This window comes from Streptomyces sp. NPDC031274 (assembly GCF_055570235.1).
Window position 1 is genome coordinate 57672 of record NZ_JBVIHP010000030.1, and the last position, 57115, is coordinate 114786.

49 protein-coding genes and 9 pseudogenes (1 of these 58 running past the window's edge) are annotated in these 57115 nt (G+C 67.5%); 27 read left to right on the forward strand and 31 right to left on the reverse strand.

Annotation, left to right across the window (positions count from 1 at the left end):
* The first annotated feature begins 143 nt into the window (after positions 1–143).
* The 7 genes from ACZ5CR_RS36140 to ACZ5CR_RS36170 all read left to right on the forward strand — a co-directional run bounded on the left by ACZ5CR_RS36140 (position 144) and on the right by ACZ5CR_RS36170 (position 8399).
* Positions 144–1202, forward strand: a complete 1059-nt coding sequence (locus tag ACZ5CR_RS36140; RefSeq protein WP_468865698.1) for a LacI family DNA-binding transcriptional regulator — start codon at positions 144–146, stop codon at positions 1200–1202.
* Between the two features lie 127 nt (positions 1203–1329).
* Positions 1330–2628 (forward strand): extracellular solute-binding protein, encoded by a 1299-nt coding sequence (locus ACZ5CR_RS36145; RefSeq protein WP_468865578.1) that lies wholly within the window; start codon positions 1330–1332, stop codon positions 2626–2628.
* A gap of 6 nt (positions 2629–2634) precedes the next feature.
* Positions 2635–3624 carry a carbohydrate ABC transporter permease gene (locus ACZ5CR_RS36150; protein ID WP_468865580.1) on the forward strand — a complete coding sequence of 330 codons (990 nt, stop codon included), beginning with the start codon at positions 2635–2637 and terminating at the stop codon, positions 3622–3624.
* Positions 3621–4466 carry a carbohydrate ABC transporter permease gene (locus tag ACZ5CR_RS36155; RefSeq protein WP_468865582.1) on the forward strand — a complete coding sequence of 282 codons (846 nt, stop codon included), beginning with the start codon at positions 3621–3623 and terminating at the stop codon, positions 4464–4466. Before ACZ5CR_RS36150 ends, ACZ5CR_RS36155 begins: the two co-directional genes overlap by 4 nt.
* Before the next feature lie 58 nt (positions 4467–4524).
* Positions 4525–6747: a beta-xylosidase/alpha-l-arabinosidase gene (locus tag ACZ5CR_RS36160; protein WP_468865584.1), complete on the forward strand. Its 2223-nt coding sequence runs from the start codon at positions 4525–4527 to the stop codon at positions 6745–6747.
* A gap of 231 nt (positions 6748–6978) precedes the next feature.
* Positions 6979–8088 carry an endo-1,4-beta-xylanase gene (locus ACZ5CR_RS36165; RefSeq protein WP_468865586.1) on the forward strand — a complete coding sequence of 370 codons (1110 nt, stop codon included), beginning with the start codon at positions 6979–6981 and terminating at the stop codon, positions 8086–8088.
* Between the two features lie 173 nt (positions 8089–8261).
* Positions 8262–8399: a hypothetical protein gene (locus ACZ5CR_RS36170; protein WP_468865588.1), complete on the forward strand. Its 138-nt coding sequence runs from the start codon at positions 8262–8264 to the stop codon at positions 8397–8399.
* A gap of 206 nt (positions 8400–8605) precedes the next feature.
* On the opposite strand, the gene ACZ5CR_RS36175 is transcribed toward ACZ5CR_RS36170, so the two are convergent.
* From ACZ5CR_RS36175 to ACZ5CR_RS36185, 3 genes are all read right to left on the reverse strand, one after another.
* Entirely contained in the window at positions 8606–8791 is a 186-nt protein-coding gene (locus ACZ5CR_RS36175) for a hypothetical protein (protein WP_468865591.1), read from the reverse strand.
* Between the two features lie 159 nt (positions 8792–8950).
* The gene (locus tag ACZ5CR_RS36180; RefSeq protein WP_468865594.1) at positions 8951–9916 is read right to left on the reverse strand and encodes a glycoside hydrolase family 6 protein; all 966 of its coding nucleotides are present in this window, start codon (positions 9914–9916) and stop codon (positions 8951–8953) included.
* Between the two features lie 168 nt (positions 9917–10084).
* Positions 10085–10774, reverse strand: coding sequence for a glycoside hydrolase family 11 protein (locus tag ACZ5CR_RS36185; RefSeq protein ID WP_468865596.1), 690 nt, complete (start codon positions 10772–10774; stop codon positions 10085–10087).
* Positions 10775–11913: 1139 nt separating this feature from the next.
* Here ACZ5CR_RS36185 and ACZ5CR_RS36190 point away from each other — a divergent pair.
* The 4 genes and pseudogenes from ACZ5CR_RS36190 (at position 11914) to ACZ5CR_RS36205 (ending at position 15458) form a co-directional block, all read left to right on the forward strand.
* On the forward strand, positions 11914–12942 hold the full coding sequence (locus ACZ5CR_RS36190) for a LacI family DNA-binding transcriptional regulator (protein ID WP_468865598.1): 1029 nt from the start codon (positions 11914–11916) through the stop codon (positions 12940–12942).
* Between the two features lie 204 nt (positions 12943–13146).
* Positions 13147–14256: pseudogene (locus ACZ5CR_RS36195) on the forward strand (IS256 family transposase); the annotation flags it as partial.
* Positions 14235–14441, forward strand: coding sequence for a nuclear transport factor 2 family protein (locus ACZ5CR_RS36200; protein ID WP_468865600.1), 207 nt, complete (start codon positions 14235–14237; stop codon positions 14439–14441). The pseudogene ACZ5CR_RS36195 and the gene ACZ5CR_RS36200, both read left to right, overlap by 22 nt.
* A 717-nt stretch (positions 14442–15158) precedes the next feature.
* Positions 15159–15458, forward strand: a complete 300-nt coding sequence (locus ACZ5CR_RS36205) for a hypothetical protein (protein WP_468865602.1) — start codon at positions 15159–15161, stop codon at positions 15456–15458.
* A gap of 54 nt (positions 15459–15512) precedes the next feature.
* Here the strand turns inward: ACZ5CR_RS36205 and ACZ5CR_RS36210 are convergent, their stop codons facing one another.
* Both ACZ5CR_RS36210 and ACZ5CR_RS36215 read right to left on the reverse strand, forming a co-directional pair.
* Positions 15513–15683, reverse strand: a complete 171-nt coding sequence (locus ACZ5CR_RS36210; RefSeq protein WP_468865604.1) for a hypothetical protein — start codon at positions 15681–15683, stop codon at positions 15513–15515.
* Positions 15662–15997 (reverse strand): ArsR/SmtB family transcription factor, encoded by a 336-nt coding sequence (locus tag ACZ5CR_RS36215; RefSeq protein ID WP_468865607.1) that lies wholly within the window; start codon positions 15995–15997, stop codon positions 15662–15664. Before ACZ5CR_RS36215 ends, ACZ5CR_RS36210 begins: the two co-directional genes overlap by 22 nt.
* A gap of 171 nt (positions 15998–16168) precedes the next feature.
* Between ACZ5CR_RS36215 and ACZ5CR_RS36220 the strand changes: the two genes are divergently transcribed.
* The 3 genes from ACZ5CR_RS36220 (at position 16169) to ACZ5CR_RS36230 (ending at position 20093) form a co-directional block, all read left to right on the forward strand.
* Positions 16169–17311 (forward strand): FAD-dependent monooxygenase, encoded by a 1143-nt coding sequence (locus ACZ5CR_RS36220; protein WP_468865610.1) that lies wholly within the window; start codon positions 16169–16171, stop codon positions 17309–17311.
* 733 nt (positions 17312–18044) lie between these two features.
* Complete coding sequence (locus tag ACZ5CR_RS36225) at positions 18045–18632, forward strand: hypothetical protein (RefSeq protein WP_468865613.1); 588 nt, start codon at positions 18045–18047, stop codon at positions 18630–18632.
* A gap of 174 nt (positions 18633–18806) precedes the next feature.
* Complete coding sequence (locus tag ACZ5CR_RS36230) at positions 18807–20093, forward strand: phospholipase D-like domain-containing protein (RefSeq protein ID WP_468865615.1); 1287 nt, start codon at positions 18807–18809, stop codon at positions 20091–20093.
* Between the two features lie 935 nt (positions 20094–21028).
* On the opposite strand, the gene ACZ5CR_RS36235 is transcribed toward ACZ5CR_RS36230, so the two are convergent.
* From ACZ5CR_RS36235 to ACZ5CR_RS36260, 6 genes and pseudogenes are all read right to left on the reverse strand, one after another.
* A complete protein-coding gene (locus ACZ5CR_RS36235; RefSeq protein ID WP_468865617.1) occupies positions 21029–21907 on the reverse strand; it encodes a hypothetical protein in 879 nt (292 codons plus the stop codon).
* 449 nt (positions 21908–22356) lie between these two features.
* Positions 22357–22836: pseudogene (locus ACZ5CR_RS36240) on the reverse strand (transposase); the annotation flags it as partial.
* 34 nt (positions 22837–22870) lie between these two features.
* Positions 22871–23917, reverse strand: a complete 1047-nt coding sequence (locus ACZ5CR_RS36245) for a LacI family DNA-binding transcriptional regulator (RefSeq protein WP_468865620.1) — start codon at positions 23915–23917, stop codon at positions 22871–22873.
* A gap of 77 nt (positions 23918–23994) precedes the next feature.
* Positions 23995–25659, reverse strand: a complete 1665-nt coding sequence (locus ACZ5CR_RS36250) for an extracellular solute-binding protein (protein ID WP_468865622.1) — start codon at positions 25657–25659, stop codon at positions 23995–23997.
* A gap of 85 nt (positions 25660–25744) precedes the next feature.
* Positions 25745–26986: a TIM barrel protein gene (locus ACZ5CR_RS36255; protein WP_468865623.1), complete on the reverse strand. Its 1242-nt coding sequence runs from the start codon at positions 26984–26986 to the stop codon at positions 25745–25747.
* 6 nt (positions 26987–26992) lie between these two features.
* A complete protein-coding gene (locus ACZ5CR_RS36260; RefSeq protein ID WP_468865625.1) occupies positions 26993–27160 on the reverse strand; it encodes a hypothetical protein in 168 nt (55 codons plus the stop codon).
* A gap of 245 nt (positions 27161–27405) precedes the next feature.
* Between ACZ5CR_RS36260 and ACZ5CR_RS36265 the strand changes: the two are divergent.
* From ACZ5CR_RS36265 to ACZ5CR_RS36300, 8 genes and pseudogenes are all read left to right on the forward strand, one after another.
* Positions 27406–28555: pseudogene (locus ACZ5CR_RS36265) on the forward strand (alginate lyase family protein); the annotation flags it as partial.
* Between the two features lie 14 nt (positions 28556–28569).
* Positions 28570–29586 carry a hydroxyacid dehydrogenase gene (locus ACZ5CR_RS36270; RefSeq protein WP_468865628.1) on the forward strand — a complete coding sequence of 339 codons (1017 nt, stop codon included), beginning with the start codon at positions 28570–28572 and terminating at the stop codon, positions 29584–29586.
* A gap of 20 nt (positions 29587–29606) precedes the next feature.
* A complete protein-coding gene (locus tag ACZ5CR_RS36275; protein WP_468865630.1) occupies positions 29607–31274 on the forward strand; it encodes a beta-N-acetylhexosaminidase in 1668 nt (555 codons plus the stop codon).
* A gap of 234 nt (positions 31275–31508) precedes the next feature.
* Entirely contained in the window at positions 31509–32153 is a 645-nt protein-coding gene (locus tag ACZ5CR_RS36280) for a hypothetical protein (RefSeq protein WP_468865631.1), read from the forward strand.
* A gap of 131 nt (positions 32154–32284) precedes the next feature.
* Positions 32285–32869, forward strand: coding sequence for a helix-turn-helix domain-containing protein (locus ACZ5CR_RS36285; RefSeq protein ID WP_468865634.1), 585 nt, complete (start codon positions 32285–32287; stop codon positions 32867–32869).
* A gap of 901 nt (positions 32870–33770) precedes the next feature.
* Positions 33771–34346, forward strand: coding sequence for a hypothetical protein (locus ACZ5CR_RS36290; RefSeq protein WP_468865635.1), 576 nt, complete (start codon positions 33771–33773; stop codon positions 34344–34346).
* A 336-nt stretch (positions 34347–34682) separates the two neighbouring features.
* Positions 34683–36302 carry a ferredoxin gene (locus tag ACZ5CR_RS36295; protein ID WP_468865638.1) on the forward strand — a complete coding sequence of 540 codons (1620 nt, stop codon included), beginning with the start codon at positions 34683–34685 and terminating at the stop codon, positions 36300–36302.
* A 119-nt stretch (positions 36303–36421) separates the two neighbouring features.
* Positions 36422–36620, forward strand: a pseudogene (locus ACZ5CR_RS36300) (SAM-dependent methyltransferase); the annotation flags it as partial.
* Here ACZ5CR_RS36300 and ACZ5CR_RS36305 read toward each other — a convergent pair.
* Positions 36585–37043 (reverse strand): annotated as a pseudogene (locus ACZ5CR_RS36305) (transposase); the annotation flags it as partial. The pseudogenes ACZ5CR_RS36300 and ACZ5CR_RS36305 sit on opposite strands and share 36 nt — an antisense overlap.
* A 105-nt stretch (positions 37044–37148) precedes the next feature.
* Here ACZ5CR_RS36305 and ACZ5CR_RS36310 point away from each other — a divergent pair.
* A complete protein-coding gene (locus ACZ5CR_RS36310) occupies positions 37149–37577 on the forward strand; it encodes an LGFP repeat-containing protein (RefSeq protein WP_468865640.1) in 429 nt (142 codons plus the stop codon).
* An 80-nt stretch (positions 37578–37657) separates the two neighbouring features.
* Here ACZ5CR_RS36310 and ACZ5CR_RS36315 read toward each other — a convergent pair.
* Positions 37658–37831, reverse strand: a pseudogene (locus tag ACZ5CR_RS36315) (transposase); the annotation flags it as partial.
* A gap of 24 nt (positions 37832–37855) precedes the next feature.
* Here ACZ5CR_RS36315 and ACZ5CR_RS36320 point away from each other — a divergent pair.
* Positions 37856–38632, forward strand: coding sequence for an IS4 family transposase (locus ACZ5CR_RS36320; protein ID WP_468865700.1), 777 nt, complete (start codon positions 37856–37858; stop codon positions 38630–38632).
* Positions 38633–38975: 343 nt separating this feature from the next.
* Here the strand turns inward: ACZ5CR_RS36320 and ACZ5CR_RS36325 are convergent, their stop codons facing one another.
* Entirely contained in the window at positions 38976–39164 is a 189-nt protein-coding gene (locus tag ACZ5CR_RS36325; RefSeq protein ID WP_468865643.1) for a hypothetical protein, read from the reverse strand.
* A 36-nt stretch (positions 39165–39200) separates the two neighbouring features.
* Entirely contained in the window at positions 39201–39434 is a 234-nt protein-coding gene (locus ACZ5CR_RS36330) for a hypothetical protein (protein ID WP_468865645.1), read from the reverse strand.
* A 1106-nt stretch (positions 39435–40540) separates the two neighbouring features.
* Here ACZ5CR_RS36330 and ACZ5CR_RS36335 point away from each other — a divergent pair.
* A pseudogene (locus ACZ5CR_RS36335) lies at positions 40541–41273 on the forward strand (transposase family protein); the annotation flags it as partial.
* Positions 41274–41422: 149 nt separating this feature from the next.
* On the opposite strand, the gene ACZ5CR_RS36340 reads toward ACZ5CR_RS36335, so the two are convergent.
* Positions 41423–42745, reverse strand: a complete 1323-nt coding sequence (locus tag ACZ5CR_RS36340; RefSeq protein ID WP_468865648.1) for a low temperature requirement protein A — start codon at positions 42743–42745, stop codon at positions 41423–41425.
* On the opposite strand from ACZ5CR_RS36340, the gene ACZ5CR_RS36345 reads away from it, so the two are divergent.
* Entirely contained in the window at positions 42744–43031 is a 288-nt protein-coding gene (locus ACZ5CR_RS36345; RefSeq protein ID WP_468865650.1) for a hypothetical protein, read from the forward strand. The two genes, ACZ5CR_RS36340 and ACZ5CR_RS36345, sit on opposite strands and share 2 nt — an antisense overlap.
* Here the strand turns inward: ACZ5CR_RS36345 and ACZ5CR_RS36350 are convergent.
* From ACZ5CR_RS36350 to ACZ5CR_RS36360, 3 genes are all read right to left on the reverse strand, one after another.
* Positions 43010–43846 (reverse strand): SDR family NAD(P)-dependent oxidoreductase, encoded by an 837-nt coding sequence (locus tag ACZ5CR_RS36350; RefSeq protein ID WP_468865652.1) that lies wholly within the window; start codon positions 43844–43846, stop codon positions 43010–43012. The genes ACZ5CR_RS36345 and ACZ5CR_RS36350 overlap by 22 nt on opposite strands.
* Before the next feature lie 137 nt (positions 43847–43983).
* Entirely contained in the window at positions 43984–44955 is a 972-nt protein-coding gene (locus ACZ5CR_RS36355) for a terpene synthase family protein (protein ID WP_468865654.1), read from the reverse strand.
* Positions 44956–44970: 15 nt separating this feature from the next.
* On the reverse strand, positions 44971–45564 hold the full coding sequence (locus ACZ5CR_RS36360) for a hypothetical protein (protein ID WP_468865656.1): 594 nt from the start codon (positions 45562–45564) through the stop codon (positions 44971–44973).
* A gap of 233 nt (positions 45565–45797) precedes the next feature.
* On the opposite strand from ACZ5CR_RS36360, the pseudogene ACZ5CR_RS36365 reads away from it, so the two are divergent.
* Positions 45798–45962 (forward strand): annotated as a pseudogene (locus tag ACZ5CR_RS36365) (IS701 family transposase); the annotation flags it as partial.
* Here the strand turns inward: ACZ5CR_RS36365 and ACZ5CR_RS36370 are convergent.
* From ACZ5CR_RS36370 to ACZ5CR_RS36425, 12 genes and pseudogenes are all read right to left on the reverse strand, one after another.
* Positions 45933–46049 (reverse strand): annotated as a pseudogene (locus tag ACZ5CR_RS36370) (low temperature requirement protein A); the annotation flags it as partial. The pseudogenes ACZ5CR_RS36365 and ACZ5CR_RS36370 sit on opposite strands and share 30 nt — an antisense overlap.
* Before the next feature lie 104 nt (positions 46050–46153).
* Positions 46154–46468: a nuclear transport factor 2 family protein gene (locus ACZ5CR_RS36375; protein WP_468865657.1), complete on the reverse strand. Its 315-nt coding sequence runs from the start codon at positions 46466–46468 to the stop codon at positions 46154–46156.
* Positions 46469–46549: 81 nt separating this feature from the next.
* On the reverse strand, positions 46550–47314 hold the full coding sequence (locus tag ACZ5CR_RS36380) for an SDR family oxidoreductase (protein WP_468865659.1): 765 nt from the start codon (positions 47312–47314) through the stop codon (positions 46550–46552).
* A gap of 154 nt (positions 47315–47468) precedes the next feature.
* Positions 47469–48344 (reverse strand): helix-turn-helix domain-containing protein, encoded by an 876-nt coding sequence (locus tag ACZ5CR_RS36385; protein ID WP_468865662.1) that lies wholly within the window; start codon positions 48342–48344, stop codon positions 47469–47471.
* A 379-nt stretch (positions 48345–48723) separates the two neighbouring features.
* Positions 48724–50349: a GMC oxidoreductase gene (locus ACZ5CR_RS36390; RefSeq protein WP_468865664.1), complete on the reverse strand. Its 1626-nt coding sequence runs from the start codon at positions 50347–50349 to the stop codon at positions 48724–48726.
* A complete protein-coding gene (locus ACZ5CR_RS36395; RefSeq protein WP_468865667.1) occupies positions 50346–51266 on the reverse strand; it encodes a terpene synthase family protein in 921 nt (306 codons plus the stop codon). Before ACZ5CR_RS36395 ends, ACZ5CR_RS36390 begins: the two co-directional genes overlap by 4 nt.
* 5 nt (positions 51267–51271) lie before the next feature.
* Positions 51272–51910: a hypothetical protein gene (locus ACZ5CR_RS36400; RefSeq protein WP_468865669.1), complete on the reverse strand. Its 639-nt coding sequence runs from the start codon at positions 51908–51910 to the stop codon at positions 51272–51274.
* A gap of 744 nt (positions 51911–52654) precedes the next feature.
* Positions 52655–53497 (reverse strand): SDR family oxidoreductase, encoded by an 843-nt coding sequence (locus tag ACZ5CR_RS36405; RefSeq protein WP_468865670.1) that lies wholly within the window; start codon positions 53495–53497, stop codon positions 52655–52657.
* Positions 53498–53849: 352 nt separating this feature from the next.
* Complete coding sequence (locus ACZ5CR_RS36410) at positions 53850–54461, reverse strand: phenolic acid decarboxylase (protein WP_468865672.1); 612 nt, start codon at positions 54459–54461, stop codon at positions 53850–53852.
* 37 nt (positions 54462–54498) lie between these two features.
* The gene (locus ACZ5CR_RS36415; RefSeq protein ID WP_468865674.1) at positions 54499–55668 is read right to left on the reverse strand and encodes a histidine decarboxylase; all 1170 of its coding nucleotides are present in this window, start codon (positions 55666–55668) and stop codon (positions 54499–54501) included.
* A gap of 43 nt (positions 55669–55711) precedes the next feature.
* A complete protein-coding gene (locus ACZ5CR_RS36420) occupies positions 55712–56902 on the reverse strand; it encodes a 3-deoxy-7-phosphoheptulonate synthase (protein WP_468865675.1) in 1191 nt (396 codons plus the stop codon).
* A gap of 53 nt (positions 56903–56955) precedes the next feature.
* Positions 56956–57115: the 3' portion of a chorismate mutase gene (locus ACZ5CR_RS36425; RefSeq protein WP_468865678.1), read on the reverse strand. 137 nt of this gene lie beyond the right edge of the window; only the last 160 of its 297 coding nucleotides appear in the window; the start codon falls outside the window, past its right edge; the stop codon is at positions 56956–56958.

Below are 57115 nucleotides of genomic sequence, written 5' to 3' on the forward strand. Positions count from 1 at the left end.
CGGGTGCGCGTAGATTCAAGGCCGTCCGTTCGGCCGGCCGCACGGACACAGGGCTTGACCTGCGCCCGGTCGACAGCATGTCCTACGGTTTCCGGAAGGCATCCGGAGACCTTTCGGATGACAAGTCGACGGAGGTGAGGAACGTGGCCCGGGAAGGCGCTCAGCGCAAGGCGACCACGCGGAGCCCGGACGGGCCGGCCAAGGTGACGATCACCGAGATCGCGCGGGAGGCCGGGGTCTCGGTCCCGACCGTCTCGCGGGTCGTCAACGGACGATCCGACGTGTCGGCGGCCACCCGCGCCCGGGTGGAGGATCTGCTGCACCGGCACGGTTACCAGCGCCGCCCGCCCGCACCCGGCGACCGTGCGGCCCTGCTCGACCTGGTCTTCAACGACCTGGACAGCCCCTGGGCCGTGGAGATCATCCGCGGCGTCGAGGAGGTCGCGCACGAGGCCGAGGTGGGCACGGTGGTCTCCGCGATCCACGACCGGGCGGGCGCCGCACGGCAATGGATGACCAATCTGCGGGCCCGCGCCTCCGACGGCGTCATCTTGGTCACGTCCGTCCTCGAACCCGGTCTCCATGACGAACTGCGGCGCCTGGGCGTGCCGTTGGTGGTGATCGACCCGGCCGGCTCGCCCGCGACCGAGGCGCCGACCGTCGGCGCCACCAACTGGGCGGGCGGGATGGCGGCGACCGAGCACCTACTGGGCCTCGGGCACCGGCGGATCGGGTTCATAGAGGGCCCGCCCCGGCTGCTGTGCTCGCGGGCCAGGCTCGACGGGTACCGGGCCGCGCTCGACGTGGCGGGCGTGCCGGTCGACGACGAGCTGATCGTGCCCGGCGACTTCTACCACGCGTCCGGGTTCACCGGCTGCAACCAGCTCCTTGACCTCGGCGACCCGCCCACCGCGGTCTTCGCGTCCAGCGACCAGATGGCGCTGGGCGCGATCGAGGCGCTGCGCCGGCGCGGTCTGCGGGTGCCCGAGGACATGAGCGTCGTCGGCTTCGACGACCTGCCGGAGGTGCGTTGGAGCGCACCGCCGCTCACCACGGTCCGCCAACCCTTGTCTGATATGGGCAAGTTGGCGGCCCGTGCCGTTCTCGATCTCGCGCGCTCCGTCGCACCCGCTTCGCCGCGCATCGAGTTGGCCACGGAACTCGTGGTCAGGGCCAGTACGGCGGCCCCGCGCGACCTGTAGCGCATCGGACACCCGGACGGGGGTGTCAACGGCCCTTTTTGTTAAGGCCGTTGACACCCCCGTCTTGTTTCCGTAACTTCCGAGGCCATCTACCGATAGTTTTCGGATCACTTCCGGAAGGTGTGTCATGCCAGCCTCCGATCTCTCCCGCCGACGCTTCCTCGGCGCCGCCTCCGCCGCCGGTCTCGGAGCGGCCGCACTCGCCGCGTGCGGTGGCTCCGACTCCGGTGACACGAAGGACAGTTCGGGCCGGACCGTCGTCGAATGGTGGAACATCCAGACCACGGAGCCCTCGAAGACTGTCTGGCCGGAGCGGGCGAAGGCGTTCGAGGCCAAGAACCCCGATGTGCGCATCAAGCTCGTCACGCTGGAGAACGACGCCTACAAGTCGAAGATGACGGCGCTGACCAGCTCCGGAAAACTTCCGGACATCTACCACACCTGGGGCGGCGGCGTTCTGCGGCAGCAGATCGACGCGGGTCTAGTCGAGGACCTCACCGCGACCATCGAGCCCACGGCCGACACGCTCGTGCCCGCGTCGGTCAAGCCCTACCAGTTCGACAGCAAGACGTACGCGATGCCCTTCGACATCGGCGCCGTCGGTTTCTGGTACAACAAGGCGCTCTTCAAGAAGGCCGGGATCAGTGCCCCGCCCACCACCTGGGACGACTATCTCGACACGATCAAGAAGCTGAAGAGCGCGGGCATCACCCCGATCGCCCTCGCGGGCAAGGAGAAGTGGCCTGGCATGTACTTCTGGGCCTACCTGTCGATGCGGATCGCCGGGGTCGATGGCATGCAGAAGGCCGCCGACGCCAAGGACTTCACCGGCGACGACTTCGTCAAGGCGGGCGAGCACCTCAAGGAGCTGGTCGCGCTGAAGCCGTTCCAGAAGGGCTTCCTCGGCGCCGCCTACTCCACCCCCAACGGAGAGGCCGCCACCATGGGCAACGGCAAGGCCGCCATGGAGCTGATGGGGCAGTGGGCGCCCGTCGTGCAGGCCGACGCGGGCAAGGGTATCGGCAAGGACCTCGGCTTCTTCGGCTTCCCCTCGGTGGCCGGCGGCAAGGGCGCCCTCACGGACGTGTTCGGCGGAGGCGGCGGCTACGCGGTCCGCAAGGGCGCACCGAAGGCGGCCGTCGACTTCCTGAAGTTTTTCACGACCGCCGAGTCCGACCGCATCCTCGTCTCCAAGGCCGACACGATCCCGGTCGTCAAGGACGCCACCAGCGCGCTGACCGACCCCAACCTCAAGGCCGTCTCCGGCATGCTCGGCAAGTCCACCGGGTTCCAGCTCTACCTCGACCAGGCCTACCCGCCGGCCGTCGGCCAGGAGGTCAACGACTCCGTCGCCGCGCTCATCGCCGGATCCAAGTCGCCCGAGCAGGTGGCCCGGTCGGTGACCCAGGTCGCCAAGGGCCAGTAAGAGACCATGACTTCGACCTACGTAAAGGGCGCGCGGCCCGTCGTCACCAAGGAGCCGCAGCCCGGCCCCGGCAACCGGCGGCCCCTCGCCCGCCGCGTCACGGACTGGCTGACCGCCGTCTCCTTCACCCTGCCCGCCCTGATCCTGTTCGGCGCGCTCGTACTCGCCCCGATCATGTACGCGCTGTACGTGAGCCTCTTCAACTGGGGCGGTTTCGGATCCCCTTCGGACTTCACCGGAGTCGACAACTACAGCCGCCTCGTCAAGGACCCGGTCTTCCTCGGCGACCTGTGGCGCGGCCTGCTCCTCGTCGGCTTCTCGGTCCTCGTCCAGCTGCCGTTCGCCCTCGCCATGGCGGTCCTGCTCAACCAGAAGCTACGCGGCCGGGCCGTGTACCGGATGCTGTTCTTCGCCCCGTACGTCCTGTCCGAGGTGATCACCGGCGTCCTGTTCTCCATGATCTTCGCGCCGGACGCCGGGCTCGCCGACAAGGTGCTCGGCGCGGTCGGCCTCGACGGACTCGGCGGGCTGTGGTTCGCCGACCAGTCGACGGTCATGCCGACCCTGTTCCTCGTCATGACGTGGAAGTACTTCGGGTTCCACATGATGCTCTACCTGGCAGGACTGCAGGGCATCCCGGCCGAACTGCACGAGGCCGCCCGCATCGACGGGGCCAGTGCCTGGCAACGCTTCCGCTACATCACGCTGCCCCTGCTCGGGCCGACCGTCCGCATCAGCGCCTTCCTGTCGGTCATCGGCGCCATCCAGCTCTTCGACCTGGTGTGGGTGATCTCCCAGGGCGGCCCCGACCACGCCTCCGAGACGATGGCCATCACTCTGTTCCAGTTCGGGTTCAAGCGCTACCAGATCGGCTACGCCAGCGCGATCAGCATCGCGCTCTTCCTCATCAGTCTCGTCTTCGCCCTCGCCTACCAGCGTTTCGTGCTGCGTCGCGACACCGAAGGAGCCCTCACGAACATGCGAGCCACCCGATGACCGCGTCCGACGTGCCCGGCCGCCGCCGCTTCGGCAAGGTGCCTCCGTACGTGATCGTGTGGCTGGTCGGCATCGTCATGGTGACGCCGCTGCTGTACGCCCTCATGTCCGGCTTCAAGTCGACCGTCCAGCTGTCCAGCAACCCCTTCGGCCTGCCCTCGCCCTGGGTGACGTCCAACTACACGGACATCCTCGCCTCCGGCTCCTTCTGGCGGATGCTCGGTTCGTCCACCTTGATCGCCATCGGGACGACCGTCCTGACGGTGGGGGCCGCCGCCCTCGCGGCGTTCTCCCTCGCCCGATTCGCCTACCGAGGGCGGGAGGTGCTGTTCACGCTCTTCACGATGGGGCTGATGTTCCCGTTCGCGGTGGCGATCCTGCCGCTGTTCATCCTGCTGCGCACCTTCGGACTCCTCGACAACCCGTGGGGCGTCATCCTGCCGCAGGCCGCGTTCGGGCTGCCCCTCACCATCGTCATCCTGCGCGGATTCTTCCGCGAGATCCCCGGCGAACTGGAGGAGGCGGCCACGCTCGACGGCTGCTCCCCGTTCGGCTTCTTCTGGCGGATCCTGCTGCCGATGGCACGCCCGGCGCTCGGCACCGTCTCCGTCCTCGCCGTGGTGACCAGCTGGAACAACTTCCTGCTGCCACTCCTCGTGTTCAGCAACGAGACCTGGTGGACGATCCCCGTCGGCGTCCAGCAGTTCCAAGGGCAGTACGCCGCCGACATCGCCCGCGTCTTCGCCTACCTCGTCCTCGCCATGGTGCCCGCCCTCGCCTTCTACGCGGTGGCCGAACGGCAGCTGATCGGCGGCATCACGACGGGCGCCACCAAGGGCTGACCCCGCACCGTCGCAGAATGACCAACACGCCCTTTACAGACCGCACTTGAGGAGTTTCATGGCCCAGCCCTGGCAGGACACCACCCTGCCCGCGAAGGTCCGGGCGGCGGACCTGCTCGCCCGGATGACCGCCGAGGAGAAGGCCGCCCAACTGTCCAGCGTGTGGCTGGGGGCGGAGGACGACAGCCCCGAGGTCGCGCCGGGGCAGCACGCGTACGCGGCCGACAGCCCCGCCCTCGACGCGCTCCTGCCGCACGGCCTCGGTCAGCTGACCCGCCCCTTCGGCACTGTCCCGGTCGAGCCGGCAACGGGCGCCGCCCGGCTCGCCGCACTGCAGCGACGGATACGCGCCGGAAACCGCTTCGGGCTGCCCGCGCTCGCCCATGAGGAGTGCCTGACGGGGTTCACCGCCTGGCAGGCGACCGTCTTCCCGACACCGCTCTCCTGGGGCGCCACCTTCGATCCGGCCCTGGTGACCGAGATGGCACAGTCGATCGGTACGTCGATGCGCGCGGTCGGCATCCACCAGGGTCTGGCGCCCGTCCTGGACGTCGTACGAGATCCGCGCTGGGGTCGCACGGAGGAGTCCATCGGCGAAGACCCGTACCTGGTGGGCACCATCGGCACCGCCTATGTACGGGGCCTGGAGGCGGCCGGGATCGTCGCCACCCTCAAGCACTTCGCCGGGTACTCGGCCTCCCGCGCGGCCCGCAACCACGCCCCGGCCTCGCTCGGACCGCGCGAACTCGCCGACGTGATCCTGCCGCCGTTCGAGATGGCGATACGGGACGGCGGCGCCCGCTCGGTGATGCCCGCCTACAACGACATCGACGGACTGCCCGCCCACGCCCACACCGCGCTCCTCACCCAACTCCTGCGTGAGACATGGCAGTTCACGGGCACGGTGGTCTCCGACTATTTCGCTGTCTCGCTCCTGGAGTCCGCGCACAAGGTGGCGGACTCCACCGAAGCTGCCGCCGGCCTGGCGCTCGCGGCAGGGGTCGACGTCGAACTGCCCTCCGTCCGCTGCTTCACCGAAGCCGGCTCCCTCCCCGTCGAGCTGCTCGACCAGGCCGCGCTGCGGGTCCTGGAGCAGAAGTGTGCACTGGGGCTGCTCGACCCCGACTGGGAGCCGGTAACCGCGGACACCCCCATCGAACTGAACCCCCCTCATATGCGGGACCTGGCACGTAAAATGGCGCAGGAATCAGTCGTCCTGCTTGCCAACGACTCCGGTCTGCTGCCCCTTGCGAGCGGGCTGCGCATCGCCGTCGTCGGACCGCTCGCCGACGAGCAGGCTGCCATGCTCGGCTGCTACACGTTCCCCCGCCATGTGGGCGTTCATCACCCCGAGTTGCCGACGGGCGTCGAAGTCCCCACCTTCGCCGAGGCCCTGCGGACGGAGCTGCCCGGCGCCACCTTCGTCGACGAACCGGCGCGGGCGGATGTCTGCCTGGCCGTGGTGGGCGACCGCTCCGGCCTGTTCGGGCGTGGTTCCTCCGGGGAGGGCTGCGACGCGGAGGACCTGGAACTGCCGTATCGCCAGGGCGCATTGCTCGACGATGTGCTCGAATCAGGGACGCCGACCGTCATCGTCGTGCTCAGCGGCCGCCCCTATGCGCTCGGCCGCTGGGCCGACCGGGCAGCGGCCGTCATCCAGGCCTTCTTGCCCGGGCAGGAAGGCGGCGGCGCGGTCGCCGGTGTGCTGACCGGGCGCGTCGAGCCATCGGGCCGACTGCCGGTCGGCGTGCCGCGGGCCGCCGGCGGCCAGCCCGCCCCGTATCTCGCACCGCCGCTCGGCCGCCACAACGGCGCCAGCAATGTGGACCCCACCGCCCTCTACCCGTTCGGGCACGGCCTGGCGTACACCACGTTCGCCTGGGACACCCCGCAGTGCGACGCCCCCGAACTGCCCACCGACGGCGAGACGACCCTGCGCCTCACCGTCCGCAACACCGGCGACCGGCCCGGCACCGAGGTCGTCCAGCTCTACCTCCACGACCCGGTCGGCACCGTGGCCCGCCCGGAAGTCCGGCTCGTCGGCTACGTCCGCGTCCCGCTCGAGGCCGGGGCGTCCGCCGAAGTCCACGCCACGTTTCCGGCGGACCTCGCCGCGTACACCGGCGCCGACGGCCGCCGTGTCGTCGAACCCGGCGCGCTCGAACTGCGCTTTGCCGCGTCCAGCGAACGCGTCCACCACACCGTCTCCCTCACCCTGACGGGGGCGGAGCGGGAGGTCGGGCACGGGCGGCGGATGCGGTGCGAGATGCGCGTCAAGTAGACGGCGTCAGCCGCGGGTTCCGGGCCGCCGGGCGCGCCACGACGTCCCTGTGGCGCCTGGCCCATGACGCGGGCTCCGCGCCGCCGGTCCGGCGGCCCGGAGCCCGGGCGCCACCGCACGGCACACCACCGCTCGTCGGACTTCGGACCGGCCCGGTGTGGTCAGTCGCGTACCGACAACGCCCCGCCCACCTCCGCGAGTTGATATCCCATCGAGTTGAGGAGCCGCACCATGCGCACGTCCACCCGTGCCGCCCGCAGCACCCGTACCACCCGAACCAGATCCGCCGTCGGCGCAGCCCTCGCGGCAACGGCCCTGCTGCTCGGTCTCGCCGTCGTCCCGGCCGCCCACGCGGACGCCGACGGGAAGCACCGGACGAAGACGCTGAACGACCTCGCCCGCGAGAGCGGCCGCTACTTCGGCTCCGCCGTCGACAACCCGGAGCTCGCCGACACCGAGTACGCCGACCTGCTCGGGCGCGAGTTCGGCACCACCACCCCCGGCAACGCCATGAAGTGGTACGCCACCGAACCCCAGCGCGGCGTCTTCGACTTCACCGCGGGCGACGAGATCGTCGACTACGCGCGGGCCAACGGTCTGAAGGTCTGTGGCCACACCCTGCTGTGGCACAGCCAGCTGCCGGACTGGCTGACCTCCGGCACCTGGACCGCCGACGAACTGCGTTCCATCCTCAAGAACCACATCACGAACGTGGTGAAGCACTACCGCGGCAAGGTCTTCGCGTGGGATGTCGCCAACGAGATCATGAACGAGGACGGCACGTACCGGGAGAACATCTTCTACAAGACCATCGGCCCCGGCTACATCGCCGACGCGCTGCGCTGGGCCCGCGCCGCCGATCCCAAGGCCAAGCTGTACCTCAACGACTACAACGTCGACGGACTCGGCGCGAAGTCGGACGCGTACCACGGGCTGATCAAGCAGCTCAAGGCGGACGGCGTCCCGATCGACGGCTTCGGTCTGCAAGGCCATCTGGCCCTCCAGTACGGCCTGCCCGCGGGCATCAAGGAGAACCTCCGGCGCTTCGCCGATCTCGGCGTCGACGTCGCCTTCACCGAACTCGACATCCGCATGATCCTGCCCGCGGACGAGACGAAGCTGGCCCAACAGGCCGACTGGTACGGGAAGGTCACGAGCGCCTGCCTCGCCGTGCGGCGGTGCGTCGGGATCACGGTGTGGGGCTACTCCGACCGGCACTCGTGGATCCCCTCCGTCTTCGAGGGGCAAGGCGCCGCCCTGCCCTGGGACGAGAACCTGCGGCACAAGCCTGCCTACGACGCTATCCGGGCCGCGCTCATCGCCGGCGCGAAGGACGACTGACCGCGTACGCACCCGAAGAACGCTCATGGCGGTCGTCGACCGGCCCGCTCATCACCCTGCAGTCTGACGCCACGCACCCGGTCGTCTCCGTCAAGGACCCCTCGGTGGTCTGCCACAAGGGGAAGTGACACGTTTTCACCACCACCGCCGACACATCCGGCGGCTGGATTTTGGTGCGGACGAGCTTCGACGACTGGTCGCAGGTGTTCTACTTCGCGCCGCAGAAGACCTGGTTCCTCGTCTACCAGACCTGCGTGCCGTCGCACTCGACCACGAAGAACATCGACGTCCCGACCTCCTGGGCGGCCTGAAGAACCTCCAGATGTGCTGCCTCTTCTCCTCCAAGGACAACGGTCACCTGTACCGGGCGCTACTGGCTGAGCCTGTTGACGCGGAGGAACAGCAGCTGCTGACCGGGTCCACCGGGGCGCTCACAGAGGAGGGGTGACGCAGTCGGCGCGTGCAGGCGTCGGCCGGGATCTGGCCGACGCGGCGAACCTGTCCGCGGCGTCGGCCGTCAGGCTACAGGACCAGATTGCGGTCGTGGCGCGGGGCCCTGGCGGGGTCGGCGAAGAGCCTCGCCACCGCGGCGTTCGCCGCGGGCACGTTCCACGCGTGGTCCGAGGTCGTACACGGTGATGCCCGGCTCCGCCGCGAGCAGCAGGAACGTCTCGCGCGCGGCGGGGGAGAGGTTCATGGTCATGGGTGGTTGTCACCCGTAACTCGCCAGTTGTCGGCGGGTCAGCGACAACCCCGAAGACCGACGCGACATCCTCCCGGTCCCGGCCTGCCACCGACGCGGCGACCGCCCGAAGGGGCAGAACCTCCTGCGTCGACGACAGATACCGTGAGCGGTCCCGGATCAGTAGCCGTAGATCATCTTGTAGGCGAGCTCGGGGAGGAACTGTCCGGCCGAGGAGCCGGTTCCGGCGCCGCAGTTGCCGTCGGACTCTCCCGGGACCTTGATCCACAGGAGCATCTCGGCGCCTCCGCCCAGCTGGGTGGGGGTTCCGGTACGGCGGCCAGAGGGGTTGCACCACTGGCCGTTGGAGCCGTTGCCGTTGCGGCTGGTGTCCACGACGAACGGCTTGGTGTAGCCGTACCGGGCGCCCAGTTCACTCTTGACGGCGTTGCCGTACGCGGTGTTCTCCGCCGTGGTCAGGTAGTTGGAGACGTTGAGCGAGAAGCCGTGGGCCTTTTGGAGGCCGGCTTCGTGGAGGCGCCGGGCCATGGTCGCCGCGCTCGCCCAGGCCGGGTTGCCGGCGTCAAGATAGACCCAGGTGTTGGGAGCCTGGCGGTTGAACTCGGCGAGCGCGCCGGTGAGCATGCCCTCGCGTTCGTCTATCTGGGCCTGGGTCATGCAGCCGTAGTCGCCGAGGGAGTCCGGTTCGAGGACAACGACGGCCGGGCGGTTGCCGATCCCGCCCGCGAACTGGGCGATCCAGTTCGTGTAGGCGGACGGCGAGGAGGCTCCGCCCGCGGAGTGCCCGCCGCAGTAGTCGCGGTTGTAGATGTTGTAGGCGACGAGGACGGGCAGCTTGTCCCGGGCGTCCGCGGCGCCCACGTACGCGCCGGTGGCGGTGCCGATGGTGCCGCTCCAGGAGCCGAACCAGCGGGCCGTCGGGGTGTTGGCGATGGAGGCGTTGATCGCGGGCGCCCGGCCATCTCCGGGGTTGTCGGCGACCCACCGCTTCGCGCTGGAGTCGGGGTCCACGTAGAACCCGTTGGTCATGGTCGTCGGGTCGGCCGCGTGGGCGGACGGTGCGGTGGCGAGCGCCAGGGGCAGCGAGGAGAGCGCTGCCACCAGGGCGAGCAGTCTGCGGCGCATGACGGAACCTCGGTTTTCTGACAGGGATGCGACGGGTGGTCGGTGGTGAGCGTGGGGAGCGCTCCCATCGGATGCGCTCCCCATTGCACGGTCGGTCAGCAGGTCGTACGAACGGGTTGCTCGCGGCTGTTGCGCACCGGAGCGGTACGCAGCAGCCGCGAGGCCGGATCAGCCGTTCACGGTGATGTTGGAGTTGCCGCTGCTCCGGTACCCCTCGGTGGCCAGCATCATGTAGTAGCTGAAGCTGCCCAGACGCATACCGACGCGCGACCACGCGTCGAAGTGGTTTCCGGTGGTGATGGCACCGCCGGTGCGCTTCGACTGCCGCACGCTCCAGTACTGGTTGAAGGTCTTGGTGCCCTCGACGGACGGCGCGTTGTACCGCGTCGTCTGGTAGATGTCATAGGTGCCGCCGTCGCTGGTCACCGTTCCCTTGTAGGTGCCGGTGGGCCGATAGGTGCCCCAGTTGTCGACGATGTAGTACTCGACGAGCGGGTTCGACGTCCAGCCGTAGAGGGTCAGATAGCCGTTGCCGGACGGACTGAAGCTGCCCGAGTACTGGACGGTCCTGCGGCTGCCGTTGCTCCAGCCCTTTCCGCAGACGAAGTTGCCGCAATTCGTCCAGGACGTACGGTAGTTGCCGCCGGAACCCAGGGTCATGGAGACGGAGCCGCCGCCGTCGGTCCAGAACGAGTAGTAGAACCCGTTGTTGGTGCCGGTCTGGTTCGTCGTGATGGTCGTGTCCGCATGTGCGGAAGCGGGAAGCAGCAGGCCGGACGTGGCGCCGAGCGCCAATGCGCCGACGCCGCCGATGACGCCTCTGCGGCTGATCCGGGTGTGGGTATCGTCCTCGTGCACGCATCCTCCTCGTGAAAGTGATGGCCGGGCACAGCAGAGCCCAGGGCCATCTGTTGTCGGGGGATCGGTGCGGCACATGCTGGCCTTGAGGTTCGGGCGAGTCAATAGTTTCGATGCGAGGGGCGAAAGACTTTTGTCGTCTTGAGGAAGTGAGAAGGGCTTCTTGGCCTTGGACGATGCCTGCGGAGCTGCGATGTTCGCGCCATCTCCTGTTGGCTGAAAGTGACGTGGGTTGTTCACGTGAAGGTGCGGGAACGGAAAGTTTTCGGTCCGTCGCATCGACTCCGCCGCGAAGCGCGCGTGTAGGCGGCGCCAGTTCCGGCAGGCGTACTGATCTGATGAGTCGCTGAGTTGCTGCACCAGCCGCACCAGCTGCATCACGGACGTGCCGGGTCGTGCAGATACAGCTGTAGGACCTCGACCCCGGGCAGCGCGCCGGTGTTGGGCCCGGCGCGGGCGAGCTCGAACCTGACATCGGTGTCGGCGGGGTGGATGCTGACCTCGGCTGCGCGCCCGGCAGGGAGAGGGACACGGCGTCGCAGCCCTCGCTGCTTGTGCCGCCCCCGAAAAGTCCTGTGCGTCGCCGAGCGCGGCAACTCGCAGATCGGCCCCGCGGGCCAGGGCGGCGGCCGCGGCGAAACTCTCGGTTCCGGTGGCGTCCGCCTCGGTGAGGCCGGAGGCCGGAGACCGTGACAGCCTCAGCCTCGCTGCGAGGGAACTCCGCCGTCAACGCCATGCACAGCGTGGGCAGTTCGATGCCGAGGCCGTGCAGGGCGTACGGCAGCCGACGTGCACCGGGGAACGGATTGCGGCCGAGGGCGGCCGTCGGTGTCTCGGCGTCGGGGCCGATCAATCGCGGCGTCCCCGTAGACCAGGACATGGATCTCCTCGTGGCTGCCTGTCGCGGAGGAGCCGTCGCCGCACCCGGACAGGAGAGCAGCAGGGCCAGGGCCGCATCGCCCGCTGCGAGCGTTCTCGGCAACCGTGCGCGTGGGGTCCTCACCTCGCTCTCGAAATTGTTTCGGCATCATCGCCGGATTTTCACGAGTCGGGACGCTTAGGTATCGCTCGGTGGGCGGTCAAGCCCGATTCGCCGAGTTTCGAGATCCGCTACGGCGTGATGGTTCTGACCGTGCCTTATGCTCCAAGGCATGCGTGATGACGAGGAGTTCGGCCGCATCACCCTGGCTGATGTGGCCCAGAAGGCAGGCGTCTCCATTTCGACAGTTTCGAAAGTGCTCAACGGGCGGCAGGACGTGGCAGCCCCGACCCGAGTCAAGGTGGAGCGACTCCTGGAGACGCACTCCTACCGGCGCACGACGCGGGCCGCCCGCGAGGCGCCGCTCATCGAGCTGGTCTTCCACGAGCTGGACAGCATCTGGGCGATGGAGCTGATCCGCGGCGTGGAGAACGTCGCCAAGGCGCACGGGGCCAGCGTCGTGCTGACCGAGAGCGGCACCCGGCACGCGCCCGCCCCCGACTGGATCGAAGGTGTCATGCAGCGCAGGCCGCGCGGCGTGGTGCTCGTCTTCTCGGCGCTGCCGGCCGAGGTCAAGCAGCGGCTGCGGTCGCGCTCCATCCCGTTCGTCATCGTCGACCCGGCCGGCGACCCCGACCCGGATGTACCCTCGGTCGGTTCGGCGAACTGGAACGGGGGGCGGGTCGCCACCCGGCACCTGGTGGACCTCGGCCATCGCCGCATCGGGATCATCACAGGGCCCGACGACATGCTCTGCTCCCACGCCCGCCTCGACGGCTACCGCTCCGCGCTCAGCATGGCGGGCATCGAAGCCGACGCCAATCTCGTCCGCTACGGCGACTTCCACGTCAAGGGCGGCTTCGAGCACGCTCTCGAACTCCTCGACCTGCCTGACCCGCCCACGGCCATCTTCGCGGGCAGTGACCTGCAGGCGCTCGGTGTCCTGGAGGCGGCCCGGGTGCGTGATCTGCGGGTGCCGCAGGACCTCTCCGTTGTCGGCTACGACGACGTGCCGGTGGCACGCTGGTCGAGCCCGGCCCTGACGACGGTGCACCAGCCGCTGCGGGAGATGGCCGAGGAAGCGGTGCAGATCATCATGCGGTTGCGCGACCAGGAACCGGTGACCACGCGCCTCGAACTGGCGACGAGCCTCGTCGTCCGCAAGAGCACGGCGCCACCTGCTTCTTGAGGCTCGCCGACTTGCGACACGGACCGTACGTCGGGTTCTGGAAGGGGAATGTGAGGATCCGCGGCCACCTGAGCAATGCTCAAGACCTGTGGATCGAGCTTGGGAAGGATGGCTCGCGGAACACGGAGGGCGTACCTTCCCGAGTGATCGACTTCTGGTCATCGAGTAGGCCCGCGTTGCAGCGCGGGTCGGGAAGGTACGCCCATGTTGAGCGTAGTCAACGAGGACGGCACCACCCAGAGCGGTTCCCTGATGGACGGCATCGTCCGTGAGGGCGCCCGGCGGATGCTCGCCGCGGCACTGGAAGTTGAAGTCAGCCAATATATAGCTGAGTTGGTGGGCGAGCGGGACGAGGCCGGCTGCCGGATGGTGGTCCGTAACGGCCACCACCGCGAGCGGACGGTGACCACCGCCGCCGGGCCGATTGTGGTGAAGGCGCCGCGAGTAAACGACAAGCGGGTCGATGGCGACACGGGCGAGCGCAAGCGGTTCTCTTCGAAGATCCTCGCCCCCTGGTGCCGGAAGTCCCCGAAGATCAGCGAGATCCTGCCCCTGTTCTACCTGCACGGTCTGTCCTCCGGCGACTTCGTGCCCGCGATGGAGCAGTTCCTCGGATCGGCCGCTGGGCTCTCGCCGGCCACAGTGACCCGGCTGACCAAGCAGTGGAGCGACGACCACGCCGCCTTCCAGGACCGGGACCTGTCCGGATCCGACTACGTGTGCGTGTGGGCCGACGGCGTCCACCCCAAGGTCCGCCTCGGCCAGGCCACCTCCTGCGTCCTGGTCCTCATGGGAGGGCGCACCGACGGCAGTAAGGAGCTGATCGCGCTCGCCGAGGGCCTGCGCGAGTCGACCGAGTCCTGGGCCGACCTCCTACGGGACTGCCGCCGGCGCGGCATGCGCAATCCCGAGCTCGTCGTCGGCGACGGTGCCATGGGCCTGTGGCGGGCCCTGGCCGAAGTGTTTCCGCAGGCCAGACATCAAAGGTGCTGGGTTCACAAATCCCGGAACGTGGTCAACGCCCTGCCGAAATCGGCCCAGCCCGGCGCGAAGAAGGCGCTGCAGGAGATCTACAACGCCGAGGACCGCGATCACGCCGAGACGGCGGTGAAGGACTTCGGGCGCGCCTACCGCGCGAAGTGGCCCAAGGCCGTCAAGAAGATCACCGACGACGTCGATGAACTCTTGGCGTTCTACGACTTCCCGGCCGAGCACTGGGTCCACCTGCGCACGACGCATCCGATCGAACCGACCTTCAGCACGGTAAAGCTGCGCTCGACGGCGACGAGCACATGCTCATCCCCCAGAGCATCATCATCAACGCCGACACGGCAACCTGCCACGTGCTGGTCCACGCGAGCCACTTCTACCGGAACGCGAACGGAAGCCCCTTCGAAGCCCTGAGCGGCACCTACGATCTGGGGTTCGCCAAGACCGCGGACGGATGGAAGATCAGCCGCTCGATCCAGGGAATACGCTGGACCGAGGGCAACTGGTAGTTCCACACCGACATCAAGGAATCCCTGCAGAACAAGTCGTGAGTCGGGCTGGAGATGCAGGCAGTGGCTGCCGCCTGGTGATGTGCCCTCGCGCGGATTGATGGCCGAGCCAGAGGCAGAGGCCATGAAGCGCAGGGCTGTTTCAGAGTCCGGGTGATGCTGCGAAGTCGCAGGTCACAGGGGCGTGACGACTGCCGATCGACCCATCTCGCACACATCGAAGCTCCGGTTGGAGCGGGTGATCTCTCAAGTCGCCCTGCCGAACCGGAGCTTCGATGTGCCGTCAGTCCGCCGAGGTTTGCCTGATCAAGTCGCCCTCGCGTCAGCACCGCGCACTGCCGGGACTGCCGCGGCGACTGGTCACGCCGGCCGATCCGCGGCACCGGCGCGGGAAGCGTCAGCGCGCTGCTGATCGCATACTCGGCCGTGCTGAGCGGAGCGCGTTCGTTGGCCGCGGTCGGCCAGTGGGTCAGGGATACCCCGCAGGAGGCCCCTCGATCAACGACACCATCCGCGCCTCCTACCGAAACCGCCACAGTAGAAGGACACCTATCCCACCCACACCCCCAGTCAGTGTTCTCCCAGCTCAACGCTTCCCTAAGAAGCCGTTGTCTTTCCGGTCGTGATCGCCGAGTTTCCGCTGATCAGGAATGGTTTTGGTGTCGCCGAGGGAGGGTTCGGACGTTCAGTTCGTTCTCGACGATAGGGAGGTGGCCGGTGGTGTCGGTGATCGGCTTGCTGGAGGAACGGGAGTCCGTTGCCCGGGCGGCCGTGGAGGAGCTCCAGGCAGAAGCGGACCGGATCCTGGCCGAACTCGGTGTGGCCGAGGCGGTGCTGGAGCGCCGGGTGATCGCTCGGATGGAGCTGGCCGAGGCCCTGGCCGCTGGTGACGATGCGGCAATCCGCCCCGCTTGGCCGCACCACCGACCAGGCTCCTGGGCTGCATGGATGACATTTTCGGCAGGCACAGGCACAGGCACAGGCACAGGCACAGGCACCGCTCCGCACGCAGGTTGAGGAAACCTCAGTGGTTGTTGGCGTGAGGGAGCGCGCGGAAGTGCTCGGCGCCGATCACGAGTGCGTGACGGTGGTCGAAGCGACGCCGATCCCCTTCGTGCCCGCGTCGTGCTCGGCTACCTGCGAGCCGGGCGCGAGCTGGATTCGGTCGAGCTCGCGGCTCAGGGCCGACTCGGACTCCCCCCCGGTGTGCTCAGCTTTGCTCAGCGAGGAGCGGTACCGCACGGAGGCTCGGTTCCCAGGAGCGCGAGCAGCCCGGGGAATTTCTTCTCGATGTCCGCGCGTCGTAGTCGGATGCCCTTGCGGTTGCCGTAGTCGATCTCGTCAATGAGACCTGCCTCGCGCAGGACCCGGAAGTGGTGGGTCTGGGTCTGCTTCGAGATCGGAAGATCGAACGAGTTGCAGCCCCGCTCGCTGTCGCTGCGGTCGGCGGCCAACTTCGTCATCACCGAACGGCGGTGCTCGTCGGCGAGGGCGCGAAACACCGCACCCAGATCGAGCGCATCGGCCTCCGGGCCGGCCAGGTTCTTCCCGGTCACGCGGCACCCCCTTCAGGTACGACTTGAATCGTACCTGAAGGGTGTGCTCCACTGAGGTACGAAATATTTCGTACCTTGCTTTCGGCCTCGCTGCCACGTGCCGCAGCTCCCTGAGCCCGGGCCCGGCACTCGCCGCGGACCTGGTCATCGACACTCCGAGAGGTCATCGTCATGAAGAAGCCCGAGGTGCTGATAGTCGGTGCCGGAATCGCAGGGCCCGCACTCGCGTACTGGCTCTCCCGGAATGGCTACCGGCCGACGGTCATCGAACATGCCCGGCAGCTGCGCTCCGGTGGTAGCGCGATCGTCGTGAAGGGGCCCGCGATCCCGGTCGCCCAGCGCATGGGCATCCTCCCGCAGCTCCGAGGGCTCGCCACCCGCAATCGGTCACTGACCCTGCTCGACCCCGGCGGCAGGCGAATCCTGCAACTCCCGCTCGCCTCGGACGAGGCGCCGACGGTCGAGGTGACCCGAGCCGACCTGTCCGAGGTGCTCCACCGGTCGGCGCAGACCGAGGCCGAGTTCTTGTTCGACGACACGGTCACCGCTCTCGACCAGGACGGAGGTGGGGTCGACGTCACCTTCCGGCGGTCCGCGCCACGGCGCTTCGACTTGGTGGTCGGTGCCGACGGAATGCACTCCACCGTACGGCGCCTGGTATTCGGACCCGAGCGGCAGTTCGCGAGCGACCTGGGCCTGTACGGCGCGACCGTGCCGCTGGAACCCGACGCCATCGAGGACCCGAGCGAGATGACGATGCTGACCGTGCCGAACCGGATGCTGGTCGTCCACCCCTCGCGGACCACTCCGCTCGCGATCTTCACCTTCCGGGCCGCGCAGCCGGCGCCCCACGACCGCAAGAACATCGACCTTCACAAGCACATCGTGGCCGACGCCTACGCCGACGTGCGGTGGCGGGCACCGGAACTCGTGGCGGCGTTCCTCGACCACCCGGCTCCGTTCTTCGACCCCCTGACCACCGTCCGGGTGCCCTCGTGGTCCCGCGGACGGGTCGTACTGCTCGGGGACGCGGCGGCGGCGACAGCCCTGCTGGGCGACGGGTCCAGCATGGCGATGGCGGGCGCGTACGCCCTCGCAGAAGAACTCGCAGCCCATCCCGGTGATCACGCCCGCGCCTTCGCCGCCTACGAGTCGCGGCTCCGCCGTGAGGTAGGCCGGCGGCAGCGGCGCGTCGGTCTGCTCTCCAGGCTCATGGTGCCCCGCACCCGGCCGGGCCTCGCGGTGCGCAACGCGGTGGGCCGCGCGGTCGGTCGCACGAACCGGATCACCTCTCGCGAAGCCGCAAACCGGTAGACCGGGTCCGCACCGACCGGTCACCGGTCGGTGCGCAGCTCCGCGGCAGCTCTCAGCCGGGCGTCACGACAAGGGTGCTGCCGGTGACTAGGCTCCCGCGATGCAGAGGTGAAGTGCCGTGCGGGCAAGGCGTATCAAGCTGCGGCAACGTCGGCACAACAGCACCCACGCCAGGATCCGTTGCCGTGAAGACCATCCCCGCCCTTCGTCACGCCTCAAACCTGAGGTTGGAAAGAGCTCAGTGTCTGTCGTGCCGGGTTACCTGGAGGGCAACGGCGTCTCCAGGCACCCGACTTCAGGCTCTAGAAGAACCCAAGCTTCTGAGGGCTGTATGAACAAAGAACGTTCTTCGTCTGCTGGTGGTACAGCGGCTGTACCCATGCTGACCTGGTAGGGCGGTAGTTGGCGCAGTCTCCGGACGGGGCTGGTCCGGAACTGGACCGGATCTTGGTCTGGCGGCGCCGGTTCGGGTCATGTTGCGGTTGCAGTGTGACCAGGCCGAGAGTGTCGACCAGTAGGTGGCGCTTGATCCCTAGGACCTTCTTGCCGTCGTCGTATCCGTCGCGGCCGCTTCCCCACTTTCTCGTGCAACCCTCGGACGCCTTTGCGAGTCTCCTGTTTGCCGAACAGTCGGCCACGCCTGGAAAAGAACCAGGACAAAAACCAACGAACCAACACCTCATCGAAGCGGGATGTCCGCCGGACGCCTCTGTCCCCTGCAGGAGCTCAACGCATGGCCAAGCACATACGCCCTACCACTCCGCCTCCGACGCACATCCGTGTCGCCACAGCGAGCGCCTCGTCGGCGCCTCTGGCCGGCGGGCTCCTGGCCGCGTCGGCGGGCAGGGCCGACGCGGCCGACTCCGTCACGCACGACAAGACGGATTTCAACGGGGAGGGCCGCGGCGACGTCGCGTTCTTCGTGGGCAACGCCACAGCGTCCGGGCAGAAGAACGCCGGGGACTTCGTCACCCTGCACCAACCGGCGAACGGCATCACGTCGGCCAAACGCACCACCATCAGCCAGAACGCCACCAGCGCGCCCGGCTCCTCCGCGGCGGGTAACGGCTTTGGCCGGGTCGGCGCCTGCGGCGACTTCCACCACGACGGCCTCGACGACCTGGCGATCGGCGCCGAGCACGAGAAGGTCGGTACCGACCTCGACGGCGGCACCGTCGAGATCCTTCAGGGCTCGGCCTGCGGCCTGCCCGGTGGCGCCACCATCGCCGGCTCCTCTCACGACCGCTGGGGCGCCGTCCTCACCGCGAGCGACATCAACGACGACGGCTACCCGATGTTCGGGGCGAATGCCGCCAACTGATCTGCAGCCATGAGTAGTTCATTCGTCCGGATGGCGGGCGATCCCGTCACACCGAACTGCCGGACAGGCTCACCTCGGCGACCACTCATTGGTCGATCAGCGCAGCAACACCCCGACTCGTCATCGTCAACAAGCAACCATGCGAAAGGCCCGTCCATGAAGCGTAGGCTCACGTTGATCACCGCGCTGGTCGCCACAGCTCTGTCGCCCACAACGGCGCACGCGGCGGTCGAGAAGGCCAAGCAGCCGCTCAGTTGCGAGTCGCGGATGTTCACCTCAAAACCGGGCCCTCACTTCAGCGACCCCGAGGACGCCGACGCCCAGATGAACATCATGGGCCCGATCATCGAATCGATCAACAGCGCCAGTTGCGGGCAGACCATACGCGTCGCCATGTACTCGATCGGCAGCACGCAGCCGGGCCCGGACTTCGCCAACGCCCTGATCGCGGCACACCAACGTGGCGTCATCGTCAAGGCGCTGATGGACTATCACAGCGACAACGCGATCTGGCAGTCGATGGTCACCGAGTTGGGCAACGACCCGCGAGCCTCCAGCTTCGCCGCGCTGTGCCCGGGCGGCTGCCTGACCCACTACTCCGGTTCCGCCCTGCACGCGAAGTACTACATGCTCAGCGGCGGGAGCGATGCGAACAGGACTGTGACCGTCAGCAGTGCCAACCCCACCTCCGCCCAGGTCAAAACCGCGTGGAACAGTGGCGTCACCGTCAAGGGCAACGTCGACCTGTACAACTCCTACGTCCGCTACTTCACAGCCATGGCCAAGGGGGCGCTCAACGGCCCGGGCCCATTGGTGCCCGACTACTACAACTCCACCAGCGGTCAGGCCGCCAGGACACTGTCCCCACCCTCCTACCAGTGGCCCAAGGCGCGCTCCAGAAGCGACACCTGGGTCGACTTCCTGAACAACATCAAGGCGCCGGCCACGATCAACATCGCCATGTTCCAGTGGACCTCTCACGGGCAGCCGGGCGACCGGAACTATCTGGAGCTGCCGAAGAAGCTGGTGAGCCTGGCAAAAACCGGCGTGAAGATACACGTACTCTTCACCGCCGGCCAGGTTGATGGCAGCGTGCAGAATTACCTGAAGGACCGGCCGAACATCAGCGTGCACGACACCACCCGCGGCACCGACGCGAACGGCAACGCTCTGCACTACACGCACGACAAATACATGATGGTCAGCGGCGGTTACGCGGGTGCGTCCAACTCCAGACTTGTGTTCGTCGGCTCCTCGAACTGGACGAGCAACGGCGTCTGGCACAACGACGAGTCGAACCTGAAGCTGGTCGGCCAGTCCAGCTACAACACGTTCATGACGGACTGGCAGAACCAGTTCAACCGCTGCTGTGGGACCGTGGCGCGGCAGTTGAGCGCCGAGGAGCGCGCCGAGAATACGGCACGCGAGATTCCGATCGATCCGAGGCAGATCCAAGAGTAGGCATTCTCTGGCACCGCTAGCCGGTTACTGACCCACCACGGAGGGCACCGCAACGCGGTGCCCCAGCTGGTGCGTGGCCTGTCTGGGGGCGGGCGCAGAATCGTGGCGAACAGTTCCGGAAGGTTGCTGACCGGACGCGGACAGCGGCTGCGCCCTGTGGGGTGCCTGAACGGGTAACACCTCCTTCAGGCAACCCACGTGAGGCTCTAGAAGAACCCAAGTTTCTGAGCGCTGTATGAACAAAGAATGTTCTTTGTCTGCTGGTGGTACAGGTGGTACAGCCTTCTGACCAGCAAGGATGTCGGTCCGACGGGTTCAATGTGGGGAGTTGGCCCGCGTATGGTCCGGATCTTGGTGGTAGTGGGGCGTGTTGTGCCGCGATGGTTTGGTTGGTAGTAGGGGGACAGACGGCGAGCGAGATGACGCGTGATACCTCGGCGCGCATGGCCGTCTTGGACGGGCCGCAGAGGTGTTGGGGGCCGCTGACCCGGCGAATCCTGGGGATGATTACTGGGCGGGTGGCTGCGATGCGGTGGTCCTGGACGCAGGAGATCGTCGCGATGGCCTGCTAGAGGTCTTTCTTGCCGGGCGATGCTCAGGCGTCGGTGATTGGTTGTCAGGTGGGGGCGGGTGTTCGGGATCTCTGGAGCGCTTCGTGGCCTCCCGCAGTCGGGGCGCAGTCTGGAAGGCTGGCGGCGATGGCCCACTGTTGATCGTGGACCGGACCACTCTGGGCGACGGCGCGATCCGGTCCCACATGGCACAGGTAGGCGGAGCGTCTTCTGGCGTCTACGTGGTCCAGACCGGGACCGTTGCCCTGGTCGGGGCCTTGTGGTGCGGGTGCGTCGACGCTGTTGGTGACACACGCGAGAACCGCTGCCCGGCCGAGCTGATGTCCTGCTCTTGCGGCTCGCAGCCGCACGAGTCGGCCCGCCTCAGTCGGTGGCGGTCCACTGGGGTGCGGGTGTGGGGCCGGGGCGGGTGGTGATCGGCTCGCCTTCGGCCCAGTCGCGGTACTTCACCTGGAAAGACTCGTCGCCGGTCGCCGTGTCGGCCGCCGAAGGCACTTGGGTCTTCAGGCTCTTGGGCAAGTCGCGCGCGGTGACGACCAGGGTGAAGCGGACGGTGCTGCCGGGGCGGTCGGTCGCGTAGGGGCGGTAGAGGGCGCCGACGGCCGGGTCGGCGGCCAGGGCGCGCAGCGGGGTGCTGCCGGTGAGGGTGCGGGTGCCGCCGTCCTGTTCGGTGCGCACGCCGGTGGCGCCGTCGAGGAGCGCCTCGATGTGGGCGGGCTGGGCCAGCCAGCGGGTCTCCAGGGCGGCGTGGAGGTCGACGTCGTCCTTGGCTGCCGCGGTCGCGTCGGGCTCGGTGCGGTATTCGCCGTCCGGGCCGGACCCGGGTCCGGCCACCGCCTCGTGGGGCGTGATGGCGGCGCGGTTGCCGATCAGCACCACCTCCGGCGGATACCAGGGGTGGCCCTCGCCCCCGTCGTAGGCGACATGGGTCGCTGCCTTCGCGGTGCCGGCGTCGACCAGGTCGAGGCGGGCCTGGCCGTGGAACGAGTCGGGGGCACCGAGCTCGCGGGCTTGGACGTCGACACCGACCCGCCGCTGGCCCAGCATCGCGGAGCGGACGGGCTCGGCCCGGGAACCGGCCGGTGCGGCGGTGGATGGCTCGGACCCGCCGTTCTCGCCGGGCCACCACAGGTGGGCGGCGAGGCCTCCCACGGCGCCGACCACCAGGCCGACGGCGACCGCCACCGCCATCGGGCGGCGGCGCGGCCGGGCGGACCGCTGCGGGGACTCTTCCTTGGACATGGCCCAGCCCCCTTTGGCACCGCCCCGGCACGAGAAGCGCCGTTCTGTACACGGTAGGGCCGCCGGGGCGCAGACCACGGCGCTTCGCCGGATTCTTTGCGGGCCGGGTGAACGGACGCGCCGCGGCGGCTCAGCGTTCCCCCGCTCCGTCTGTCGGGCTGTCAGATCCGCAAAGTCGCTCGGCCGTCTCGCGGGAGTCGCGCAGGGCCAGGCGGAGCTGTTCGGTGTCGCCCCAGCTGGTACAGCCATACAACACCCCCAGCCTGCTCACCCCTCACGACTAGATTCACTGGCAGAGAACCGAAACGGCTGGGTTCGCTGCCAACCGCCTCGATTGGATGACTGAGCGACTGGCTTCGCCATCGAAGGGCAGATCCGCCCACGGCAGACGAGAAAGAACCCCAAAGGGCTGGAGACCCCTGTTGCGTCCTGGGAAGTGGTGTGGGGGATCAACTGGCGGACGTGTTCGCGGTGTTGGGTAGCGCCGGGACGCTTTCGGGATGCTCGCGGTAGATCTCGGCCATGCTGCCTTCGGGGAGGTAGCGGCGGGGGAAAGCGATCCATTCGTCGTGCATCTCGAAGAGCACGGCGGTGACCAGCCGGACCAGCGTGTCGTCGTTGGGAAAGACCTGGACGACGTCGATCCTGCGCTTGATCTCCCGGTTCACCCGCTCCAGCGGGTTCGTCGACTGGATCTTCTTCCAGTGCCTGGGCGGGAAGTCCGCGAACGCGGTCAGATCCTCCTTCTCCTCCAACAGCATTGCTTTGACCTTGGGAAACTGCTGCCCGAGCATGTCTGCGACGGTGTCCAGTTGGGTGCGCACGAGGCCGGCGGTGGGCTGGGTGAAGATCGTGCGGATCGTCGCTGCGACCATCTCCCCAGAGTCCCGGTCGATCACGCCGAAGACGTTCCGCAGGAAATGGCCGCGCTCCAATAGCTGCGGGCCTCGCCGCTGTTGACTCTCAGGCCTTTCGCTTCGCGGGCGCCACTGAGTCCCGCACGACGATGTGGGTGCCGAGCACCACGTGCTGGCTGTCAGGGGCGAAGCTGCGCTGCTGCAGCGCGAGGCGCGCGGCCGTGCGGCCCAGCTCCTCGAGCGGCAGATGCACGGTGGTCAGTGAGGGGTAGAGGTCACGGGCGATCGGGGAATCGTCGTACCCCATGAGTGATACGTCGTCGGGAACCCGGAGGCCAGCTTCCCGCAGGGCGAGCAGGGCGCCTGCCGCCGACCAGTCGTTGGATGCGAAGACGGCGGTGAACTCCGGGCCCGACGTGAGGAGTTCACGGACCAGGGCGTATCCGGCGTCTCGGCTCATCGGTCCGCGGACCATGAGAGCGGGATCGGGTGTGAGGCCGTAGACGGCCAGTGCCCGCTCGTACCCCTTGATCCGCTGCTCGTTGGTGGAGAGGCCCACGATCCCGGCGAGCATGGCGATGCGGCGGTGCCCCTGGGCCAGGAGATGGCTGATGGCGGCATAGGCGCCGCCTTCGTTGTCGTACTCGACGGTGATCGCCGGCACGTCCGGGCCCAGGGACGGGCGAGCACAGAGCACGAGCTGGGAGCCCGCTTCACTGAGACCGCGGGCATAGCGGCGCATCCGCTCACGGTAGGCCTCGCTCTCCACGACGCCACCGACCAGGATCACCGCCTCGGTGTGCTGCTCCCGCATCAGCTTGACGACCTCGAGCTCGCGCTCCGCGTCCCCGCCCGTCGCACAGACCAGACAGATCCGGTTCGCCGTCCTGGCCTCCGCCTCGACCCCGGCCGCGATGTGGGAGAAGAACGCGCTGGTCACGTCGTGTACGACGATGGCCACGGACTTGGCCGTCGCGCCCGACAGGGCACGCGCATGGGCGTTGACGACGTAGTCGAGGTCCCGCGCGGCGCGCCGTACCTTGGCCCGGCTTTCGTTGGAGACCGATCCCTCGGAGGACAGTGCACGTGACGCGGTCCCCACGGACACGCCGGCACGTTCCGCGACATCCCGAATGGTCGGCCGTTTCGCCACTCAAGCCCCCTGAAACTCCGGTTGGATACGGTTACAGCCGAGCTTACTCGGAACCGATCCGCACACGTCGACAGGCGCTATTCGGCACTCGCGCGCTCCGCGGCCAGCTCTTCGGCGATCTTCGCGCCGCCCTTGTTCTTCCACTCCTTGACCACCGAGTCCCAGTCGGAGAGGCTCTTGCGGCCGGAGACCACCGAGTTCACCGAGTCTTCGACCAGCTTCCTGAGGCCGGATTCCTTGGTGGAGGCGGTGTTGGAGCGCAGGCCGAGACCGGGGTTGGTCACGCCGATCGGTACGAGCGTCCGCTGGTAGGCATGGACTCGCTCAATGGCGCCGGACTGGCCGGGTGCGTACAGGACCTGGGGCGGGCCACAGATGTAGCGCAGCGGCAGTGAGGTGTCGTTCTCGCCGTCCTCGGCGAGCTTTGTCCTGACCGGTCCGCCGTCGTCGCCCCGGGTGAAGTGGGTGCCTTCCACGCCGTACTTGATCAACTCGTACTCCTTGGTGCCGAACGGCGAGGCGAGCAGGTTGAGCACGCGGAGCAGGAGCTTGATGCGGTCCGGGGAGGTCTTCTTCAGCACGGTGTAGCCGAAGTAGCCGGGGCCGAACCAATGGGCCGGCTCCACGTTGATGGCCGGCCGGTAGGGGCGGTCGAAGCCGACGGTGAAGCGGTCCTTGACCTTGGCGAGGGTGGGGACGAGGTTCATGACGCCGGACGAGTAGGCGGCTGTGGTGCCGTTCTCGAACAGGGTCTGCATCTCGACCGGCGTCGAGGTCAGGGCGTCCGGGTAGTACAGGCCGGCCTTGCGCCACTTGGCCAGCTGCTCGAGCGCGGCCCTGTACTCCTCGGAGGCGATCGCGGGCAGGAACGTGTCGCCGTCGAGTCGCCATTCGTTGGGCGCACCGTGGTTGGGCATATGGGTGTTCATCCCGAAGCCACCCAGGTTGGCCGCGCCGAGGGCCCACTTCCGACTGCCGGTGAGGGACTTGAGACATTTGCTGAAGTCCGCGACCTCGAGTCCGCCGATCCGGTCGCTCCAGATGCCTGCCTGCTCGAACTTCTCCCGGTTGCACATCAGGCCCTGGCTGAACCGTGATCCCTCGACCGGGACGCCGTAGAGCTTGCCGTGGAAGCGGCCGACGCCGGTCCACGCGTAGCGCGCGATGTTGGCGAGGTTGGGATAGTCCTCGATCGCGTCGCCGGACAGGTGCTCGGTGAGGTCGGCGCATTCGGAGAGGACGAACTGGCCCTCGTTGGGCAGCTTGAACCCACCACCGATGTTGATGATGTCGGGCATGTCGCCGCCGGCCATCAAGGTGGCCATCTTCGCCGAGTAGTCCGCCTCCGGCACGACGGTGATCTGGAGATCGATGCCGAGGATGTCATTGACGGCCGCCCACATCCTGTTCTGGTCGGCGGACTTGGGCGGCGGCCCATAGGTGAGGATGAGGGCCGTCACCTTGGAGCCGTCCCCCGGCTTCTCCGCAACGGCCTTCTTCAAGTCCTGCGGGTAGGTGAGATATCCGGCCTGCACGCCTTCCTTGGTCGGCGCGAGGTCCGGCTTCGGCCCGGGAAAGGGTATGTGGGTGGGCCAGGGCGCGAGCTTCGCACCGGCGTTTCCGACGTTGCCGCCCGAGCTGCCGCTGGAGGAGCAGCCGGTCAGGGTGGCTCCTGTAGTGGCGAGTACGGTGCCGACGCCGATCATTTGAAGCAGGGATCTGCGCGAGAGGTCTGAGTTCACAGGGGAGGTTCCTAACTCGTGAAGAGGTGCGTGGAGAAGCCGTGATGAGGCCGGTGAGGAGGGCCACCAAGAAGGGCGAACAGCGCTAGCTCTTGATGGCGCCGGTCAGTACGCCCTTGGTGAAGTACCGCTGGATGAAGGGGTAGAGGCACAGGATCGGGACGGTGGCGATGACGACAACGGCCATCCGCATGGTCTGCGGGGCGTGCAGCACCTCGGCGTCGACGCTGGAGCCGGAATCAAGGCTCGCGCCCTGGTTGACGTACTGGCGCATCACCGTCTGCAGCGGCCACATGCTCTGGTCGTCCAGGTAGAGCACGGCGCGGAAGAAGTCGTTCCAGTACGTGACGGCGTAGAACAGGCCGACCACGGCGATCACGGCCTTGGACAGCGGCAGCACGATGGTGAACAGGATGCGCAGTTCACCGGCGCCGTCCAGGCGGGCCGACTCGTACAGCTCTTCCGGGATGCCCTGGAAGAAGCCGCGTACGACCACGAGGTTGAAGGCGCTGATGAGGACGGGCAGGACCAGGGACCAGTAGGTGTTGCGCAGTTGGAGGCTGTCGACCACCAGGAAGCTGGGGATCATGCCGGGGGGGGGGAAGAGGAACGTGAACAGGACCATGAGCATCACCGGCTTGCCGCCCACCACGCCCGGCCTGGCCAGCGCATAGGCGAGGAGCACGGTGGAGACCAGGCTGGCGAGGGTTCCGAAGACGGTCACGCCGGCCGACGCCCCTCTCCAGCGTGTGCGGCCGTCTTCGCGGCGGCCGTCTTGGACCCAGGCTCCGTTCTTGAGGTGCACATGGGCGAGGTGGTCACCGAGTTCCTCGAGGCCTTTGCGGTAGCGCGTCCAGCCTTCGAAGACCATGTTGCCCTGATCGTGGATGACGCCCACGTCAGCGGGGTCGAGGCCGGCGAGGAACGCCGACGCGGCGGCGGGGCTGGATGCGAGATAGCCGTGGTGGATCTCCAACAGGGCCCGTACCCGGTGGTGCGACGCGAGTTGGGCCACCTCGCGAAATTCGGTACGGCACCGGGCCCACTGGTCTTGATACCTCTGCGTGGGGTCGTAGCCTCGCTGCACGATCCGCACCTGGCCGACATCGAGTAGGCGGGCGGCGCGCATGAGCGAGTCGACGTGCCCGAAGTCCCCGCAGCCGACATAGCTGCCGAGGGCCGGGATCTCGAGATCGTTCCGCCGGGTGATCTCCGCGATCTGCGGTACCAGTTCGGACAGACCGGTCAGCGGCCAGGTCGCGCGGTTGTGCTGCCGCACGTCGGCGTCGTCCGGGGCAGGGGGCTGGTCGCCGACGCGCCTTTCCACCCCGTCTTACCCGGCGGCGGCGATCTCCTCGGCCGCCTGTGCGGGGGGCCACTCGGGCGTGCTGGCAGTGAACACGGCGAACTTCACAGTGGCTTCCTCACCTGGGAGCTTCCGGACGGTCAGCTGCTCAACGAGAGCCTGAACCGGTTCCATCACAACGGCAAGGTGAAGCATGAACAGAATCTAACTACCTATCCAGACAACGGGTCAGCGAAGTGGAACCGTTTCAGGTAGAAGCATTGACGTTCGTGATGCACGCCGATCACACTGTCGCCCCGATGGCTTCATCCCACTCCGCCGCGGTGCATGCGCACCGCCCCTCCCTGGAGGAGAACGATGCCCGGACCGCAAAGACGCAGCCTGTCGGCACTCGTCGCCGCGATCCTGTTGATCCCGCTGCGCACCATCGGTGACCCTCCGCCGCGAGCAGCCCCGACAAGCGGAAGCCGAAACCCGTATCGGCTGCCCCGGCCACCTTCCAGCACCCGGGCGTCCTGATGAGCCGGGGCCAGCTGGACTTCGTCCGAACCAAGGTCAACGCGGGAGCTCAGCCGCGGAAGAGCGCGTACGACTCGATGATGGCGAGCAGTTACGCCTCGCCCTCATGGACCCCCAAGCCGGTACCGGTCGTTGAGTGCGGTCCGTACTCCAACCCCAACATCGGCTGTACCGACGAGTGGAAGGACGCGCTGGCCGCGTACACGCGTGCGCTGGCCTGGGACGTCACGAAGGACACCCGGCATGCGCAGAAGGCGATCCAGATCCTGGACGCCTGGTCCGCGGTGCTCACCGCCCACACCAACTCCAACTCCAGGCTCCAGGCCGGCTGGAGCGGCGCCTCCTTCGCCCGCGCGGCCGAGATCATCCACCACACCGTCGCCGGCTGGTCCTCCACCGGCATCAACCGCTTCTCCACCATGCTGCGCACCGCGTTTCAGCCGAAAGTCGCCGAGGCGGCACTGACCGGTGCGGGCAACTGGGAACTGGGAACTGAGCATGACCGACGCCCAGATCGGCATCGCGGTCTTCCTCGAGGACCGCACCGCCTTCGACCAGGCCGTGGCCCGCTTCCGCGATCACGTGCCCGCGTACATCTATCTCAGCAGCGACGGCGCCCTGCCCAGGACGCGCGCAGGCGCCGGCTACGACACGAAAGAGGAGATCGTCGCAGCCTGGAACGGCCAGTCGACCTTCACCAACGGCCTCGCCCAGGAAACCTGCCGGGACCTGGAGCACACCGGCTACGGCATCTCGGCCCTGGCCCACACCGCGGAGACCGCCTGGCACCAGGACGTCGACCTCTACGGCGAGATCAAGGACCGGCTGCGCCATGTGCTCGGCTTCCACGCCCAGTATCTGGTCGGCGGCGTTCCCGTGCCGTCCTCGCTGTGCGGCGGCAGCTTCAAGTACGCGCAGCTCGGAGTGACGGAAGTCGCCTACAACCATCTGCACAACCGGCTCGGCATGGACCTGCCCAACTCGAGGGCCTACACGGAACAGCAACGCCCCTCCGGCGCCAGCCTCTTCTACGGCTGGGAGACCCTCACCCACGCCGGCAATCCCCACTGAGAAAGGACTCGCCGATGATCCCGCGCCGGCGCCCGCACACCCTGCTCGCCATGGGCGAGACTGTGCACTCCGCCGTACTGGACGACGTCGCGCTCACCCGGCTCACCACCATCGCGAACGTCGAACCCGACTTGATCGTCACCGACTTCGTAGACCCACGGCACGCCGAGGCCCTGACCAGGGCCGAGGTGTTGTTCACCTGCTGGGAATGTCCTCCCATCGACGCCGCTGCTCTGCGGCGCATGCCGGAACTGCGCGCGATCGTGCACGCGGCCGCTTCGGTCAAAGGGCACGTCACCGAGGCCTGTTGGGAGCGCGGGATCCTCGTGTCGAGCGCGGCTGCGGCCAATGCGCTGCCGGTGGCCGAGTACACCGTGGCCGCGATTCTCTTCTCCGGCAAGCGGGTGCTGCGCAGCGCGCAGGAGTACCGGGCGGTGCGCAGACAGCCGGACTTGCAGCGCCTCTTCCGGAGGGCCGGGAACTATCGCACGACGGTGGGGGTGGTGGGCGTCTCACGGATCGGTAGGCGCGTCATCGCATTGCTGCGGCCGTACGACTTTCATGTCCTGCTGTACGACCCCCATCTGACGGCTGCTGAGGCCAAAGGGCTTGGGGTGAAGCAGGTAGATCTGGAGGAGTTGGCCTGCCGCAGCGATGGCGTGACCATCCATGCGCCCGCGCTCCCCGAGGCCCACCACATGTTCGACGCGAAGGTGCTCTCGCTCCTCAAGCACGGGGCGACGCTCATCAACACCGCACGCGGCTCCTTGGTGGACCATGCGGCCCTGGCCCGTGAGCTCGTCACAGGCCGTATCGACGCCGTGCTCGATGTGACCGAGCCCGGCATCCTGCCGGCGGACTCACCCCTCTTCGATCTCCCCACTGTCCTGCTCACCCCGCACATCGCGGGCTCGCAAGGCAGGGAACTCGCCCGGATGGCACACGCCGCCATCGGCGAGCTCGAACGGTACGCAGTCGGCCTGCCGTTCGCGGAGCCCGTGGAATCCGGAAACCTGACCCGTTCGGCCTGACACTTTCAAGGAAGTCATCCGTGGTCATCCCTCAGCCGTCGCGGCTCACCCCGCTAAGCGGCAACTTCGCCCTCGGCCCGCACACTTCCCTGTCGGCCGACGCCGTCCTGGCCCGGGCCGCAGCCACGCTGCGTACCCGCCTCACCTCCGCGACCGGCTTCCGTCTGCCCGGCGAAGAGCCGGGCACGATCCACTTCGCCGAGCAGCCCGCCCTGGCCCCGGAGACGTACAAGCTCAGCATCGCGGAAGACCGGATCCTCATCGAAGCAAGTGACCACGCGGGAGCGTTCTACGCTGCCCAGACTCTCCTGCAGCTGCTGCCGGCCGACGTGTTCCGGGCAGCCGGCACAGGTACCGACCCGTGGACGGTTCCCTGTCTGCGGATCGAGGACCGGCCGCGATTCGGCTGGCGCGGCTGCATGATCGATGTCGCTCGGCACTTCCTGCCGAAGCGTGAGCTACTGCGCTATATCGACCTCTTGGCACTGCACAAGATCAACGTGCTGCATCTGCACCTGACGGACGACCAGGGCTGGCGTATCGAGATCAAGCGATACCCGAAGCTCACCCAGGTCGGGGCCTGGCGGCGCGAAAGCACCGTCGGGGCATGGCAGGGAGAGCCCGACGGCCGGCCGCACGGCGGCTTCTACACCCAGGACGACATACGCGAGATCGTGGCGTACGCGGCTGAGCGCGCCGTCACGGTCGTCCCCGAGGTCGATATCCCCGGGCACACCCAGGCGGCGATCGCGGCGTATCCGGAACTCGGGAATCTCGATGCCCGGTTGGAGGTGGCCACTCTGTGGGGCCCGTCCCTGCACGTTCTGAACGTCGAGGACGCCACCCTCGAATTCTTCCGCAACGTATTCGACGAAGTTCTTGACCTCTTCCCCGGCACATACATCTGCGTCGGTGGCGACGAATGCCACAAGGACCAGTGGCGGGAGAGCCCCCGCGTCCAGCGGCGCATGCATGATCTTGGCCTGCGGGACGAGGACGAACTGCAGAGCTGGTTCATCCGGCAGTTCGACGACTACCTCACGGAAAACGGCAGGGTCCTCTACGGCTGGGACGAGATCCTGCAGGGCGGCCTCGCCCCCGGCGCCACCATCGCGTCCTGGCGCGGACTGGCCGGGGCTGTCGCCGCCGCCCGCGCCGGTCACGACGTCGTCACCTGCCCGGCCAGCCACCTCTACCTGGACTTCCGGCAGTCCCCGGATCCCGATGAACCGGTTCCTGTGGGCTGCGTAATCACCCTGGAGGACGTCTACGGTTTTGATCCGGTACCCGCGGAGCTGACCCCGGACCAGGCATCACACGTGCTCGGCAGCCAGGCCAACCTGTGGACAGAACCGGCTGATTCACCCCGCGCCCTCGACTATCTGGCCTTCCCACGCCTGACCGCATTCGCCGAGGCGATGTGGACCACCGCGGAACGGTCGTACCCCGATTTCCTTCGCCGACTGGCCTCCCATCTCGACCGTCTGGACGCGCTCGGCGTCGAGTACCGGCCGCTGACCGGACCCCACCCGTGGCAAACCCGCCCGGACGCCAAGGGCAGTCCGTGCACCCTCACGGAACTGCTCGCCCCCCCCATGGACTGGCATGACCGCGCTCGACCTTGGCATCTGGGCCTGGCTGACACACAACCAGCAGTTCACCGGCCCTGTCCCGCGCCACCTTGCTGACACCTTCCGTGCGTCGTGCTCGCTCATCGAGGCGGACAGCATCCGGGGACAGACGGGGGACAGAACCGCAATGACAGCCGGGGAAAGAAGCAGATGGCAGAACACCCTTCATTTATGGCATGGCGCCCTCGTCTGGCCGGGCTGTCCACGGAGGTGGCTGCACCCGCTCTGCTGGGCACCTCCTGATTGCACAATGCCGACCGCCGCCCTGCGGCATATCAATAGGACAAACCCATGAACCCGCTAAAACAGCTGCGGCTCAAGAGGAGCCTGAGGCCCGAGGAATACGCGCAGGGGATTGCGCGCGTCCACGCCGAGCTCAACCCGGGCCGAGGTCGGATGGCCGCCGGTCGGGCGAAGGTGTACCGCTGGGAGAGAGGCGAGGCCGCGCCGGAATTGGCGGCGCAGCGGGCGATTGCCCGTCTCGAGGGCGTCAACCCCCGCTATCTGGAGCAGTACGGCTGGCCGGACTGGCTCCATCTGGCTGCGGAAGGTGTGCCGGCGTCGGATGCCGCGTGGGCGGACCGGGGTGCGCTGCCCGATTTGATCCGCACAACGCTGATATCGCGGCAGCCTCGCCGCCGTCCCAGTGTCACCGGTCAGGCTCTGCACGATGTGCTGGGCGCCGTGGACAAGTCACTGCGGGAGCAGCCGACCGCGTCCCGTCAGCATGAGGTGGATGACATCGATCACTATCGCATCAAGGGGATCGAAGAGCGCACCAGGAGTGGTAGGAGGCCGAGCCTGGTGCTGACGCCGACCGTCCAGCTAAAGGAGGCTCAGGGCGATTACACCGTCAGCCTGGAACTCCTAGCCCGCTCGTACGATTTTTGGATACCTGTTCCTGATAGAACCCCTAGCAGTCGGATGGCATTGTGAACGCGAGTGGGAATGACAGCAGCCGCATATTCAAGAGGCTCTTCGCGGCCCTTCTGAGCGATTCAAGTGATAGCACGGCACTCGCCGAGCTGGCTTCGGCGGCTCGGTGGCCATTGCCCGAAACTGTTCAGGTGGTCGCCGTCACTGGAAAGTTCCACGGACTCCCGAAACTTCCTCCCGGCATCATCATCGGGGTGCAGCTCGACACCACATGCCTCCTACTGCCCAACCCGGAACTATTGCCTGGAGCCCTGTCAGCATTAGCCGGCCGCAACGTCGCAGTTGGTCCAGTGGTCATGCGTCGCGATGCCGGGCGGTCGCTCGTGTGGGCCTGCCGGCTTCTGGAACTGACCGCCGGTGGGAGTCCCGGAGTCGTCCATGTAAGCGATAACCTGACCGAACTCCTTGTTCAACAGGACGACTTCCTTATCCGCGCCATGGCGGCTCGATGGCTCAGGCCGCTAGCCGGGCTCTCTCCCACACAGCGCCGCTGGATGGCGAAAACGCTATTAGCCCTCTTTGGAAGCGTCAATTCCTCGACAGCCGCAAGGTCGCTCAACATCCACGTCCAAACCCTCCACTACCGCAAGCGGCGGATCGAGGATTTGTTTGGACCAGTATTGGATAAACCGCGTGCTCGACTCGAAATCATGCTGGCACTCAAAGGCCGTGAACTACTCGAACAACGCGATCATGGAGCCGATTCTGGATTGTAGAGCAGCAGGCTACCGGGTAAACATGGCAGGCAAAGCGAAATACGGTCGAAATTGACTCACTTGCCTGTTGCGGAGGGGGCGACCGGGCGCTGGACATAGGCTCGCACGGTTCGCAGTGTTGAGCCGCATATGCCTTGAGCGTGGGCATCCGGCAACCTTGCCGACACCCGCATCGACCATCTCGTCACCAGGGCGCTCGGCGCAGGCTCAGGAACATCCACCATTCATCCGGCCTGATCGGCGGCCTCCTGCGCAGGCCAGTCCGATCATCATTTGGCCGCCCTCACAAGGTCAATCCCGCTTCGGCTCTAGCTGCTTTTCATCGGATGAGAATAAAACCGAGGTCGCGGCGACATCAATGCGACATAATGAGGCGAACACTAATTCCCACCGAGATATCTACCGGACCTCGGACGATTACCGAAAATGCGCCTGTCAGCAACCCCACTCTGGAGGCGAGACAATGCATTCATTTTTTGGGACGACACCTGAAGCGGCACCCGACGCGGACCTTTCCTGGGAGGTGCGAGAGGGGGATACTGCAGCTTTCCTCCTTTTGTATAAGCGCCATTATCCCGCCGTTTATGCTTATGCGGCCGGGTGTGTGCGCACGTCCCTGAATGCACACCAGATAGCAGACGACACTTTCGCCGAGCTACTGCATCGGATTCGCTCAGAAGCCTACTTTTCTGATCACAGGTTCGCGGGCTGCCTAAGGCTCCAACTTCTGGATAGCGTGCGATCCATTGCGGTTAAGCGGTGTGTCAGTGAGATCGATACGGCTTCACCAAAATTCCGCAAGTGGATCGAATCGGGGGCCAGCTGGCTAATGGAGGAGGACGCGCAGTTAGCGCTTGTCTGGCACCGTCTCCCCAACCACGTATGCCGTCTACTCTGGCACATGCTTCCAGAGCAGGAAGATAACCATTTCGCGTCCGAGGTGACGGGGATCCCTCAGGCATCGGTTGAAAATGCTCTCGCTGCGGCTTTGAAGGAATTTCGCCAACTGAGAGCAGCTCTGTACTTGGAGCGACTGCAGCGTCGAGACTGCCGGAATGCGGTTGAGCAATTAGTTGCCCACTATCCGGAGTTCCCGGATTCCGGCGAATTGGAGCACGCTTACATTTGTGCCAAGTGCAAAACAATATATGAGGATCTGCTTCACCTTGATGCACGTCTGACGGCACAGATACCGCGGCAACTACTAGGTTGGTGGCCTGCGGGCGGCTATTTAACTCTCAAGGCTGCTACCCCAGTTCCGCTGGTGGATCCACCATTTCTCCAACTGGGAGAATTCGCACCTTCCCCTCATGATACGCAGCTCGCCCGTGGAGCACTGAACCTGACGGCAAAGGTTGCTATGGTCAGTACAGGCTTCGCGATCGGTTTGACTATAGGACGCAACGAGTTACCGACGTCTGACATAGGTCGAATTATAGCCAGTTGGGCAGACGTGGTATTCGGCGCGCTCTCGTGAAGCGGCATTCCGTATGCTGCCGCCCCTCGAATCATTAACCACGCCACGATAACCCGAATTCAAGTTCAACAACTTCAGTAACCGCAGGCGACGCACTGCTTCATGCCATCGTCGTGTGTGAGTGCCTGGCAAAGGACCAGCTGCCGAGGAACTGATTTCCCCTGCGTTCGGCGGGGAACGGACAATGGATCGGATGGGGAGCCCCGTAAGCCCTTTCCACGGCACGTACAACACCAGTCACACGTACGAAAGCCGTCCCGCGAATGACGCGCTCCCGAGCGCCCTCGACGCTCCTGGCCGCGGTAGATCATGGAACGCCCCTTCCGGAGGCTCTAGGTGAACGAGGCCCTGCCCGACGTCCCCGAAGTCCGCGTCGTCGGACTTCCGCAACTCACGTTGGGCTTCGACCTCGTCGAACGGCTCGACCTCCCGATGCATCTCAGGGTGCACGGACCAATCAAACCAATGGGCGGCGGACAGCTCTCGGCGCTCGCCGAAGCGATATCCCTGAAGGGCCGTGGCGGCGCCGGCTTCCCCTTCGCCAAGAAGCTGCGCGCGGTCGCCGAGTCCGCTATCCGCAAAGGGATTCGCCCTGTGGTCGTCGTCAACGGAAGCGAGGACGAACCTGCCTGTCGCAAGGACACGGTGCTCATCAACCGAGCCCCGCACCTCATCCTGGACGGGGCCCTGCTGGCCGTCGAAGTCCTGGGGGCCCGCACCCTGATCATCTGCGTGACCCGCGACTCCACCCAGACCTCAATGGAAGCGGCGCTGGCCGAACGCGGGCTGAACAACCGCCCCGGATCGGCCCTCCGCGTGCGCGTGCAGCGCAATCCGGTGCGGATGGCGACCGGCGAGTCCTCGGCACTGATCCGCTCCGCGAACGGTGGCCCCCCGCTGCCGACCAGCCGAAAGGTGAGGGCCTCCGACCAGGGTGTCGGCAACGCGCCCACCCTGCTGTCCAATGCCGAGACCTTCGCCCAGCTGGCGATCGCAGCACGCATCGGCCCCGACCGATACTGCAATACCGGCCTTTGTGACGAACCCGGCACCGTCATGCTCACCATCTCCGGCGCCGTCGCACACCCCTTAGTGATCGAGACCCCCACCGGCGTCCGACTGCGCCACGTGCTGCAGATGGCCGGCGCCACGCCGGACCCCCAGGGCGTGCTGACCGGCGGCTACCACGGGAGGTGGCTCGACGCGGCCGCCGCCCAGGAAGCGATCATTTCGCGAGCCTCCCTGGACGCCGTCGGGGGCACGCTCGGCGCGGGCGCCATCCTGCCCATCAGCCGGGAGACCTGCCCGCTAGGCGAATCGCTGCGCGTGGCCCAGTGGCTGGCCGCGGAGAGTACACGGCAGTGCGGCCCCTGCTATCTCGGGCTGCCTGCCGCCGCACTTGGCCTGGAGCACGTCCTCAACGGCGGTGGCCTAGCGGCCCTCGAAGCGCTCAAGCAGATCGCCAACACCGTGAAGCGGCGCGGCGCGTGCAAACACCCGGACGGCTCCGCGATGTTCCTGGAGTCGACCATCAAGGCGTTCACGGACGACCTCGCCGCCCACGTCCTGGGCAACGGCTGCGGCCGCCCAGTCGCGGGCGTCCTCCCCCTCGCCAAGAACAGTGCCGTCCCGGGTGGACCTTCCGGACATGGCGCTGCCGACAGGGGCCCCAGCCAACAGAAGATCCACGTCGACTGGACGCTGTGCCGCGGCCATGGGTTGTGCGCCATCATCGTCCCGGAAATCTTCCAGTTGGGCCCCGACGGTTTCCCCACGGTCGCGGAGGCCTCGGTGCCCCGGTACGCGGAGGCCAGCGCCCGGCGTGCCGTACGCCGCTGCCCTGCGCTCGCCCTGCGCATCGAGGACGAGACCATGCGGACCCGGGCTCGTGTGAATCAGCTCGCAGCGATACGCCGAATCTGGAGGGGCGTCGGAACCCTCCGCCGGCAGAAGTGAAGTCCGTGTCCCTGTGTCAACGGCCGGGAACCACCCGCCGGAAACGGCCGGCTCGTGAAACGAAACTGGTGGCAGAAGTTGACCGGAGGGGCAGACGATCCAGCTGGAGGCCGAGCGTTGTGAAGTGGTATGAGGATGACTCCCTGTGGTCCGACTTCGCGTCCGCCATGTTCTCTTCGGCGTGCGGAGACCGCCGCAGACCTGGTGGCCACATCGCCTCTGCTGCGCTTCCCGCCGGGGCCCCGGGTGCTGGACCTGTGCTGTGGTCCCGGTCTGTTTCTTGTGTTGGGAGTCAGGAATTCGTTTCAGATAGCTGGCGAGGCGTTCGAGGATGTCGTCGGCGGTCTTCGTCCAGGTGTATGGCCTGGGGTTGGTGTTCCAGTCGGCGATCCAGGTCCGGATACCCTTCTCCAGGGCCTGCACGCTTCTGTGGACGCCTCGCCGTATCTGTTTGTTCGTGAGCTCTGCGAACCAGCGTTCCACCAGGTTGAGCCAGGATGATCCGGTGGGTGTGAAGTGCAGGTGGAGGCGGGGGTGGGCAATCAGCCAGGTCCGCCTGAGTCTCGTGGGTGGCGTAGTTGTCAGGACCAGGTGCACGTCGAGGCCCGGCGGGATCTCCCGGTCCAGATTGGTCAGGAACTTCTTGAACTCCCCGGTCCGGTGTCGGCGGTGGAGAGAACCGATCACGGTGCCGGTGGCCACATCGAGCGCTGCGAAGAGCGTCGTGGTGCCGGCGCGCATCGTGATGGCAGGCTCCGCCCGTAGAAGGCCAATTGTCTCCGGACTCGCCCATCCGGCTTCGCTCGTATTGCTGCGGGCTGCGCGGATCTGGAAAAGTACAAGGAGATGGGCGGCCAGAACTCTCCGCTGGGCTGTCCCACGACGCCGGACGGACGGGGTGCGTTTACGCATTTCCACGGCGGCTCGATCTACTGGACGGCTTCGACGGGTGCGCACCCGGTGTGGGGGGCGATCCGTGACAGCTGGGCGAATCAGGGCCGGGAGAGGGGCGAGCTCGGGTATCCGGTCAGCGACGAGCTGAGGAACCCGGACGGCCAGGGTGTACGGCAGCAGTTCCAGGGCGGGACGTACTACTGGCACCCCACGAAGTCGAACGGGGCGCACGCGGTAGGCGGCCGGATCGGTCAGCTGTGGGAGGGTGGCGTCCCCTTTTGTGGTGTACGGGATCAGGGGCCGGGTGTGCGCGGGCGTCTGCCCGGGGCGCACTTCCGCGGGCGGGTTCCGCTCCCTGAACAGGGGCGGGCCATCGCTTAACTCTTCTTGGTGAACGCCCAGTTCAACCACGAGGAGTGCACGATGACCCTGTCCCAGTCTGAACTGATACGGCTCCTTGGCTCGTCCAGCGCCTGGCAGATCCGGGAGACCTCGGACTTGGAGATGCCGCTGTCCCCGCCGAGGGCTTTGACCAGGTCATCGACACTGCGGGTGGAGACGCCGTGCACGTATGCCTCCATGATCACGGCGTAGAGGGCCTGGTCGATGCGGCGCCGACGCTCCAGCAGGCTGGGGCCCTGGACGGGACACTCCTGGCGGTGCCCGACTCCGCGGCGAACAACAACGCGTTCGGCAAGTCGGGCTCACAGCGCAGCCCGATGGGCTATCCCCAAGCCCGAGTTGTCGCGGTGGCCGAGTGCTCGTCCCACGCGGTGCTCGACGCCGTGGTCGGCGGGTTCAAGGAGCCCGAGCGCATCGTCTCCGACGCGTTGGACGCCCACGTCGGGAAGGGCACACTGCTGCTGGCCGACCGTGGCTTGTGGGGCTTGGCTCGTTGGCACCGACTGCGGGAGCAAGGCACTCATCTGCTGTGGCGGATCGAACGGCGGAAGGCCCGCCGGGTCCAGGACGTCCTGCCCGACGGCAGCTACCTGGCCCGGATCGAGGCGAACAAGCACAGCAAAGCGACCGGAACCATCAAGGCTCCGCCGGCCCTGGTGCGGGTGATTGAGTACCGCGTCGACGGACAGGTCGACATCGTCCGGCTGATCACCAGCCTGACCGACCATGAGAAGTACCCCGCCGAAGAACTTGCCGTCCTCTACGCCCGGCGCTGGGAGATCGAGTTGGTCTTCGACGAGATCAAGACTCACCAACGCGGCAGACCAGTGCTCAGATCGCAGACACCCGACGGGGTGCAGCAGGAGATCTACGCGCACCTGATCGTGCACCATGCCACCCGGGACCTGTTGGACGAGGCGGCCCGGATGCACCACAGCACCGCCGAGCGGACCTCGTTCATCCGGGCCCTGCATGTCATCCGCCGCACGGTGATCTCGCCGAGCGGCTTTTCCCCCCTCCGCCCGCAGACGTGACCGGCACCTCGGCCTTACCGAGATCGGACGAAGTCTTCTGCCTCGCCGCCGGTCCCGTGACTGCCCGCGCAAGATCCGGTCATGTATCACCGGGTACGGCAGCAAAGCCCTCGACGAACCCTCCAGCCGTCGTCGCCTACCGGTCGTCGTCACGCTGAACCACCGGTGGCACGACCACTAATGCAACGGTATTGCCATGCACTCGACAAGGGGAGGTAGCCATGCCAACCCCCAAGGCCGGTAGCCCCGTTGCGGGACTACGAAAACGGTAATTGTGATAGTTCAACTGCAGCCCGGGTTGGGGTGGTGCAGGGGTGGTGGGGGCGGTGCCCGCACCGAGTGGTCAGCGCGTCGGCCAGGGGTGGCGGCGGGCGAGGGTCGTCCACTCCTCATCCGCCCGGCCGGGCACGGCCCGGCCATCGCTCTCCCACCGTGCGGCGAGCTCGGTGAAGATCGGTTCCAGCTCGGGGCGAGGCACCGTTTCACCCCTGCTTCGCTGCACGCCGATGACGGGCGTGAGCCGCATCCTCATGGTCACGCCTCTTCAACGCCGCCCGCGGCGTCGGGGTTACCCACGGGCGCGGCGGACTTCACGGAGGGCGGTGCGGGCCTGGTCGGCGTTCAGGAGCAGGGCGAACTCTTTGAACGCCACATCCAGCGCCGCCTCGGGGTTGGGCTGCTGGCCCTCGGGTGCGCGGCGGATCGCGAGCTGGGCGGCGCACCCGAGGGCCATAGTGGCCTCGCGCTCCGCATCGCCGAAGGTGTGGTCGTTGAGCGCGGCCAGGACCTGCCGCCACAGCATCACCGCTTGCTCCCGCCCCTGGGGGCGGCGTCCTGTCCAGGGAGGGCTCCCAGCGCGGGAGCACCTTTCGCGCGGTGAATGCCGTCGATCATGCGCTGATCGTGGACTCGATCCGCTCGACCTGCACATCGGTGACCGCGCCGCTCTCAGGGGCTCAGGTGCACTTGCCGTACTGGCCCTCTCGGAGAACGCGCCAGGGTGAAGCGCACTGTCTCCTGTCGCCTCGCCCACGCCAACGCCCAGGCGGAAGGCGGCTGAGCAGCGTGACCAGGCCCGCTTCCGAACAACCCGGCTCTTCTTCTACTCTTCAGATCAGGTGGAGTTGGGCTTGGGCCCACACCGCAGGCTCCCAGCCCTCGAGCCGTGACAGACGCGCACGTTTTCACGGGACCGGCTGAAGCCGTATCGCCGACGACACAGCTTCAGCCGACGCACTCCTGGGCGGCCAGCAGGGTTTCCCGCGGTCCCTGCTGCCCGGAGGGCACCTCGCGCGAGAGCCGATCGAGGGGGAGCCTCGGTCCCTCGCGCCGCGGCCGCCGCAGTCCACGCGTCGGCCGCACATTCCCAGCCTCCCACCACAGGCGCGCCATGTTCGCAAAACGGCGCATTTCCTTCCGGGGTCCACCCTCTCGAACCGGCCCCGGCATGCCTGCAGCAGCCGTAGGCACTCACCTCCACCAGATCGACGTCACCGCCACCACGACCGTTCCGACGGCAACTCCCGTCATCACAGCCCGCACCGGACGAAGCCTGCCGCCAGTCGCCTCTCCTGCGGTCCGCGGGCCGCACCGGCAGTCTTCCGGCGACTCGTGCACTGAACTCTCCAGCCAGTACGCGCCTGCCAACTCGGCCAGCACGGCCCCGCCCCGCTCTCCAACGTGCTCCATGTCTCTTTCAACGCGCACCCGCTGAATCGGCAACGCCACGTGGCACCAAAGTCATCACGATTGATCAAGCCGAGACGCGCACAGTGAGGGTCTTCCAATCTGGCTAGAGAGGCTGCGAGTTGGCCGGATCTGCAGAACGGCGAAGCTCCTGGTAGACGGGGTGTCGATTAAGATCGACCGTCGTGCCAGGAGCTTCGTGTGCTTGTCTACCCGTAGGCCATTGACCTGTCCACCGCGCACCTGTGCCACCTGAGCCGGGAGTTGACGGCACGACGCCGGGAGATCGGCGCCCGGTGGCGACGGCTGACTCCCAGGCGCCAGGACCTCCTCGCCCTGGCTCATCTGCGGTGTGGCGGCACCTACGCGCAGCTCGCGGCCGCGTCCGCATCGGGATCACCACCGTCTGCCGCTTCGTCCGCGAGGCGATCGAGGGCCTGGCCGTGCTCGCGCGGACGCTCGTCGAGGTGATGGTGACGGCTCGTACGAAGGCGTACGTGATCCTGGACGGGACCGTGCTGCCGATCGACTGGATCGCCGACGACCGGCCCTACTACTCCGGCAAGAAGCGGCACCATGGCATGAACGTCCAGGTCCTGGCCGATCTGTTCGGACCGCTGCTATGGGCATTGCCCGCACTGCCCGGCGCGACACACGACCTGACGGCGGCCCGCGAGCACGGCACCGTCCACGTCCTCGGTGAGGCCAGCCGCAGGGCTTACGCCGACAAGGCATATCAAGGCGCGGCCCGGAACGTCCGGGTCCCGTTCAAGGGGCGCCGCTTCAAGGGTGGCAACGACGCCACAACACCACCCACGCCAAGATGCGCTGCGTCGGCCAACAGGCCATGGCCACACTCAAGGGCTGGCGCCTCCTGCGCAAGCTGCGCTGCAGCACCCACCGCATCACCGCGATCCGCAAGGCCGTCCTCACCCTTCACCTCGCGGTCGCGTCAGGATGGAAACTCCTCAATGATCGTCAGCCTGGTGTCGTATCTGGCCGTATGCCGACCAGAGTTCGGCGTACAGCCAGTCGACTGGGCTTCGCGGGGGTCGTTCATCCACTGTCGACTGGACGAGTTGGGTGTGGTGCCGTCAGGTGCCGTCAGCGGTCTTCGGCAGCGAGGTGTTGCAGCATCTGCTGCTGGTGGCGGTGGCCGACCGTCTCGTAGCCGAGGACGGTGACGAAGGGGGCGAGCATGACGACGAGCAGGCATACCGCGATCGCGACGCCCGCTGCGGCCAGGAGGACGGCGGTCAGGAGGACAGCGAGGGTCAGGGAGATCAGGAGCACGTGGAATCGGTCTGCCGCCGACAGCAGCAGGGTGTGCAGCAGATAGACCATCAGCAGGTAGAGGCCGACCGGGAGGGCCAGTGACAGGACCACGGCCACGTCGCCGAGCTCGGAGTGGTGCTCAAGCTGCAGTCCGGCCACGTGCAGTCCGGCTCCGGCGGCGGCGATGCCGATGAACAGGGGGATGTGTCCGTAGCCGAAGAGGTATCCGCGGCTGCGGCGGTGGACGAGGATGTCGCCGAAGGGCGTGGAGAAGTAGACCCACCACATGCCGAAGGTCAGGCCGACGCCGGCGATGACCACGGCGATCGCGTTGCCGGTCCAGTGCGTGCCATCCGTGCCGCCGAGCAGGTCGCCGGATGAGGCGACGGTGCCGACGACGCCTTCGCCGAGCACGATGATGGCGAAGAGGCCGTAGCGCTCGGCGACGTGGTGGGGGTGCCACGGGGTGCCCCCTGCGGAGCCCTGGGTGAGCAGCGGCAGTGCCAGTTCCAGTGCCCCGAGGACGATGAAGGCGGTGAACACGGCGGCCAGCGGCAGATGGGTGAAGGCGATGACGATCCAGCCGATCTGGACGATCGCGGTCCAGCGGATGTTGGCCATGCCGACGTCGTGGAAGGCGGGGGAGTCGTGGGCGGCGCGCCACCACTGGACCAGCATGGCGATGCGCATGACGACGTAGCCGAGCACCATGACCCGTAGTTCGAGGTGTTCGCCCTCTTCCACGGAGTGGAACATCGCGGGCAGGCCGAGGGAGAAGACGACGACGCCGATCATCTGGACCATCGTCAGGGCGCGGTAGAGCCAGTCGTCGGTGCCGAAGGCGGAGGCGAACCAGCTGAAGCTGATCCAGGCGACGCTGATCGCGAACATCGCGAGCACGAACGCGGTGACCGCCTGCCCGGCGTGTCCTGCGGCGACCATCTCGGCGAAGCGGGACGAGGCGGTGCCGACGGCGACGACGAAGGTGAGGTCGAACAGGAGCTCCAGTGGCGTGGAGACCCGCCCGTGTTCCCCCGGGTCGCGTCCGATCATCGGGATCAGCCGATATGGCAGCCGGGCCTTGCCGGGACTGCCGGGATTCTCGTGTTTGGCGGGGCGCTGTTGCTTGTCGGGCTGGTGGGGAGAACTCATGCTCATCATCATCTCTGCCGTCTGCCGTCTGCCGTCTGCCGTCTGCCGGTTCGAGCCGCACGGCCCGGTATGTACAGCTGCCTCGGTCCCGCTCGGCGCAGACATGTACGCCGGCCAGGCTCCGGCGAACCCGCTGCCGACGTCCGCCGAACTCAATCTCCACGGAACAGCCCTGGCACTGTTTCTCGAAGTCGCCGGGGAGGCGGCGCAAGCGGGGGCAGGTGAGCGCCGTGAGCTTTCGCGGCAGGTGACTCGACCTGCCGATCATGCACGGCCTTTGAGGTGAGCAGCTTTCGTATGTCGCTTGGGAGCCTGGAGGGCATAGTCGCGGTGACCGGCGCCGCCGATGCCCATGAGGGTCTGCGTCAGATGGGGTGCGAGGGCGTATGCGTGGTAGATCCATGGCAGATAGCGGGGGATATCGACTACGCGTCGGCGATGGGCGATCGCGCGGGTGATCGCGGTGGCGACCTTGGCCGGGGTCGTGGGGGGCAGGAAGTCGGCGATGCGGGGCATGCGGGTGGAGTCGACATGCGTGGCGAAAAAGTCTGTGCCGGTGACGGCGGCCGGCCGCACGAGAGTGACGTCGATGCCACTCCCCGACAGTTCCAGGCGCAGGATCTCGGTGTACGCCTCGATGGCGGCTTTGGTGGCGCAGTAGGCGGCGGAGGGGCCTCGGACGTAGACGCGTCCGACGCTGGAGCCCATGGCCACGATGTGGCCATGGGCGCTGCGGCGCATGAGCGGAAGGACCGCTTTGACGGTGTAGACCAGGGCGTCGTAGCCAACGCGCATGGACTCCTCCTGGTCCTCCACGCTCATATCGGCGACATCGGCCCAGCGGATGAACGCGGCGTTGTGGACGAGTACGTCGATGCGATCATGCGCCGCATGGATGCCGCTGATCCATTGTTCCAGCGCGGGACGGTCGCGGACATCGAGACGGGTCAGCGTGATGCGGTCTTCGAGAGGCGATCCGGCGATGTCTTTGGCGGCGCGATCCAAGTGGTGCTCGGCGTGGTCGGCGACCTCCACGTACGCGCCTCGCTGGGCCAGGGCCTGGGTAAGGGCCCACCCGATTCCGCCTGCACCCCCGGTCACCAAGCAGACGCTGTCGCCCAGGGAGCGTGAGCCGGGGCGGTGCAAACGACGGAGTCTGATCACAGTAGGAGTCCTCTTTGCTGTAGTGCCGTCTGAGCTAAGGCTGGGAGTTCTTGCCCACGGCGGGTACTGCCGGGTCACCGCACGGCGTCGGCGGGGCGGGGTTGGTAGCGGTGTGCGCGGGCGTTCCAGGCTCGGGTGCCGTCCAGCCAGGCTCTCAGCGCTTGCGCATATTCGCTGCCCCGATGGCCGCCGTGGGAACTGAGGACGCGGACGGCCGTATCGAAATCGCCCTGGCGTCGGCGTAGTCGCTCGGTGACCAAGCGCTGAGCCTGACGGAGTGAGCAGGCGTGCTCGTGTGCCGTGACGAGGATCAGGTTGTGGATCTCGCCTGCTTCCTGCTCCTTGGCCAGCGAGGCTTGGTCGTTGTCCCAGGCGGCGAGGTCCGCCGCGGCGTCGGTGGCGTCGCGCACAGCGGCCCCCGGGAGCACGCCGTGGGGGCAGGGGCGGGGGCGTGCGGTTGCGTACTCGATGAGATCAAGGTGGGGCAAGGATCCGCTGCTTTGGCGCCGCAGCCGCAGATAGGCGCCGACCGCCGGTGTGCGCCTGGTTTCCCGGTGGTGAGCTTCCCGGGCGGTCGCCTGCAGGTAGGCCAGGCAGTGACCGGTGAATCTCACCTGCCAGGCACGGTCCATAGAGGCGGCCAGGGGAGCCCATACATCGGAGAAGGCCGCGACGAAATGCCCACCCGGTGCCGGTGCCCGAGGTGGGCCGTCACTGGGCAGTTCGTGGTTCCTCGCCCTCTCTACAAGTAAGGTGAGGGCCGCACGATGCCCGGACCTGTCGAGGGAGTGCTCGCCGTCGAGGGCGTCATCGAGCAGGAAACAGAATGCTGACCAGCGGCTAAGCGTGTCCAGGACCGCCGCAGGGGCGCAGGGCCAGCTCAGGGAAGCGAAGTCGGCGAGGTCCTGAGCCATACGCCGGCCGGCCGGCGACCGTGTGGACTGGCAGTGGACCAGCCCGCGCCGGGCGGCCCAGGCGAGTGCACGCTCGCCTGGACCCTGGCCGGGCGCGCGCTGATTCCCCGCGTTAGCAGTCGCCGCGGACATCCCGGGTGCGGGCCGTTACTTGCCCACCGGCAAGGAGGCCGGGGCGGTGTCCAGCGAGCTGGTGTAGTCGAAGAGCGGGTCACCGGCGTGGAAGAGGTCGGTGCCGAACGTCAGGTTGAGCGCCACAGCGGCCGCTGCACTGATCTTGATGTCCATCCCGCTGATGGCGATCTTCGGCGGGGACACTTTCACCTTGGCCGGATCGATGGCGAAAGTCCCCAGGTCGATGCGGTCCTTGGCATTCCCGTTGACGACGGCGCTGGAGGTGCCCGCACCCAGGTCGGCCTGACCGTCGGTGAACGTGATCGTGCGCTTCTTGCCGTCGCTGAAACGGAACCCGCCCTCGCCGTAGGTCAGCGCACCGCTGAACGGCACCGGCGTGATCTTCCCTGTCTTCACCTTCACCGCGACGCCGCCCGGCGTGCCGGCCAGAGCTGTGGCCGGGGCCACCGGCTGCAGCGAGATCTGATGGCCCGCCAGGGTCTTGGCCGCCGTGTCGCTGAGCCGGAACTCTGTGCTGCCACCTGACAGCGGCAACGGCGCCGTCGGGGCCTGCGCGGTGGCCGTCGGCACGAGAACCGTCACGGCGGCCAGGGCTGCGGTGAGCATGCCCGTCCCTTGGAGGAGACGCGGTCGGCGCAGCGGAGCGCTAGGGGCGAGCGGCATGGGCAGACCAGCCTTTCAGAGGAATACGAACTCGCTCAGAGGTTCCCGCCCGCACACTGGACACAACGCCAGGGCAGTCCGCACCACCCGAATGCTTGCGGTCAGCGGTCTGGATGACCCGCTCATCGCCTTCATGGGCAGCGGCGCACGTGTCTCTACTGATACCTGGTCACCAACCTGCCCCCGACGCGGTCTGCGCCGCCACCGGCCCGCACCCGCCGGCCGACGTCACCGAGATCGTCCGCCTCTACGACCTGCGGCCGTGGATCGAGCAGAGCTGCAAGCAGATCAAGGACGAACTCGGCTGGGCAGACTTCCAGGTCCGTTCCGACTGCGCCATAGGCGGCAGCGGTGACGAAGCAGAGGTCGAAGAACAGTTCCAGTGCTGTGGCCGTGCGGTGCTGCTCGGTGGCGAGGCGGGCAACCATCGGGCGGTGTCACGCGCTCACAGCGGACTGCGACTGGCTCATGGGTCCGTTTCTCTGCGGTTGAAGCATCGAGGGGATGTTGCGTTCGGGTGCTTGCAGCCGGTTCAGGCTTGGCCGGTCTCGAAACGGCTGACCTTGCCGCCGGTGACGGTGAAGCTCCACCGGGTCCGCATGCTTCCCCAGGCCGAATTGGTGTAGACGGCGGTCAGGGAAAGCCCGTCGGCGGACACGGTCTCGACTTCCAGGTGACCCTTCGAAGAGAAGATCTCCTTCTCCGTCCAGGCGTTCAGGTCACGGTCGGTGCCGTCGTCGGACATCGTGGCGTCCTCGGTCAGGACAGCGAAGAACGCCTCCTTGTCACCGGCGTTGACAGCCGCGACGAAGGCGGCCACAGCAGGTTGCGTGAGCTGGGCGGTCATGAGGTGCCTCCACAAGAATGGGGACGGGCAGGGGGCCCGGCCCGGTGGGCGGCATGGCACCGCCCACCGGGCGGTGCTGGCTCAGCGGGTGGTGTAGCCGCCGTTGAGGAAGATGGTCTGGCCGTTGGCCCACCAGCCATCGGTGAGCAGATGCGTCACCCAGGGCACAATGTCCTCGATCTTGGTGAGGTCACCGTTCATCGCGGACGACTTGTGGAAGGCGACGGAGTCGTCGTCCTCGGCGGGGTAGAAGAATGAGGTGTCCATCGGCCCCGGGGCGATGTTGTTCACCGAGATGTTGCGGCCGAACAGTTCCTTCGACAGGGCGCGGGTGAAGTGCTCGACCGGGGCTTTGCTGCCCGCGTAGGTGGAGTACAGGCCGGTGTATGCGGCCAGCAGCGAGGTGACAATGGTGATGATCTTCCCGCCGTCCTCGATGCGGCGGGCGGCCTCGCGCATCACGAAGAACGCGGCCTTGGAGTTGACCGCGAACATCCGGTCGTACTCCTCCTCCGTGATCTCGGTGAGCGGCTTCTTCAGCACCATGCCGGCGGTGTTGATGCTGTAGTCGAGCTTCCCGAACCGGCTCACGACGTCGTCAAAGACCCGCTCCACCTCGGAGACCTGGGTCAGATCGCCCTGGATCGCGAACGCCTCGCCCGGGCCGGCGTTGATCTCCTCCACGACGGCCTCGGCCTTGGCCTGGGAGGAGTCGCTGTTGTAGTGCACCGCGACCAGGGCGCCCTGCGCTCCGAGGGTGGTGCTGATCAGCCCGCCGAGGTTACGGGACGCGCCGCCGACGAAGGCGACCTTGCCGTTGAGTGTCTTGTCCGGGGTGGTGGCCATAACTGCCTCCTGCGATGTGCTGGTCTGGGACGGCACGACCCCGGGGAATACCGAGGGCCAAGCCATACTCACCAGACTCACCGCAGAGACGCATGTGGATCTTGAACGATCCGATCAGAGGTGGAACAAACCGCTCACGACTTCCCGCCGGCCGTCAGCGTCCGCTGTTGCCGTCCCGCAGCAGCCGTGGAGTTGCCCCGACGTAGCGCCGCATCATCCGCGTCAGATGGCTCTGGTCCGCGAAACCTGCCTCCGTCGCGATCTCCGCGATCGGCCTGCTGGTACGGGTGAGCTCCCCTCGTGCGTACTCCAGGCGCTGCTGCATCACGTACTGGTGCGGGGATTCGCCGGTCGATGCTTTGAAGACTCGGGTGAAGTGGGATTCGCTGACCTGGGCCACGGTGGCCAGTTTCGCCAGCGTGACCCGCTGCGAGAGGTTCGCGTGGATGTAGTCCATGACTTCGGCCAAGCGGCGCGGCGGCAGCCCACCCTCTCGGCCAGGCAGCGTCCGGCCCTCGGCGGCCACCCGCAGCATCACCGCGGCGGCCGCCTGGACCAGTGACTGTGCGTACAGGGAGTCCGCGGGGCCGGGCCCGGAGTACTCCGCCACCAGACGCTCCAACAGCATCTTCAGCAGCGGATCGGTGAAGTGGAACCGCGGAACCAGCTCTACCTCGCCGGTGGCGCCGCTCTCGGCCGCCAGCTTCTCCAGCCACGCCGGATCAATCCCCAGAAGCAGCAGCTCCACGTCGTCCTGCCAGCGAGGCCGCGACGCCCATCCGGCGGGATTGACCAGCGCCTCCCCTGCACGAAACCGCTCCTGGCGCGGTGTCCCGTCCGCTGACCAGCGCAGATTCGCCGACTGCCCCGTGTGCACCACCAGCACATGCACCGGAGGGCCCACGGACAACGGGGCGACGTCCGATCTGCCCGCGGCCAGCTCAATCGACCGCTCGGCCACCGCATGGCCGAGATCGGACCCGCTGCCGTCCAGACACCGCAGATGAGGCTTGATGTGCGAAACACTCACCCCACCAGTATTCACCCTGACCCTCATCACAACGCCAGCCTGCTACCTGCCGGGAGCACCACGGCTGGAATGCGCGCAGGCCCCGGCCCCTGCGGGGGTGTACGGCCCGATCGGGTCGGGCCGGCTGTCTGCGCGTGGGGCGCAACGACGGCCGAGCGGGTTCGCGTCACATTCGCTCCGGACGCCCCCGCAACTGCGTGCCGTCCAGAGCCAGGTAAGCGACCTCGTACCCATTCGCCGGAAGCCCGGCCACACCGCCCGACAGGAGCTCCAACTCACACACCACGCCCGGCTAACCCCGCCCCTCGATGCAAAGTCACGCTGACCTATGCAAGACGGGATCCCGTGAATCGTCTGTCCGGCATCTCGATCGTGACCGTCAGCCTCGACATTCAAGATCCCCGACAGCGTCAGGTACTGGGCTCACCGCGGGCGGCCGGGTGTCCGGCTCTCCCTTTGCCGGCCAATGGGCCAGTGCCCGTTCCGCCAGCGCCGTGACGGTGAGCGCGGGGTTGGCGCCAGGGTTGGCCGGCAGGACGGAGGCGTCAAGGATGTGCAGGCCAGAATGGCCGTACACGCGGTGGTAGGCGTCGACCACGCCGGCGTCCGGGTTGGGGCCGATGACACAGCCGCCCACAGGGTGCGCGGTGACGGGCCGGTGCAGCAGGTCCGTGATGCTGCCGTGCGCGGTGCCGCCGGTGAGCTGGGCGAGGCGGCGGGCCAGGCGCCCGGTGGCCGGCCGGACGGTCGGGGTGGGCGGCGTGTGCCGGGGCAGGCGGGAGCTCAGACGGCGGGAGTGTCCGGCGCGGGCCAGGGTCAGGGAGTCGTCCTCAACACCCATGTGTAGCACCAGGTAGGTCCGGGCAGCCCAGCCCCGTACTCCGCGGCCGGTCATCAACCGGGCCACGTACTTCGCGGCGAGCAGGAAGCGCCGCCCGGCGCCGGCGCCGAGGGGCGCCAGAGGGGCCGTCAGCAGGGACAAGGCGTCGTTGCCCCGTCCCAAGTGGGCGAGTTGCAGGGTGGCACCAGGTCCAGGGTGGCACTGGGCGCTGATGGCGGGGCCGCGTGGCAGATTCTGTGCGTCGGTCGGGAGCGTGACGGTGAGGACGGTCTCGGCATTGGTGCGGGTGAGCCGTCCGAGCGTCGGGGACAGGCGAGGCAAGTGTCCCTGGTCTCGCATGCGATGCAGAAGGGACTGGGTACCCAGGACGCCGGCCGCGAAGACGACCTCGCGGGCTGTCAGGGTTCGGCGACGGACGGGCAGGGCGCCGCTAGGGGTCCAGTCGACGCGATAGCCGGTGCCCCCGGCCTTGGCAAGCGGGCGTACGCAGGTCACCGTGCTACGGGTGAGGAGCGTCGCCCCCGCCTCCTCGGCGAGGCGCAGGTAGGTGCGGTCCAAGGTGTTCTTGGCGCCGACCCTGCAGCCCGTCATACAGGCACCGCAGAGTGTGCAGCCGGGCCGCCCCGGTTCCGGGGTGTCGGGCTGCGGGGCGAAGTGCACACCCAGTTCAACAGGTTCGGGTACGGAGTTGGGGATCAGGCGGGTCAGCAACGCCTGGGAAGTGTCGTCCTGCGGAGGACGGCCGGCACCCAGCATCCGCCGTGCGGTGGCGAAGTGCGGGACGAGTTCGGCCCGCCAGTCGGCGAGATCCCGCCAGAGGCCGATCTCGTAGAAGGCAGAACGCGGTTCGGCGAGGACACCGGCGTACACCAGGGAACCACCGCCGAGGCCGGCACCGGACAGCACCAGCGCGTGCCGCAGCAGATGCAGGCGCTGCACTCCGAGCAGGCCGAGCTTCGGCGCCCACATGTACCGGCGGACGTCCCAGCTGGAACGTGGCAGGTCCTGCGGTGTGTACCGGCGGCCTGCCTCCACAACCGCGACGCGGTAGCCCTTGCGGGTCAGGCGCAGCGCAGCCACGGAACCGCCGAAACCGGACCCGATCACGACTACGTCGTAGTCGTACGCGTCGTCGGCCGTCACCTCGGGCGGGCAAGCGGTCATCGGGAGATCTCCGGGGTGCTCACGGTGCGGTAGCGGGCGGCGGACTCGTTCCAGGAGCGGGTGCCCGCCACCCAGGCGGCGAGGTGTCCGGCGTGACGGCGTACGGCGGGGTCCGTCTGGGTGAGGAGGAACGAGGTGACGCCGTCGAATGCCTGCTGTTTTCGCGCGAGGGCCCGGTGTGCGGTCGTCACGGCTCCCGTCCGGTCGCCGTACAGGTGCCGGGAGAGGACGGGGACGAGGTTGCAGTGGTCGCCACGCGCGGACTCCCGTTCCAGGGAGCACAGGTCGTTGTGCCAACCGGCGATATCCGCCGCGGCGGCGTGGACGAAACGCACCGCCGTACACAGCGCGGAGGGTGGGGTGAACGTCACACCGGCGGCGTACTCCGTCATGGCATGGTGGGCGGCGCTGCCGCTGGTGTCACGGCGCCGGAGGAGGTAGTCGTGCAGGGGCGGGGACACGCCCGCGGACTGGTGGCGGGCCTCCCAGGCGCTGGCCTCCAGGTAAGTCATGCATCCGCGTAGGAAACGCGTCCGCCACGCTCTGGGCATGCGGCTGCAGCAGGCGTCCGTGACGTCGTCCACAGAGCGTAGGAGGCGGCCGCCGAGGGAGATGTCCGGCCGAGGACGTCCGCCGTCCAGCCGGCGGCGCAGGTGGTTGAGCAGGAGGTCCCGCAGCGGCTCGGAACGGGGCCCGTGCTCGTCGAGCAGGTCGTCAACGACGAAGGTCAGCGCCGTCCAGCGAGTGAGGACGATGACTGCCTCGGCGTCAGCGCCGGGCCAGCAAGCCCATGCGAAGGATGCCGAGTACTCCGCTGCCTCCGCTGTACGGCAGTCGTCCGTCAGTCCGTGTGCGCCCAGCCACGCCTGGCACGCCTGTGCCGGGCCTGCCGGGCCGCCCTGTCCGACGCGCGGCACGGGATTCAGAGCGGCAGGCCCGCGTCGGGCAGTGCGCCGCCGAGCTTCAGGGTGCTCGCATACTCGAACACGATGTCTCCTGCGTCGAACACCTTGGCGTCCAGGGCTTTGTTGGCGGCGACGGCCGCCTCCGAGGTGAGGGCGATGTCCGCGCCGGAGATCGTCACCTCGGTGCCTGACGGCAGGGGCTTCACGTTTGCCGGGTCGATCTTGTATGTGCCGAAGGGGATACGCGCCCGGTTGTCTGTGCCGCCGTTCTCCTGGGCTACTGCTGTGGAGACACCCTTGGTCAGGTCCGCCTGGCCCTGAACGAAGGAGATGGCGTGATCCGCGTCCCGGACGAAGCGGAACCCGCCGCCCCCGTAGGTCAGACTTCCGGAGAACGGCACCGGCACGACCTTGCCCGCCGACACTGTCACCTCCACACCGGGCCGCGCCCCCGGGACCGCTTTGGCAGGTGCCACTGCCTCGAGCTTCACCTGGTGTTCGGCGAGGGTCTTCACGGCCTCGTCGGTCAGAACGAACCGCGTGCTGCCACCCGTGATGTCCGCCGTGGGAACCACTGATCCGGTATGCGCCGAGGCCGGAAGCGCAAGGGACAGCGTTGCCGCGACAGCAAGGGAGGGAGCGAGCAGCGAGCGCATGGAAACTCCTGACGGTTGGGGTCGTTCAGCGTGCCTCACGCTAAGTCAGGAGGGCGTAGGGCAGCCCGTGGAGATGGCCCATCCGGGGCAGGACAGTGACCTCCCCTGACGGCACACCAATTGGCTTTCGAGCGCCCGGTACGAGAGTGCCCACAGCCCGACGTGACCTCTCGGGCACGACCACGTGCCGCTACGGCGGATCCCGTCAACTGAGGAAACCGCCGCTAGGCCCAATGCCGTGACTCCGTTGGGGATCTTGCTGGGGGTGCTGGCGGTGGGGCGAGTTGGTGCTTCGCTGGAGGGATGCGGGGTGGCCTCGGGTTCCGGGGGTGGGTGCGGTGTCGCTGCGGCTGAGGAGTTTCCAGCGGATCCCGGCCAGGACTGTGCGTACGGCGTGGGCGGCGTACCCAAAGGGAACGCCGGTGATGCTCGTGCGCGACCGGCTGGATGTGCTCTTTGAGGACGAGGACCTCTCGGATGTCTACCCGTCCGATGGCCGACCGGGGTTCTCACCAGGGCAGTTGGCACTGGTCTCGGTGCTTCAGTGTGTGAAGCGTATGCCCGCGGCTAGCCAAATCGGCGGATCTGGCTCGGCCTTGAACCCAGGCGGGTACTTCGACGTCCCAACGGGAACTCCTGTCTTATGGGTCTTCACGATCCAATGATCAGGGTGTCTACGGTCAGGGGTCTCACGCCCACGCTGTGTGGCCGCAACTGGGGATACGCGGGCGGGGGATTTTCGGCTCAGGCGACGGTGTCGTCGTGGGCGGTGGCCTGCGCTTTCTCGCGCCAGGGGGCGAGTTCTTCGGCGATGCTGCGGAGTTTGGTTTCCAGGTCGGCGATGCAGTCCTCGCCGATGGGCAGGTGGGTGGGCATGTTCGGGGCGGTGGCGGCCTCGTAGATGAGGGCAGCGGCCTTGGCTGGGTCGCCGGGCTGACGGTGGTTGGCATCGTGTGTCCACTCCACGGTCGTGCGGGCCGCAGTGCCGTCGTAGGCGGCGATCGGGTGGGCGGGCATGGGGAGGGAGGAGGGGTCGAAGAAGTCGGTGCGGAAGACGCCCGGCTCGACAGCCATCACGCCGATGCCGAAAGCGGCGAGTTCCTTGGCCAGGCCCTCGCTCAGTCCTTCGACGGCGAACTTGGACGCGTTGTACAGGCTGGCGCCCGGGTCTCCGCTCAGTCCGGCCTTGGAGCTGATGTTGATGATGCGCCCCGAGCTCTGGGCCCGCAGCGTCGGCAGCACGGCGCGGATGACGTGCAGCATCCCGAAGATGTTGAGGTCGAACAGTGAGCGGGCCTCGGCGTCGGAGATTTCCTCCGCCGCGCCGAACAGGCCCCGGCCGGCGTTGTTGACCACGATGTCGATGCCGGCGAACCGCTCGGCGGCCGACGCGACAGCTTGCTTGACCTGCTGCTCGTCGGTGACGTCCAGGGGGACGACCAGGAGCCGGTCGCTGACCTCGAGTTTCTTGGCGGCGGCCTCGCAGCGCCGGGCGCCGGCGACGACGTTGTCGCCCTGGTTGAGGGCGTGGCGGGCGATGGCGGCCCCGAATCCGCGGGAGGCGCCGGTGATGAACCAGGTTGCCATGGCTTTTTCCCTTGCTCGAAGGTCTCGTACGTGCTCGGCTGGGTCCCCGGGGTGCGGCTCGCCCTGTGGGGGATCAGGTATCGCCGCTTTGGCGATGTCCGGCGGTGCTGGCGGTGTCTGCCAGTTCGGCGCACAGGCGGTCGATGTGGTCCCGGGTGACATGGGGCATGGCCACCAAGTGGACGCGCCCGTCGGTGTGCAGCAGGTTTCAGAGGGCGGCCAGAACGTCGGAGGGAGCGTCGAAGAGCACCACGTTGGAGCCGGGAGTGCGTGCCGTGTGCCGCCCGCACTGCTGGAGCCGCCCGACAGTTGTTGATCAGCCACGCCGCCTCATCCCAACCGAACGGCGAGGTCAGTCGGGGGGCGCCTGAACGGGCCGACGGCGCATGGCGGGGTCAGGCGTCATCCCCTGCCATGTGCCGCTGTCACCGTCCATGGCGGAGCTGCGGTCAGTGTCTCCGATCCGGGTAATCGAATCGGAAGGAAACTCGGCTGGATCGCACGAGATGACCTCTTCGTTGTCCGTTCCGCAGTATTCCAAGAACGTGATCGTCGCGAACTGCTCCATGTGCAGGTGAGGGGCCACCGGGCCTTCCTCGCGGAGGCGGTGAATTTCCGTCAGCCGATTGTTTTGGTATCCCACGGTCAGTTCGGGGTCGTCGGATACCCACTTCGCGAAGAAGGCGCTGCCGTGCAGCCATCGGTCCTCCGGATTGATCACCAGGCTGGTGGTACTGCCCGTTTCCTCGGTCCACGAGAGCGATCCCATGCCGGCGCCGAGGTTGGCCGTGGTGACCGCCTGGCCTTTGAGCCAACGTCCCGCCAGGGGGCCTTTGAGGAGCCGGTAATCGATGGTGGATTTGTTCTTGACGTAGAGCTCGGCTTTCACGCCCCCGGTGTATTCGTAGATCAGGTGTAGGCCCAGGAGAAATGAGATGTCCTGAATCGGGTACCTCGCGGGCATGAAAGTCTCCTTGCCGTGGTGCGTATCGGTGGGAAGGTCAGTGGCCGGTAGCCGATGTGATCTCTTGGCAGAGGCGGTCGATGTGCTTGTGGGTCACGTGCGGCATGGTGATCAGATGTGCTTGCCCATCCACCCGCAGCAGGTTCCACCGGTCGCACACCGCCTGGTTGGGGACATCGAAGAGAACGGTGTTCGTCCCCGGTGGATGGACGGGGTGACGTCCGCTAGCGCGCAGGCGGTCGGTGGCGTAGTCGGCCACCCGCAGGCACTGGCGTACGCGCTGTTCAAGCCCTTGCCGACCCAGTGCGCGCAGTTCCTGCCACAGCACGATGGGGGAAAGGGCGTCCCGCGAGCCGCTGATGGTGTCGTCGTCCGCGCCTACCGCCGCGTCGTGCAGGCGAATGATTTCGACGTGCTGGGGGCGGGCCAGGGCGACGCCGCAGGGGATGGGGGAACCGATCATCTTGTGTCCGCTGATGGCGATGCTGTCGGCCCCGTCGGCGAAGCCCCACGGCATCGGGCGAGGCGCCAGTGCGGCCAGCAGCCCGCCGAATGCCGCATCCGCGTGCAGGTGCGTTCGCCCTATGCCCACCTCGTCGAGCACGCCGCGGACCCCCGGCAGGTCGTCCACCGCTCCCTTGCCCGTACTGCCGATGGTGACCACGACGACGGCGGCCCGCGCGCTGTGCCGCCGACACGAAGTGCGAAGGGCTCCCAAATCCATCGCCCCGGCGGAATCCGTGGGCACCGGTTCGTAGTCCATGCGCAGCAGTCGTGCGATCTTCGGAACGGAGTAATGGGCCTGCGCCGATGCGTAGAGGACGGCGTCAGGATGCCGTTCCCTGCCGAGGTAGGCGCCGTAGATGTTGCCTTCGGTGCCTCCGTTGGTCACGTAGCCGAAGGCAGCTCCTTCGGGCGCTCCCGCGAGCTGCGCGAAGAAGTCGACCACGGCCCGCTCGAAGTGCTTGCTGTGCAGGTGGTATTCGCTGCTCCCGCACGGACTGCCGGCGTTGTTGCCGTGGACGGCGAGATACTCGGCCAGGTGCCGGTAGTCGAAGTCGAGGTTGACCGGAAAGCCAACCATGTGTTCGCGTGCTTGGCGCATTTGGTTGGCGAGTGTTCTCAGCAATGCCTTGTCGGCCGCCCTGTCTTCGGGGCTGCGGGGTTCATCACCGATGACCAGATCACTTTGCAGGGAAATCCGCATGCGGGGCTCCTCATGGTGTGGTGCGGCCGTGCTCCCTGTGGCGTCAGTCCTGCACATCCGTCGATGCTGCGCGGCCCGCCGCCTCCAGCACGGACAGGGCTTGGTGGGGATTGAGGCGCGGGTCGCACAGGGTGGTGTACCGCTCGGGATCGGGCTCGGCACCCGTCTCCTCGCTGACGCATTCGGCCACGTCCGTCGCGGTGGCCTCCAGATGAACTCCCCCGGCGACGCCGCCGGAATCGGTGACACAGCGCCGGAACTGGTGGAGTTCGGAAGTGATCGCTTCCGTCAGGCGAGTCTTGACGCCTCCGCGACGGCGTGTGTTGGCGTGCATGGGGTCGCACAGCCACAGCACCGGATGCCGCGCTACTGCGGCGGCTTCGACCAACGGCGGCAAAGCGTCGCCCACCCGGTCCTCACCCATGCGGGTGATCAGCGTCAGCCGACCGGCCTCCCGCTCCGGGTTGAGGGCCTCGCAGAGCGCCAGTACGTCCTCGGGAGTGGCCGCAGGCCCGATTTTGCAGGCCACCGGGTTGATAACCGAAGCCAGCAACCGCACATGAGCACAGTCGAGTTGGCGCGTACGCTCGCCGATCCAGGGCCAATGGGTCGATGTCAGGAGCGTACGACCGATGTCATCGCGACGCAGTAGCGCCAGTTCGTAGTCGAGCACCAATGCCTCGTGACTGGTCCAGATCCTCGGCTGGGAGGCCGGTTCCGACCTCAGCCGTTCCAGCTCGGCCAGGACCTGCCCCGCGCTCCGGTAGCAGTGAAGCATGTGGTCGGGAACGTGCCGACGGCTCGTTTCAGTGGCCTCGGGACGGTTGACCATGTGTCCGCGGTAGACGGCAAGCGGCCGCCCGCCGACCGTCTCCGTCGGCGCTGACCTGGGCTTCGCGTACTGCCCGGCCATCCTGCCGACCCGCACGACCGGGTTTCCCGTGGTCAGTTGCCACATGCCCGCCAGCGCGTCGATCAGCCCCATCGTGCGCCGGACCGTGTCGGGGGCGGACCTTTCCGGATCTTCCGCGCAGTCTCCCACCTGGATGATGTCAAGCCCGCCGAGTGCGCACTGCGACAGGACGCGGAGCAGCTCGGCGACCTCCGCCGCGGTGACGAGGCCAGAGGACTCGGTCAGTACACGCCTGCACTCCCTGGCCCGCTCACTGTCCTCCCACACCGGCTGCTGATGCGCAGGCAGTCGGCGCCACTCGTCCAACTGCGTCTCGGTCAAGGGGAGGGTGAAATCCGAGTTGTTTTGGCGCACGGTATGAGACGGCTTTGTCATCACACGCTCTCGGCGATATCGCGGGCGGTGGCACCCGGAGCGGACGCGCTCTCATTCCCTCGACACAGTCGCAGGACGGCTACGGCGACGCCCTCGCCTCCTTCACCGAGCCTCTCGCGGAAATGACAGCGCACCTCGCCCTCGCGTCCGTAGGCAACG

Bases quoted from the DNA above. Each gene is read 5' to 3' on its own strand.
- ACZ5CR_RS36145 (WP_468865578.1), top strand. From the start codon at position 1,330: ATGCCAGCCTCCGATCTCTCCCGCCGACGCTTCCTCGGCGCCGCCTCC.
- ACZ5CR_RS36150 (WP_468865580.1), top strand. From the start codon at position 2,635: ATGACTTCGACCTACGTAAAGGGCGCGCGGCCCGTCGTCACCAAGGAG.
- ACZ5CR_RS36155 (WP_468865582.1), top strand. From the start codon at position 3,621: ATGACCGCGTCCGACGTGCCCGGCCGCCGCCGCTTCGGCAAGGTGCCT.
- ACZ5CR_RS36160 (WP_468865584.1), top strand. From the start codon at position 4,525: ATGGCCCAGCCCTGGCAGGACACCACCCTGCCCGCGAAGGTCCGGGCG.
- ACZ5CR_RS36165 (WP_468865586.1), top strand. From the start codon at position 6,979: ATGCGCACGTCCACCCGTGCCGCCCGCAGCACCCGTACCACCCGAACC.
- ACZ5CR_RS36175 (WP_468865591.1), bottom strand. From the start codon at position 8,791: ATGACCATGAACCTCTCCCCCGCCGCGCGCGAGACGTTCCTGCTGCTC.
- ACZ5CR_RS36180 (WP_468865594.1), bottom strand. From the start codon at position 9,916: ATGCGCCGCAGACTGCTCGCCCTGGTGGCAGCGCTCTCCTCGCTGCCC.
- ACZ5CR_RS36190 (WP_468865598.1), top strand. From the start codon at position 11,914: ATGCTCCAAGGCATGCGTGATGACGAGGAGTTCGGCCGCATCACCCTG.
- ACZ5CR_RS36200 (WP_468865600.1), top strand. From the start codon at position 14,235: ATGCTCATCCCCCAGAGCATCATCATCAACGCCGACACGGCAACCTGC.
- ACZ5CR_RS36220 (WP_468865610.1), top strand. From the start codon at position 16,169: ATGAAGAAGCCCGAGGTGCTGATAGTCGGTGCCGGAATCGCAGGGCCC.
- ACZ5CR_RS36225 (WP_468865613.1), top strand. From the start codon at position 18,045: ATGGCCAAGCACATACGCCCTACCACTCCGCCTCCGACGCACATCCGT.
- ACZ5CR_RS36235 (WP_468865617.1), bottom strand. From the start codon at position 21,907: ATGTCCAAGGAAGAGTCCCCGCAGCGGTCCGCCCGGCCGCGCCGCCGC.
- ACZ5CR_RS36260 (WP_468865625.1), bottom strand. From the start codon at position 27,160: ATGCTTCACCTTGCCGTTGTGATGGAACCGGTTCAGGCTCTCGTTGAG.
- ACZ5CR_RS36270 (WP_468865628.1), top strand. From the start codon at position 28,570: ATGATCCCGCGCCGGCGCCCGCACACCCTGCTCGCCATGGGCGAGACT.
- ACZ5CR_RS36280 (WP_468865631.1), top strand. From the start codon at position 31,509: ATGAACCCGCTAAAACAGCTGCGGCTCAAGAGGAGCCTGAGGCCCGAG.
- ACZ5CR_RS36290 (WP_468865635.1), top strand. From the start codon at position 33,771: ATGCTTCCAGAGCAGGAAGATAACCATTTCGCGTCCGAGGTGACGGGG.
- ACZ5CR_RS36310 (WP_468865640.1), top strand. From the start codon at position 37,149: ATGGGCGGCCAGAACTCTCCGCTGGGCTGTCCCACGACGCCGGACGGA.
- ACZ5CR_RS36325 (WP_468865643.1), bottom strand. From the start codon at position 39,164: ATGAGGATGCGGCTCACGCCCGTCATCGGCGTGCAGCGAAGCAGGGGT.
- ACZ5CR_RS36330 (WP_468865645.1), bottom strand. From the start codon at position 39,434: ATGCTGTGGCGGCAGGTCCTGGCCGCGCTCAACGACCACACCTTCGGC.
- ACZ5CR_RS36345 (WP_468865650.1), top strand. From the start codon at position 42,744: ATGCTCATCATCATCTCTGCCGTCTGCCGTCTGCCGTCTGCCGTCTGC.
- ACZ5CR_RS36340 (WP_468865648.1), bottom strand. From the start codon at position 42,745: ATGAGTTCTCCCCACCAGCCCGACAAGCAACAGCGCCCCGCCAAACAC.
- ACZ5CR_RS36355 (WP_468865654.1), bottom strand. From the start codon at position 44,955: ATGTCCGCGGCGACTGCTAACGCGGGGAATCAGCGCGCGCCCGGCCAG.
- ACZ5CR_RS36360 (WP_468865656.1), bottom strand. From the start codon at position 45,564: ATGCTCACCGCAGCCCTGGCCGCCGTGACGGTTCTCGTGCCGACGGCC.
- ACZ5CR_RS36375 (WP_468865657.1), bottom strand. From the start codon at position 46,468: ATGACCGCCCAGCTCACGCAACCTGCTGTGGCCGCCTTCGTCGCGGCT.
- ACZ5CR_RS36380 (WP_468865659.1), bottom strand. From the start codon at position 47,314: ATGGCCACCACCCCGGACAAGACACTCAACGGCAAGGTCGCCTTCGTC.
- ACZ5CR_RS36390 (WP_468865664.1), bottom strand. From the start codon at position 50,349: ATGACCGCTTGCCCGCCCGAGGTGACGGCCGACGACGCGTACGACTAC.
- ACZ5CR_RS36400 (WP_468865669.1), bottom strand. From the start codon at position 51,910: ATGCGCTCGCTGCTCGCTCCCTCCCTTGCTGTCGCGGCAACGCTGTCC.
- ACZ5CR_RS36405 (WP_468865670.1), bottom strand. From the start codon at position 53,497: ATGGCAACCTGGTTCATCACCGGCGCCTCCCGCGGATTCGGGGCCGCC.
- ACZ5CR_RS36410 (WP_468865672.1), bottom strand. From the start codon at position 54,461: ATGCCCGCGAGGTACCCGATTCAGGACATCTCATTTCTCCTGGGCCTA.
- ACZ5CR_RS36415 (WP_468865674.1), bottom strand. From the start codon at position 55,668: ATGCGGATTTCCCTGCAAAGTGATCTGGTCATCGGTGATGAACCCCGC.